Consider the following 53,952-nt stretch of genomic DNA (forward strand, 5'->3'; position numbering starts at 1 on the left):
GGCTTTCCCGCCAGTTCGCAGATCTTGCGGGCGTTCTTCTCGGTCAGTTTCAGGGGAACATTGCCCGCAACCGCCGTGATCCCGAGGATTTCGAGCTCCGGGCTCGCCAGCGCCAGGAGGATCGCGACGGCGTCGTCCTGGCCGGGATCGGTATCGATGATGATCTTGCGGGGTGCGGGCATTTCGTATCCTTTGATTGCTGCCGTGCAGACTTGAACTTGTTTGCGGCGCGGACCATATCAGCATCGTCAGGAAAAATGCCATCCGGGTTTTTCCTTTCAGGTCGCTCTTAGAGGACACGGAAATGAGTCGCATGACGCCTTTTTCGAGCCCGCTTCTGCTCGGGTTCGACGCGATGGAAAAGACACTCGAACGCCTGGCCAAAACAGGCGACAGCTATCCCCCCTACAATATCGAGCGCGTCCGGAACGTCGAAGGGTCAGGCGAAAGACTGCGCATCACGCTGGCAGTCGCCGGCTTCTGCGATGAGGATCTGGAGGTCACGACCGAGGAGAATCAACTCGTCGTTCGCGGCCGGCAGAACGACGAGACCGAGCGGGAGTTCCTGCACCGCGGGATAGCGGCGCGGCAGTTCCAGCGAACATTCGTCCTTGCCGACGGCATGCGGGTGATCGCGGCGGAACTGAAGAACGGACTTCTGGCAATCGATCTCGACCGGCCCGAGCCCGAAAGGCTCGTACGGAAAATAAACATTTCGGTGAAAGACTGAAACAATTCTCGCCGGAACCAAACAGCTCTATGGCGGGTTGGTCATCAGGGACGCCCCGCGAGCAGGAGGCTAACATGGCATATCAAGGCACACGGCAAATCACCGTTTCGAAGGCCGATCTTGCGCATCTCGGCGAGGGCTCGGTGGCGTATCTGCGCGAAATCGGCAGCGACGAGTTGAAGGGCAAATTCCCCGGCCTGCCGGAGATCGCGCCCAACACGACGCTCTGGGCGCTCTTCGCCGCCAACGGTCAGCCGATTCTTTTGTCCGACGAGCGTGATCGCGCGCTGGCCGGCGCCCTGGAAAACGACTTGATCCCCGTCGCGATCCACTAAGGCGGCGCAGTACCCTCAACGATAACGGGCGGCCCTGGAGCCGCCCGCCCAACGAATTCATTCAAAAAAAGAATAATCAGGCTGCGTGAGAGGCCTGCGTATCGGACAGCAGCGCGTGGATCGCCGCGGCGTCTCTGGTGCCGCGAATCTTGGCCACGATTTCGCCGTCTCGCAGAACCCGCGCGATGCGCGACAGCGCCTTCAGATGATCCGCGCCCGCGCCTTCGGGCGCCAGAAGCAGAAAAACCAGATCGACGGGCTGGTCGTCCAGCGCCTCGAAATCGACAGGCGCCTCGAGGCGGGCAAACACGCCGGTGATCCGCTTGACGCCGGCCAGCTTGCCGTGAGGGATTGCGATGCCGTTGCCGACTCCGGTAGAGCCCAGCCGCTCGCGCTGCAATATGGTGTCGAACACCTCGCGTTCCGGCAGCCCGGTTATCGCGGCCGCCCTTTCGGCCAGGAGTTGCAACAGCTGCTTCTTCGAATTCGCCTTGAGGGCCGGCATTATGGCCGGCACTTCGATGAGATCGCTGAGATCCATTCCAAAATCCTTTGCTCGTCCCGTCCGCCGCAGGTCCCCTACCCGTGGTCGTCCGGGAGACGCGTTTATTCCTGCGCGACTTTTGTCGTCGAGGGGTCGATCCAGCCGATGTTCCCATCGGGCCGGCGATATACGATGTTGACGTGGTCGCTGCCGGCGTGGCGGAAGACGAATACCGGACTGTCCTTGGTGTCGAGTTCGATGACCGCGGAGGCCACCGACATGGTTTTCAGCGCCATGGTCGATTCGGCGACGATGGCCGGCGCGTAGTCCGCAGGCAGATCCTCGTCGTCATCGGCAATCGGCGCCATGATCGTATAGGCGATATCAGTGGCGCCGCCATTGCTCCCAGGGCCATGCGATTTCAGCCTTCGCTTGTAGCGCCTGAGACGCTTCTCGAAGCGGTCGGCGGCGGCTTCGAAGGCCGCCGTCGGCTCCTGGGCGTCGCCGGTGGCCTGCAAAGCCGCCCCGCTGTCCAGATGAATCATGCAGTCGGCGGTGTAGCGTGACCCGGACTTGATAACTGTTACGTGTCCGGAAGATCCGCCGTCGAAATATTTCTCGATTGTTTCGCCGATGCGGGCCACGATGCGCGCACGGAACGCATCGCCGATATCCATGTGCTTTCCCGAAATGCGCAGGGTCATGAAAACCGACCTTCCTTGCTCAGACATCACTTTTTGAGTTTATACCGGTGGCCGAAGCGCACAAGCTTCACGGCGGTTCAAGCGCCGATATTAGGTCCGAACTTTCTGGTTAATCACAGGCCGTCTCCCGACGGGGTCATCTATGCGCGGGCATCAGCCCGTCCCATGCGGGCGGGCTTCTAGTCACTTCATTGCAGCTTGTCAATGAACGTCAAACCCCGAAAAAGCCGGGAGTGCGCCTACCTGCCTGCGCCCGCCATGGCGCGCTTTTCGCGCCGGCGCTGGACCGAGGAAGGAATGTTCATACCTTCCCGATACTTGGCGACCGTGCGCCGGGCGATGTCGACGCCATCCTTCTTCAAGATATCCACAATGGCGTCGTCTGAAAGCACGTCGACCGGCTGCTCCTGGTCGATCATCTGCCTGATGCGGTCGCGCACCGCTTCCGAAGAATGCGCTTCGCCTCCGCCGGCCGAGGCGATCGCCGCGGTGAAGAAATAGCGCAACTCGAACACGCCGCGCGGGGTCAGCATGTATTTGTTGGCGGTGACGCGGCTGACGGTCGATTCGTGCATGCCGATGGCGTCGGCCACCATGCGCAAATTGAGCGGACGCAAATGCCGCACGCCGTGGAGCAGGAAGGCGTCCTGCTGGCGGACGATCTCCGACGCCACCTTCAATATGGTCTTGGCGCGCTGGTCGAGGCTGCGCGTCAGCCAGTTGGCGTTCTGCAGGCACTCCGACAGGAAGTCCTTCTCCGTCTGATTCCTTGCGCCGCCGGACACCTGCGCGAAATAGACTTGGTCGACAAGCACGCGCGGCAGCGTTTCCGCGTTGAGCTCGACCGTCCAGGAGCCGTCGCTGGCCGCGCGGACCTCCACGTCGGCGACGATGGTGTCGGCGACACCGCCGCCGATAAAGGCCATGCCGGGCCTCGGATCGAGCGCGCGGATTTCCGCCATCATGTCGAGCAGGTCCTCCTCGTCGACGCCGCAAATCCTCTTCAGGGACTGGAAATCGCGCCGCGCCAGCAATTCCAGATTGCCGATCAGCGCCCGCATCGCCGGATCGAAGCGGTCGCGGCGCTGAAGCTGCAGGGCGAGGCATTCGGCGAGATCGCGCGCAAAAACGCCGGCGGGATCGAAAGACTGGCAGACCGAGAGCACCTCGCCGACCATGGCCTCGCCGGCGCCAAGACGATCGGCAATCTCGACTATTTCGCCACGGAAATAGCCGGCATCGTCGAGGCCGTCCGCCAGTTCGCGAGCGATCAGGCGGCGGGCGGGATCGGTGAAGGCGAAGGCGATCTGCTCGCCGACATGGTCGCGCAGCGTGACGGCCGCCGCGGCTATATCCTCCATCTCGAAAGTGTCCGACGATCCGCCTGCGCCCGTGCCCGCCGATTTCCACTGCGCGGTGAGGTCGGGGCCGAGGCGCTGGGTCGCGCCGGGATCGTCGGGAAAGATGTTTTCGAGCGATGCGTCGAGCTTTTCAGCCATCGCTTCGGCGCTCCACGCCGGCTGCTCGGCGGCGAGCCAGTCTTCGCCCGCCGGCTCCGGGGCTTCGGTCTTTTGCAACTGATCAGAGGCAGCATCGTCGCGCGGGTCGGCGCGCTCGATCAGCGGATTGCGCTCGATCTCGTCTTCGACGAAACGCTCCAGTTCGGTATAAGTCATCTGCAGCAGCTTGATAGACTGCATCAGCTGCGGCGTCATCACCAGCGACTGCGACTGTCTTATCTGCAATTTGGCCGAAAGAGCCATGCCGATGAACTTTACGCCCCAAACTCACCCGCGCCGGCGCCGCAAGAGCGCCGGCTAAGAACCGGAACCTATCAACTGGCCCGGCTTTTGCCTGTCAACCCAAACGCTAGCAAAAGCGGCTTACCGGAGCGTTATGCAGGCAAAAAAGCAGCATTTTCGCACCGGATTCGCCGAAATGGCGACCTGACGGCATGTCTCGCTACCCTAGAGGGTGAATCCTTCGCCGAGATATAGCCGCCGCACATCCGGGTCCGCGACGATGTCCGCGGCGGAGCCGTGCTTCAGGATTTCGCCGTCATGGATGATGTAGGCGCGGTCAATCAGGCCGAGCGTCTCGCGGACATTGTGGTCGGTGACCAGAACGCCGATGCCGCGCGTGGTCAAATGGCGCACCAGTTGCTGGATGTCGGCGACCGCGATCGGGTCGATGCCGGCGAAAGGCTCGTCGAGCAGCATGTAGCTCGGCCGCGTCGCCAGGGCGCGGGCGATCTCGAGGCGGCGACGCTCGCCGCCCGACAGCGCCATCGAAGGCGATTTGCGCAGATGCGAGATGTGGAATTCCTCGAGCAAGGCGTCGAGGCTGCGTTCGCGCTCCTCGCGGCTCTTCTCGATCACTTCCAGCACGGCGCGGATGTTGTTCTCGACCGTCAGTCCGCGGAAGATCGAGGCCTCCTGCGGAAGGTAGCCGACGCCGAGGCGGGCACGGCGGTACATCGGCATCGAGGTCACGTCGAAACCGTCGATTTCGATCTTGCCCTGGTCGACCGGCACCAGCCCGGTGACCATGTAGAAGCAGGTCGTCTTGCCGGCGCCGTTGGGGCCGAGCAGCCCGACCGCTTCGCCCGCCCTGACGCCGAGCGAAACGCCGTTCACCACTTGCCGGCCCTTATAGCTCTTGGTCAGGCCATGCGCGATCAGGGTGCCCTTGAACTTGGCGGCATCGGGGCGCAACGTCGGCGCCGCAGGCTTCTGCTGCAGCCTGCCCGACATGCGCGAGAACAGGGATATGCTTTGGGGCATTACTGGTTCTGCGACCCCGACCGGTTCTGCGTCCCGGGCGTGATCGACATCATGACCCGGCCCGTGCCTGAGCCGCCTCCTTTGCAGCCGTCGACCTGCGCCTCGCCGGTCTTCATCTGCACCGTCAGCTTGCAGCCGACCAGCACGTTAGGCCCTTCCGACAGCACCACTTCCTTGCCGGAGAGAACCAGCACTTCGGTCTTCATGTCGAACGTGCCGCGATCGCCGGTGGCCACCTGATTCTCCGACTTGACATAGACCTTGCCGTCGACCTCGAGCCTGTCGATGTTGGCCGAGCCGGTTGCGGCCGAGCCGCCGTCCCTGGCGTAATAGACCGTCATCTTGCCAGATTTCAGCAGCGTCGGGCCCTGGGTGACGCTGACATTACCGCTGAAAATGGCGATGTTCTCCGATTCGCGGACTTCGAGCTTGTCGCTCTCGATCTGGATCGGCTCGTCGCCGGACATTTTCAGCCCGGAAAGCCTGCTGGTCGTGGCGCTTTCCTGCGCCGAAAGGACGCCGGGCGCGGACGCCAGCACCAAGAGGCCGAGCGCCACTGCTGACAGCGGCCGAAAATCAATTGACCACATCGGGGTCTCCATTTGCCTGTTGCGTCGCCTTCAGCCGCTGCGGATCGATGTCCATGCGGACGTGTTTCTCGAATACCAGAACCTTGCCGTTTTCACCGATTGACATGGTATCCGACGTGATCGTCGCGCCGTCCATCCTGATATCGACGGGATCTTCGGTTTTCATGCCGCCGCCGCCAATGTCGATTGTCGCCGACTTGAGCTTCGCCGTCATGCCGTCGGCGGTGGTCACGGTGATTTCGCTGTCGATCTCGAGCGTGTTCTTGTCGCGGTCATAAACGCCGCCTTTCGCGTCGATCGTCGCCCAGTTTTCGGCGTCGATGGGCAGCTTGGCGCTGATGCCTTCAAGCTGCACGACGCCTTGGTTCTGAAAATCCTGGATAGCGCGCACCGCATTCATCGAATAGGGGCGGTTGTCCTTGGTGAAGCCGTCGAGCTTCGGATTGGCCATGACCAGCTTGCCGTCCGAAATCGCGGACCCGTCGGCTTTGACCGCGACCGAAGCAGGCGTCATGACGTAGGAGTATCCCAAGAAGCCGAGCGCCATCGCCGCCGCAAGCAGCGGCAGCGCGCCCTTCAGCACGCGGACGGTGCGCGAATGCCTCTGCGCAAGCGCGAATGCCTCGCGCGACGCCCTGTACCCCGCGGCGGCCGGGACGCCCTTGCCCTCCTGGCTGCTGGTCGTCTGTGCGGATCCCGCCAAATCAATACCTTCTTGTTTCCGGCTCCATGCCGGGCGTTGCCGTCATTTGCAAGATCTCGACATGGCCCCGCCGGATCAAGCGTCATAAAATCGCGAAATTGTGGCTGCGCCGCTTCGCTGCCACCCGGCCTGGACGGCGCACGCCCCGTCTGCCGAAAAAATTGTCGTAATCCTGTCCAAGCCGCCGCGAAAAACCGGCCGCCGCCCGATGCCTGCGACTTACACTCCAATATGGTTATATTTGGGTGAATTGTCAGCCCTTTCCACGCTGCAATGAGTCCGCCGAGGACGCCTGGAGGCGAAAAGCGGTAGCTCTCGCCAAATCCTTGCTCTAAAACCGAACGCCTCCGCTCAAATGCGAGACAAAACCATGGCCCACAGAGCCGACGACCTGATCGACCGACGCCGCTTGCGGCGCAAGCTGACCTTCTGGCGCATTGCTGCGCTCGTCATCGCCGCCCTCGCCATCGTGGCCGCCTCGGCGTGGATCTATGGCGACGAGTTCGGCGGGACCGCGGTCGACCACATTGCCAAGGTCAAGATCGAAGGCACCATCACCGAGGACCAGGATCTCCTGGAGAACCTCGAAGACGTGCGGAAATCCTCGACCGTCAAGGGCGTCATCCTGTCGATCGATTCACCCGGCGGCACGACCGCCGGCGGCGAGGCGATCTTCGACGCCGTCCGGTTGCTCGCGGCCGAAAAGCCTGTCGTCGCCCAGGTCGGCACGCTCGCCGCCTCTGCCGGTTACATGATCGCCAGCGCGTCCGACCACATCGTCGCCCGTCAGTCGTCGATCGTCGGCTCGATCGGAGTTCTCGTGCAGTTTCCGGACCTTACCGGACTAATGGACAAGCTCGGCATCGGGCTCGAAGAGATAAAATCGTCGCCGTTGAAGGCCGAACCGTCGCCCTTCAACCCGACGACCGAGGAAGAGCGCGCCATGCTCCGCGCCATGATCCTCGACAGCTACGACTGGTTCGTAGATCTCGTCGACGACCGCCGCCCGCTGTCGCGCGCCGAGGTGCTTGCGCTAGCAGACGGCTCCGTCTTCACCGGACGCCAGGCGCTTCAGAGAAAGCTGGTCGACAGCCTGGGCGGCGAGCGCGAAGCCGCCAATTGGCTCGCCACCAAGGGCGTGAGCCCGGATTTGAGGGTCATCGAATGGGAGCCGAAGGAAGAGGGATCGCTGCTGTTCCTTGGCAGTTCGCTGGCCGAGATGGCCGGCCGGGCGCTCGGCCTGCCCGGCCATGGCGGCGAATTCATCCGCAAGATCGGCGCCGACCGCTTGTTCCTTGACGGTCTGGTGTCGGTCTGGCACCCTTGAAAATTGCTTGGTGAAGCGCGAAAAGACGAATAAAATCATTCGTATACTGTGACACCGGAACCATTGGCGAGGGACGCGCTCATGATCAAATCCGAACTCGTGCAGATCATTGCCGCACGCAATCCGCACCTTTTCCTGCGAGATGTCGAAAACATCGTCAGCGCCATTTTCGATGAGATCACTGAAGCGCTCGCGGAGGGAAACCGCGTCGAACTGCGCGGTTTCGGCGCGTTTTCCGTGAAGAACCGGCCGGCGCGAACCGGCCGCAATCCGCGCACCGGGGATTCGGTCGAGGTCGAGGAGAAGTGGGTTCCTTTCTTCAAGACCGGCAAGGAACTGCGCGAGCGGCTGAACGCGCAAAAGTAACTTATCCGGGCCGGTGGCGTTTGGCTGCATATCGGCTCTTTGGAAAAACACATGCTCAACCGTATTCTGCTCGTCGCCGTCGTTGTCCCGATCGCGATCATCCTGATCGCGCTCGCGGTCGCCAACCGCGCGCCGGCCGCCTTCACCCTCGACCCGTTCAACCCCGGCAATCCGGCGCTGACGGTGCAATTGCCGCTATTCTTCCTTCTGTTTGCCGCGCTGGCGCTCGGCATGATCATAGGCAGCGTCGCTACATGGTTTCGGCAGGGGCGCTACCGCAAGCTGGCGCGCCAGCGCGCACGCGAGGCCGAATTGCTGCGCGAGGCGGCGCCCCGCCCCGCCAGCCCCAACGCGCCGTCACTGCCGAGCCAGTGAGACTTCTCCGGCGCAACCGAGACAGGACAGACAAATGATGACAATTTCGGCCGGCGAAGTCGACCGGGCGCTGACCTTTCCGGGGCTGGTGGAGACGCTCCGCACCGCCTTCCGGGAAGGCGCGGTGCAACCGGTGCGCCATCACCACACGATCGAGCGCCCCACGGGTGCGGCCTCGACGTTGCTCCTGATGCCGGCCTGGACCGACTTCAACGCAGCCCATGCCAAAGGCGGCCATATCGGCGTCAAGATTGTCACCGTCTCGCCCGACAACAACGCCATCCAGAAGCCGGCCGTGATGGGGCTCTACCTGCTCCTCGACGGGATAACCGGCGAACCGCAGGCGCTGATCGACGGTCAGCGGCTGACGCAATGGCGCACCGCCTGCGCCTCGGCGCTCGCCTCCAGCTACCTCGCCCGCGAGGCCGCCTCGAAGCTGCTCGTCGTCGGGGCGGGCGCATTGTCGCCTTTCCTGGCCAGGGCGCATTCGGCCGTGCGTCCGATCCGCGAGATCAGGATCTGGAACCGCACCCAGGCTAACGCCGAAAAAGTCGCGGCGGAGCTTCGTTCGGAGGGTCTTCCGGCCGCGGCAGCCGGCGATCTTGACGCCGCCCTCGGCGACGCCGATATCATCTCCTCGGCGACGATTTCGACCACGCCGCTCATCAAGGGCGCGATGCTGAAGCCCGGCGCGCATGTCGACCTGGTCGGCGGCTTCACGCCGATGATGCGCGAAAGCGACGACGACGCGATCCGCCGCGCCCGGGTCTATGTCGACACCCGCGCCGGCGCGACCAAGGAGGCCGGCGACATCGTCCAGCCGCTGGTGTCGGGCGTATTGTCGAAGGACGCGATCGTCGCCGACCTGCACGAACTGGCGCGCGGTGAGAAAAAGGGCCGCGAGACAGTGGACGAGATCACGCTGTTCAAGTCGGTCGGGGCGGCGCTGGAGGACCTTGCGGCGGGGATCGCGGTGTACAAGGCTGTGAAGGGCTGAAGACGGCGGGTTCGTGCGCCGTGCCTGAACAAGCGTCCGCCACCGGCGCCGTTGATCCTCCCCCGTTTGCGGGCAGGGCGATCGCATATTGAACATGCTTGCAGGCGGGCCACGGTGGCCGCCTGTTCTGCATCGCTTTTGACTGCCGATAGATCGAGGAACGAGCGGAGAGTGTCGGGAATCCATGCCTCGCCGTAGAGGACACCAGAATCCCCTCAGACATGGGCACCCGGTTCGCTCGCATCTGGTTTGCAGCCATATGCGATTGCCCTCCTCGGACCCCGAAGGCGGTGGAGCGGGCGGGCCGCGAACCACTCTTCACGTGTCGATACGGAGCCGCCGCCCCTCCGATGTGGACAAACCCATCGCCAACAGCGGAAATAACGCTGTCATTTCAATGGCTGGCGAGAAAAATACGCGAAATTTGCGCCTCACCCCTGCCCCCTCCCGCATAGTCACCGGCAGTTTCTCCCGCGGGAACACCGGTCGCGACGGTGATCTGTGGGGAGGAACCGGCGCCTCCGGCGCATGGCTAACGTGGCCATGCGCCCGGGCAGGTTCCGTCCTGTATAGACCGAGAGAGCTCCCGTTCGATGCCCGCCGCCTTGCTGCCGCCCGAATACGACGCCGAGGCTCAGGTCCGCACCGCCGACGCCAAGGGCCGCATCCACTTCGCCGGCCACAGACTATACTGCTCCTTAGCCTTCGCCGCAAAGCGCCTGGCCTTGCTTCCAACCGACCAGGACGGCCTGTTCGAGCTGTGCTACCGTCCCGTGAGCGAAAGAAATCCAGCGTGGCAACGGAGAAGCTTGTGCAAATCACCTCCAGCCCTCTGCGGGAACCTGCTCCACACCATGGCGTTGGGCGCTATCATGACCATCCGCACGCCTCTCGTCATATGGTCGGTGCTGACCGCGACCATCGCCGCGCTCAGCCTCGGGCCTTCCTTTGCCCATGTGCTGGAATCGCTGCCGCGGCTGACGCAATGGTCGCCGGAACTGTGGCGCGAGGCCACCGTGTTCAACGCCCAGTTCTGGCTGTTCGCTGCCGTCGGCGCGCCCCTCGACCTGTCGGCGCTCGCCTTCCCGGCGATCCTCGCCTTCATGCTGCGGCGCAACCGACCGGCGTTCTACTTCGCAATCGCGGCGGCGCTGCTCTACGCCGCCTCGCTCGCGGCATGGTTCCTGCTCGTCGCACCGGCGAATTCGGTGCTCGCCACATGGAGTCCCGGGCCGATCCCGGAGAATTTCGACGCGATCCGGCTGCGCTGGGAAACCGGGCACATGGCGGTCGCGGCGATCAAGCTCGTCGGCTTCGTCATGATCGCGCTTACGCTGGTCTCGATCCGCCGCAGTGACTAGCCTTTGTTGCGCCGCCGCATGCGCTGTGCCAAAAGCGGCCCGATGCCGCCGGGAGACGCCTCTTCTTGAAACCTTCGCGTGACAAACGCCGCGAGAGACGCCCGGAGCGCGAGCGGCCGAAGCCCGCCGCGGTTCGCTCGGAGCCGCGCCCGGCGCCGAAAATCGAGGAACCGGCCGCCAGGCCGCGCGTGCTTGCCCGCCGCGTAGGCGCGCTTCCGGCCGAAAGGCTGCCGGTCATCCTCGAAGTCGCGCCCAATGCCGACTATGCGCTGATCGACAGCGGCGGCGGCGAGAAACTCGAGCAATACGGCCCCTACCGCATCGTGCGGCCCGAAGGCCAGGCGATCTGGCAAAAGGCGCTGCAGGCCCGCGATTGGCAGCAGGCGGACGCCATCTTCACCGGCGACACCGACGAGGGAGGCGTGGGCCGCTGGCGCTTTCCGAAAACGCCGCTCGGCGAGACATGGCCGATGCGCCATGACGGCATCGATTACGTCGGCCGCTTCACCTCGTTCCGGCATGTCGGCGTCTTTCCCGAGCAGGCCTCGCACTGGGACCATATGGCCGGGTTGATCCGCGACGCGAAACGTCCCGTGAAGGTGCTCAATCTGTTCGGCTATACAGGACTGGCGTCGCTGGTCGCCGCCCGCGCCGGCGCGGAAGTGACCCATGTCGACGCGTCGAAAAAGGCGATCGGCTGGGCCCGCGAAAACCAGCAGATGGCGAGGCTTTCCGACAAGCCGATCCGCTGGATCGTCGACGACGCGATGAAATTCGCCGAGCGCGAGGAGCGCCGCGGCAATGGGTACGACATCATATTGTTCGATCCGCCGGCCTATGGCCGCGGGCCGAAGGGCGAGGTCTGGCAATTGTTCGAGGATCTGCCGGGGCTGGCTGATATCTGCCGCGCGATTCTGACCCCAAAGCCGCTGGCCGTGGTGCTCACCGCCTATTCGATCCGAGCTTCGTTCTTTTCGATCCACGCGCTGATGCGCGACACGTTTGCCGGCATGGGCGGGACCGTCGAATCCGGCGAGCTCGTTATCCGCGAGAAGGCCGCCGGTCGGGCGCTTTCCACCTCGCTGTTCTCGCGCTGGGTGGCTCAATGAGTGAACGCCACGGCGCGCCGGGCCAGGTCAAGGAGGTCACCAGCCTCGCCAATCCGCTGATCAAGGATATCAAGGCGCTGGCGCTGAAGAAATTCCGGGACCAGCAGCATGCCTTCATGGCGGAAGGACTGAAGCTGGTGATAGACGCGCTCGATCTCGGCTGGTCGATCAAGACGCTGGTCTTCGCCAAGGCCGGGCGCGGCAACGCAGCAATCGAGAAGGTTGCGGCGCGCACGGTCGCTGCCGGCGGTACGGTGCTGGAAGTTTCGGAAAAAGTGCTGACGGCGATCACCCGCCGCGACAATCCGCAAATGGTGGTCGGCGTCTTTGCGCAGCGCCTCATGCCGCTAAAGGATATCCAGCCGAAGAGCGGTGACGTCTGGGTAGCGCTCGACCGGGTGCGCGATCCAGGCAATCTCGGTACGGTGATCCGTACCGTCGACGCAGTCGGTGCGAGCGGCGTCATCCTGGTCGGCGAAACCACCGATCCCTTCGCGGTCGAGACCGTGCGGGCGACCATGGGCTCGATCTTCGCCGTGCCGGTAGCGCGTGCGACGGTTGAGGCTTTCCTTGCCTGGCGCAAGGGATTCCCCGGCCTCGTAGCAGGCACCCATCTGAAGGGCGCGGTCGACTATCGTTCCGTGGATTACTCCGGCCGCCCGGTCGTGCTCCTGATGGGCAACGAGCAGCAGGGGCTGCCGGACGAACTCACCAATGCCTGCGACAAGCTCCTGCGCATCCCGCAGGCCGGGCGCGCCGATTCGCTCAATCTGGCTGTCGCCACAGGAGTCATGCTGTTCGAGATCAGGCGCGGCGCATTGAAGCTGGGCGCGGAGGATTCGCAGTGAATTTCAGGTCGCTTGCACCCTATGCCGGCCTCATCGTGGCCGCCGTCGCGCTCGATCAGTGGATAAAGCGGCTGGTCGAAACCGGGCTTGTCCTGCACGAGCAGGTCGACGTCCTGCCCTTTCTGGCGCTCTACCGCACCTACAATACCGGCGTCGCCTTCTCCATGTTCGAATGGGTCGGCGATAAAGGACTGATGGCGCTATCGGTGGCGGTCATCGCCTTCGTGCTGTTTCTGGCAAAGCGGACGGAACCCGATCAGGTCATGGCGCGGATCGGCTTTTGCCTGATCATCGGCGGCGCGATCGGCAATCTCATCGACCGCGCCATCTATGGCCATGTCATCGACTACATTTATTTCCACACGCCGGTCTGGTCCTTCGCCGTGTTCAACCTCGCCGACGCCTTCATTTCGGTCGGCGCGTTCATCGTAGTGCTGGATGAATTCCTCAACTGGCGCAACGAAAAGCCGGTGGGACCTTCGGACGATTGATTTTGCTGGGCGGCAACCACAAGGTCGCACCGAAATCCACTACAGACGAGGAGAGAAAAATGCCCGAAACCTTCAAAGCCATCCTCGTTTCGCGCGGCGAAGACAAGAAGCAGTCGGTCGCGGTCACCGAGATTTCCGAAAACGAGCTGATGGAAGGCGACGTAACGGTCGCCGTCGAGGCGACGACGGTCAACTACAAGGACGGGCTGGCGATTACCGGCAAGGCGCCGGTAATCCGGCGCTTTCCGCTGGTGCCGGGCATCGACTTCGCCGGCACTGTCCTGGAATCCTCCAATCCCGAATGGAAGAAGGGCGACAAGGTCGTCCTTAATGGCTGGGGCGTCGGCGAAACCCATCACGGCGCCTATGCCGAGCGCGCCCGCGTCAAGGGCGAGTGGCTGGTGCCCCTGCCCGAAGGCATGAGCCCGCGCGACGCCATGGCGGTCGGCACTGCCGGCTATACGGCCATGCTTTGCGTCATGGCGCTGGAGCGCCACGGCATCACGCCTGATCGTGGGCCGGTGGTGGTGACTGGGGCTGCCGGTGGCGTCGGTTCGGTAGCTATCTCGCTCCTTTCCAGGCTCGGCTATCGCGTCATTGCCGCCACCGGCCGGACCGCAGAGGAAGCCTATTTGCGCGATCTGGGTGCGGCCGAAATCATTTCGCGCGACGAGCTTTCCGGGCCGGCCAAGCCTCTCGCCAAGGAGCGTTGGGCCGGCGGTGTCGACGCGGTCGGCAGCCACACGCTGGCCAATGTTCTGTCGATGACCAATTACGGCGGCGCGGTCGCCGCCTGCGGCCTGGCGCAAGGTATGGACCTGCCAGCCAGTGTCGCCCCTTTCATCCTGCGCGGCGTATCGCTGCTCGGCATCGATTCTGTGATGGCGCCAAGGGAACTCCGTCTCGAAGCCTGGCGGCGGATCGCCTCCGAACTCGACCACGCCAAGCTTGCGGCGCTGGCGACGACGATCGGCTTCGACGGCATCATCGACGCCGCTCACCGGATCATGGACGGAACCGTCAGGGGCCGTGTCGTCGTCGAGGTGTGAGCCGGGCGGCGGCAATCAGGGCTGTTTGGGAAAATCGGCCTTGGTCAGACGCAGAATCAGCCAGCCGACCAGACCGGCGGCGGTCGAGCCCAGGAGCACGCCGAACTTCGTCTCGTCCTGCAGTCGGGCCGAATCGGGGAAAGCCAGCAACCCGATAAATAGGCTCATCGTGAAGCCAATGCCGCAAAGCACGGCCACGCCGTAGAGGTGCGACCACGAGGCGTACCGCGGCATGTCGGCAAACTTCAGCCGGATCGCCAGCCAGGCAAAGCCGAAGACGCCGATCTGCTTCCCGGCGAAGAGGCCTAGGGCGATGCCGAGCGGCACCGGTTCCGCCAGCTTAGCGAAGGTGAGGCCGGCGAAGGATACGCCGGCATTGGCGAAACCGAAGACCGGAACGATCACGAACGCGACCCATCGCGCGAGCGCGTGCTCGAGTCGGTGCAGCGGCGATTCCGGATGATCGCCGGTCGAGACTTTCAGCGGTACGAACAGCGCCAGTGCGACGCCCGCAAGCGTCGCGTGGACGCCCGACTTCATCACGAAGAACCAGAGCACCGCGCCCACGACCAGATAGGGCGCAAGATGCTTGACGCCGGTCCTGTTGAGCGCTGCCAGAACGAGTAGCGTCGCGGCCGCAAGACCGAGCATCAGCGGCGAAAGTTCGGCTGTGTAGAAGACCGCGATGATCAGAACCGCGCCGAGATCATCCAGGATGGCCAGCGCCGTCAGGAAGATTTTCAGCGAGATGGGCACGCGCGGACCGAGCAGCGACAGCACGCCGAGCGCAAAGGCGATGTCGGTCGCCGAAGGTATTGCCCAGCCGCGCAACTGCTCCGGGTTACCCCAGCTCAACGCGATATAGATCGCGGCCGGCACGACCATGCCGCCAAGCGCGGCAATGCCGGGCAGGACGCGGCGCGACCAGGTCGCAAGCTGCCCGTCCAGGAATTCGCGCTTAATTTCGAGCCCCACCAACAGGAAGAACACCGCCATCAGCGCATCGTTGATCCAGTGCAGCACCGACAGGCCGAAGACATAGCGGTGCAGGACGTCGAAATAGAGCGGCGCCAGTGGCGAATTGGCGATCAGCAGCGCCAGGGCGGCGACGAACATCAGCGTCAGCCCGCCTGACGCCTCGCTGTCGAGGAAGGACCGGAGAATCGATGGAGCACGGATCGGGATTTTTGTCTGCATGACCCCACATTCCACAAATCGAGCGGCGCCTCAACCGGAAGTATGAAGATGTACCTGCGTCAAACTGCGGGACCGATAGCGGCATACCGCTAAAATTCGAACGATCGTCCAAAAGCTTCTCTAAGCACTATCTGCCTATGAATGGGCCATGATCGCGGGATTGGACGAAGACAGGCGGATACGGGGGGTGGACCGCGCTGCCGGCGGGGGGCAGGCAGCGCAAACACGCAGCCATATCGCCGCACCGCCGCTCGAGCCTGCGCTTCCGCCGAAGCGCTTTCGCGCGCTGGCCTATGCCACCCTTGTCGCCGTCGTGATGCTTGCGGGCCTGGCCCGGTTGACCGGTGCACCGATTTTCATCAGCCTGTGCCTGCTCGCCACCGCCGCAGCCGGTCTTTTCGTTCTGCTGCGCAGCTATCGCGCCGAAAGGGAAACCGCCTCGATCATCGACAAGCGGGTCGCGCAGAGCCGCGCCGAGATCGAGACGCTTGCCGACCAGATGTGGGAGCTGCAGGAAAGCGAGGAGCGCTTTCATGGGCTGATCGACGCGCTCGGCGACCTAGTCGTGCACCGCGACCGCGACGGACGCGTCGTCTACGCCAACAAAGTATTCGCCGAACTGATCGGCATGGAGGCGCGCGATCTCTACGGCCAGACACTGTCGGAGCTCGGCATCGAGGTCGGCGTCGTGCCCGACGCGGCGTTCTCCGACGGCGAGTGCCTGAGTTCGACCGATGTCGCTATCCAGGCGCCGGGCGGGACGCGCTGGTTTTCCTGGATCGAACTCTCTGTGCGCGACAAGGCCAGCAAGAGCGTCTCGCACCGGGCGATCGCCCGCGACATCACCGCGCGCAAACGTGCCGAGACGGCGCTGATCAACGCCCGCGAGCGCGCCGAGCATGCGAGCCAGGCCAAGTCGCGCTTCCTGGCGACTGTAAGCCACGAGATCCGCACGCCGATGAACGGCATCATGGGCATGGCCAAGCTCCTGGCCGACACCAAGCTTTCGCCGGAGCAGCGCACCTATGTCGGCGCGGTCTCGACTTCGGCCAGTGCGCTTCTGGCCCTGATCGAAGACCTCCTCGACTATTCGAAAATCGAGGCCGGGCGATTCGAGCCCGAGCCTCAGCCCATGTCGCCGCGCGATCTCACCGAAAACGTGGTCGAGTTGCTGGCGTCGCGCGCCTTCGCCAAGAATATCGGTTTGGGCTGCCATGTCGCGCCCGAAGTGCCGCACATGATCACCGCCGATCCCGGACGCGTCCGGCAGGTGCTGCTCAACCTCATCGGCAATGCGATAAAGTTCACCGATGCCGGCGGCGTGCTGGTTACCGTTAGCCGTTCCGGCACCGGGCGCTCCGGCATGATCCGCTTTTCCGTCGCCGATACCGGTCCTGGTCTGCGCCAGGCGGACACCGAGCGGATATTCGAGGAATTCGAGCAGGCCGACGGCACGTCGACCCGTGCCCATGGCGGCGCCGGCCTCGGGCTTGCCATTTCCAAGCGGATCGTCAATTCGATGGGCGGCTCGATTTCCGTCACAAGCGAATACGGCGCCGGTTCCGAATTCTCCTTCGAGATCCCGGCGGCGGCGGCCACGGAAGCCCAGCAGGCGCGCGGCACCGTGCTTTCCGGACACCGTGCCGTTATTCTTTCGAAAAACACTGTCGAGGCCGAAGCGATCGCCTGCACCATCCGCGCCCATGGCGGCTCGGCCGAGATCGCCGCGACTGTGGAGCAGGCGACCGCCTTCGCCGGCCATTGCGACGCCCTGCTTGTCGACGCCGCTCTCGAAGCGGGCGACGGCCGCGTGCTCAAGCGCCTGCGTCAGGTGGGGTTTACGGCGGGCGAGGCGATCACGCTGATCGCGCCGACCGACCGAGGCATGCTCGGGGAATTCCGGGCGAACGGCTATGCGACTTTCCTGGCGCGTCCGGTGCGCGGCGAAACCCTGCTGCGTGTCCTGCTTGCCGGGGCGGCAGCTCCGGCGGCACAGGGCCGAGCCCCGGCCAAAGCCGCATCGACGCCGGCGCGGCACGTCAAGCCGCTGGGATTGTCCATCCTGATCGCCGAGGACAACGACATCAACGCGATGCTGGCGCGCGCAACGCTGCAGAAGGCAGGCCACAGGGTGGAGATCGTCGGCAACGGCAAGGCGGCCGTCGAGGCGGTGACGGGCGCCGGGCCGAAACACCGCTACGACGTCGTGCTGATGGATTTGCACATGCCGGTCATGGACGGCCTCGATGCGATCGCCGTCATCCGGCGGCACGAGGAGGAAATCGGCGTCGCACCGGTGCCGATCATGGTGCTGTCGGCCGACAATCAGGAAAAGACCCGCCATGCGGTTCTGGCCCACGGCGCCAGTGGTTTCGTCACCAAGCCGCTCGACCCGGAAGCGCTGGTCGAAGCGGTCGAGGAGCAAGCGGCCGCGTAGATCGATCATCATTAGCCGGCATTGGTCACCTGTTGCCGCTATTTCGCCGTTCGACTAGAGTCACAATCCTGTTGCACTGTCCCGCTAGTTCCGCGGCATGAGGATGCTCTAGGAGAATCACCCGTGCAAACAGCGTTGCCCGTGATGGATTGTCCCCCAGGTCCCAATGGCGGCATGGCCGCTGCGCGCGGCTCGGAGCCAGACATCGAGGTCGCCATTCTCGGCCGGATCGGCACGCTTCAAGTTCGGCTTGCGCGCAACGAGGCCGAAATAGCCGCGGCGCAGGAGGTGCGCTACCGCGTCTTCTACGACGAGCTCGGCGCCAAGAGCGGCAGCATCCCGTCAGAGCGGCGCGATGCCGACCGCTTCGACGCGGCCTGCGACCATCTCCTGGTCTTCGACACCGCGCTTGCCGGCCCCGAGCACCGCCGCATCGTCGGCACCTACCGGCTTTTGCGCCAGGAAAAGGCGTTGGCGGCCGGCGGCTTCTATTCGGACGGGGAATTCGAGTTCGGGAAGCTCGTCGCGCGTCATCCCGGCCAGCGGTTCCTGGAACTCGGCCGCTCCTGCGTGCTGCCGGAATATCGCTCGAAGCGGACGATAGAACTGCTCTGGCAGGGCATCTGGGCGTATATCCGCCATTACCGGATCGGCGTCATGGCAGGGTGCGCCTCGTTTCCCGGCACGGTGCCTGCGGCCCATGCCGAGGCGCTTTCATATCTGGCGCATCACTGCCGGACGAGCGCCGAATTCGATGTGCGGGCGGTGCCCGAGCGCTACCGCAACATGGATTTGATGCCCGCCGAAGCGATCAATGTCAGGTCGGCGGCCATGGCCTTGCCGCCGCTAATCAAGGGCTATCTGCGTATCGGCGCGAAAGTCGGAGACGGCTGTGTCGTCGACCATGAGTTCGACACGGTCGACGTCTTCGTAGTCATGCCGGTCCGGGAGATCGGCCAGCGCTACATCAGCTACTATAGCGGGGAGACGCATCGTTTCGCCGCGTGAATATTTTTCGCCAGCCGAGCTTACTCCTGCTTTCGAAAAGCTGAAGCAGGCGGCGCGAGGCCTGCCGGAAATAGCCGACAGCAGCTGGTTCAATACGCCATCGCTGAAGGTGCGCACAAAGTCGCTCTGCCGGGTCAAGGATCCGGATACCGTGGTGGTGATGTGCCCGCTGGAGGAGAAGGAACTTCTGATCGCCGCGGCGCCTGAAATCTACTACGAAACCGACCACTACAAGGGCTGGCCGGCGGTCCTCGTCCGGATTCATGCCATCTCAACCGCCGAACTCGCCCTTCGCCTTGAGCGCGCCTTCGCCATGCAGGCGCCGAAGACGGTGCTCAAGGCGTGGCGGAAACAGAGCGTCTGATCAGGATATGTCTTCCGGGTTCCTTCCCGGCCGGCTGCGGTAAGCCGGAAACGACCAGCCGAATTTCAGCGCGCCGCCACGTACGATGAAGGCAGCCGCGAACGCGATCAAAGCAGAAGCGATGGTAGGAAATCCGGCGAGATCGGCGCCGGTGAATACCGCAGCGCCCGTCACCGCCGCGGTGACGTAGATTTCCGGGCGCAGCAGGACCGAAGGCTCGCCCGTCAACAGATCGCGCAATATGCCGCCGAAAGTCGCCGTCAGCATGCCCATGATGATCGCGACCGTCGGCGAGCCGGTGATCGCCAGCCCCTTGGCCGCGCCCATGACCGAATAGGCCGACAGCCCGACCGCGTCGAGCCAGAGGAGCAGCCTGTAGCGCGATTCCACGAAATGCGCGGTGAAGAAGACGATGACCGCGACCGCCGCGCAGACCAGCACATAGCCGCGGTTGCCGACCCAGAATACCGGAACGTCGAGGATGAGATCGCGGAAGGTGCCGCCGCCGATGCCGGTGACGCTGGCCAGGAAAAGGAAGCCGATAATGTCGAGCTGCTTGCGCGACGCGGCGAGTGCGCCGGTGGCGGCGAAGACGGCGACGCCGGCATAGTCGAGAAGCAGGATCGGATTCATGAGTAGGGAGTAGGGAGTAGTAGCTTACCCGGCCTTGCGTCGGCGCAATAGCTTGAAATGACGGCAAGTCCTACTATCGCAAGGAACTCCTGCCGCTCCTCCTATTCCCTATTCCCTATTCCCCACTGCCTAACCCTCACGCGTCCTTCTCGGCCTGTTCGTTGACCGGCCCCGGCTCGGGCGGCGCATCGTTTGCCGCCTGCTTAGGGCCGCCCTTGGCCACGCCAACCATGGCCGGGCGCAGGACGCGCTCGCCGATCGAATAGCCGGGCTGAACCACCTGCACGACCGTATTGGCCGGAACGTCGGGATTGTTTACCTCGAACATGGCCTGATGGAAGTTCGGATCGAATTTCTCGCCTTCGGGCTGCAGTTTCTTGACGCCGTGGCGTTCGAGCGCGGCCAGCATGGCCCGTTCGGTCATTTCGACGCCTTCGATCAGAGCCGTGAAGCCGGCGTCGCCCGAGGCTTTCGCCTCGGCCGGAATCGCGTCGAGGGCGCGGCGGAGATTGTCCGAAACTGACAGCATGTCGCGCGCAAAATTGGCGGCCGAATAGGCGCGGGCGTCCTGCAACTCGCGCGCGGTCCGGCGGCGCAGATTCTCCATGTCCGCCGCGGCACGCAAAGCGCGGTCCTTGAGCTCCTCGTTTTCCTTCAGGAGCCGCACGAGCGCTTCGTAATCGCCATTGAGGCCATCCTCATTGCTCTCCGGCGTCGCATCGGCCGTCTCGTTCTCGTCAGGCGCGCGTTCGTCTTTTATCTGGTCGCTCATCGCCACATCCCGTCGCTCAGAAAGGGTTGGAAGTTGCGCCCGATATCGAGCTTCGGGTTCCAAAAATCAAGGGCAAAGGCTTCCGCAGCCTCCGTGGCGAGGCCGTTGGACAACCGTTCCGGGCTGTCCGGACCAGCCTCTGCGCGGCAGCCGTCGAGGCCGTTCGATATTAATTAAAACTTTACCGTACCCCTCAGTTGCGCTTGCAGCAGGGCAGAAATGCAGGAACCATTGCTTTGCGCAGGGAGTTTTAAACGCGAACAGACTGGCCCTGAAATGATGACCCGCGACACGCAGCATCCCGTGAAAAGTTTATCGCCGGAAGTCCGGCGCCAGATGGGCAGCGACTCCATGCGCAGGTTCGTGCGGTCGTTGCCGCCTTTCGCGGTGAAACCGGATGTGCCGGCGCATTTGCGCGATCTGCTCGATCAACTGGACCGCGCCGAAAAGAAAACTCGGGCCCGCTCGGGCAAGAACAACGGCCATTCCTGACGATTCGCCGCAGGCCGTCCCCACGATTCACCCGCGTCCCGACTTGCACCGGCCTCGAAGCGCTGCCAATGGTCCGGGATGAACATGATGCCCCCAAAATTCCCTGCCGGCACGGACGACCGCGCCTGGCTCAAGATCCTCGCGCGCTACCGCAAGCCTGACCGGCTGCGTAGCGCCTTCGAACTGGCCGTCACGGTCGTCCCCTTCGCTGCGCTCTGGGCGCTGTCATGGGCAGCGGTGGCATACGGCCAATGGTGGGGGCTGGTCTTCACCATCCCGGCCGCCGGCTTTCTCGTGCGCCTGTTCATGATCCAGCACGATTGCGGCCACGGGTCGTTCTTCGCCCACCGCCATACCGACGACTGGACCGGCCGCGCGATCGGCGTGCTGACGCTTACGCCTTACGACTACTGGCGGCGTGCGCATGCCGCCCACCATGCCTCGGCCGGAAATCTAGACGAACGCGGCGTCGGCGACATAACCACGCTGACCGTCGCGGAATACCAGGCGCTGTCGCGCTGGGGCAAGCTTCGCTACCGCCTCTACCGCCATCCCGGCGTAATGTTCGGCATTGGTCCGGCCTGGCTGTTCCTGATCCAGCAGCGGCTTCCCTTCGGCATGATGCGATCGGGGCTGACCCCGTGGGTCTCGACGATGGCAACCAATCTCGCCATCGCGACGATCGCGGTCGTCCTGATCTGGCTGGTCGGCCTCGTGCCGTTCCTACTTGTCCACCTGCCCATCGTCATCATCGCCGGCGCCGTCGGCGTCTGGCTGTTCTATGTCCAGCACCAATTCGAGGACACGCATTGGGCGGAAGACGACCAATGGGAGTTCCAGAAGGCGGCCCTGCACGGCTCGTCGCATTACGATCTGCCGCGCGTGCTCAGGTGGCTTACCGGCAATATCGGCATTCATCACGTGCATCATCTGTCCAGCAAGGTTCCGCACTACCGGCTCCCGGAAGTGCTGCGGGACTATCCGGAACTGCGCGATGTCGGGCGCATAACGATCCCCGACAGCCTGCGCTGCGTCAAGCTCGTGCTGTGGGACGAGAGCCGGCGCAAGCTGGTGTCGTTCCGCGAGGCGCGCGCCGCCGCCTGACGGTCCAGCCACGTCCGGATCGGCGATCCAGACGGACGTCCGCATCTATTTGATAGTTTTGTTGCCGGGATTGCAGATACGCTATGCTGCATTTCTGATCGGAGAGGCGGCAGCACCTTCGGCCGCGCAGGCTGGAGCCTGACGACCGAAAGGGTGGTCAAGAACGCCGATGGCCTCGACCTCGATGCGCTGCTCGATCAGATCGAGAAGGAGATGAAGCAGGCGCCGGAGCAGAAACAGTGGGCCATGAACCATTGCCTGGCCGAGATCGGCATCCGTCATCCGGAATTTCGCAAGCGGGCAATCGGGATCGGTGAGCGGCTCGCTGTCCTCATCGACTACCCCGCATCACCCGGCTGCACGCCTCCCTATGCACCGGTCTGGATCACCGAGATGGTTCGCCGGCGCGAGGAGACGGGACGCCCATGAGGGCGCCCAAGCGCCCATACCCTTGGCAATTAACAAGGCTGCATAGGCGAGCTGCCAGGCTTGCCGATACGAGGTTCGTCGACATGCGCGTTGGGCGCAATCGATCGAGCCGATGAGGAATTCTTATCGGGCAGCTAAAAATTTCTCATTTGCTAAATTGTGCGGCGCACCATAGCTGAATGTTGCAATGCAACAATCAATGAAAGTGGCTTCGGCCAACGGAAAGAAAATGAAGAACGCAATCGTATCGTCTTTGGCCGCCGCGGCGGTTATCGCCGCCGCAGTTTCGGCAACCGCCGTAGCACTCGCCTCCCAGGCCGACAACCACGTCGAAAACAGGTTTTCGGTCGGCATGCCCGTGCGTCCGCAAATGTTTTACGGACAGGATCAGACCGCCTCGGATTTGCGCCCCACCAACAATGGCTATGTGTTCACGGCCACGCTTGAAGACGGCAAGCTTCGCCTTTTCCCCCACAGCGGCGCAGGCCGTTTCCCGCGGGAAGCGCCCTCGAACTGATGCTTGACGTTTGGGTGGCTGGCAAAGCCATCCGAACGTCCAGGTTTCGGCTTACAGCCGGAACGCTACTCGGCAGCCTGCCTCGTTTCGCGCATCAATGTCTGGCCATGCGAGATTTCGGTGCCGAGCACTTTCAGGCATTCGCGCATGAACGCCGCCAGGCCCGGCCAGCCCTTGGCCGATACGAGGTTGCCGTCGACATGCGCGCCATTGGGGGCCACGTCGATATAGATGCCGCCGGCAAGCCGGACCTCAGGTTCGCAGTATTGAAGCGCGGCGACTTCCCTGCCACGAACCACACCGTCGACCGCGATCAGGATCTGCACGCCATGACAGATGGTGAAGATCGGCTTTCCAGTCTCGTGGAAATGGCGGACGATCGCCTGCACGCCCTCGTCGATGCGGATATATTCCGGGCCGCGGCCGCCGGCGCAATAGACTGCGTCATAGTCAGCCGGGTTCACATCGGAAAAAGTCTTGTTCACGTAATAGTCGTGGCCGAGCTTCTCAGTGTAGGTTTGGTGCCCCTCGAAGTCGTGTAGGGACGTCTTGATCATCTCGCCCGCCTTCTTGTCCGGGCATACGACGTGCACCGCATGGCCTACTGCGTGCATCGCCTGCTCGAAAACGAAAATCTCGTATTCCTCGCTGAATTCGCCGACCAGCATCAGGATCTTCTTGCCAGGCATTTCGCTTCTCCTCCCAGAGTTAGATTAATTTCGGCGGTCGAAATAATCCCGCGCATCCTATGGCGGAAACTCTGAAAGGAAAAGATGGAAATGCGGCGCGGCGTTGGCAGCGCGGATCAAACTTCGGTTGACGGCGGCTAGACTAAGCTGCCGGAACCCGGCGCCAGGAATATTTCGCGCTCTTGCCGGCCGGCTTGGCCGTCGGCTGATAGTAGAGCGGGATGCCTCCGGTGCGCCCAGCCTCGAGGCGGGCGATCAATGTCGGATGCGACACCTCGAACTCGGTGAAGCCCAGCCGCAGCATGTGCGGCAGTTGGTCGATCAGCACCTGGCCGGTGGCCCGCACCGCGCCCTCGAAGCCGTAGCGGCTGCGCAAAAGTTCGCCCTTGGAAAAGCTGCGGCCGTCGTTGAATGCCGGGAACGCCAGCGCCACCAGTGAGATATTGTCGAGCAGATCCGCGATTTTCTCCAGCGCATCGCCTGGCAGCAGGAGCACCCCGAGCCGCTCCTTCGCGGACTTCCGCACCTCCGGGTCGAGATCAAGAAAGGCCTGCAGCGGCAGGATGAAGCGGCCATTGCCGGCGAGCGCATCGGCGCTCTCGGCATGGATCCACTCATCCTCGCGAAAGCCTTGCGGCGTCCACAGGCGCGTGGCGATCTGCGCGTTCGGTTCGGACATCGAAAATTTCCTAGTGTGCCGCGTTGGCGAGCGACCGGTCGAGCTCGGGCAGGTGAATGCCACACTCGGTTTTGGCCTGTCCAGCCCAGCGGCCGCTGCGCGCATCCTCGCCCGGCTGGACGATCGACGTGCAGGGGAAGCAGCCGATCGACAGGTAGCCATAGGCGACCAGCGGATTTTCCCGGAGCGCATGCGTTTTCATGTAGTCGGCCAGGTCGGCGGTGGTCCAGCGCGCGAGCGGATTGATGCGGATGCGTGTTCCGACCGCCTCGAACACCGACAGCGCCTGTCTGGTCGCGGCCTGGAAGCGCTTGCGGCCGGTGAACCAGGCACGGAACGGCTCGACGCCCCGCGCCATGGGTTCGACCTTGCGTATGGCGCAGCAGGCATCGGTATTGGTAAGATGTAGCTTACCATCCGGATCGTCGCGGTTGAGCGCCGCTTCCTCGGGCGTAATGATACGGATGTCGGTCAGGCCGAGGTCGGCGGCCAGCGCATCACGGTAATCGAGCGTCTCGCCGAAGTGTTTTCCGGTGTCGAGAAAGATGATCGGCAAGCCGCTGTCGATCTCAGCGATCATGTCCAGCAGCACTGCCGAATCCGCGCCGAAGGACGATACCGCGGCGATCTCGCCGGCGCCGAAAATCTCCACCGCACGCGCGATGATCTCGGCTGGCGGGAGATGGCCGTAGAGCGCGTCGAGACGCGCGGCTTCAGCCTGCGTCTCAGCTTCCAGGTCAGGCAGCTTTGGCTTCGCTTCCATAGAGCGCCTCCTTGAACGGCGCGGCGCCGACGCGGCGGTAGGCATCGAGGAATTTTTCGGAGCGGTCGGTGCGAACGCGCAGATAAGTCGCTACGACCGTCTCGATCGCGTCCGTGATATCTTCCGGGCCGAAGCCGCGGCCGATGATCTCGCCGACCGACGTGTTCTCGTCGCCGGAGCCGCCGAGCGTCACCTGGTAGAGCTCAGCGCCCTTCTTCTCCACGCCGAGGATGCCGATATGGCCGACATGATGGTGGCCGCAGGCATTGATGCAGCCGGAGATCTTCAGCTTCAGTTCACCGATTTCGCGCTGCCGCTCAAGCGAGGCGAAGCGGCGCGAAATCTCCTGCGCGACCGGGATCGAGCGGGCATTGGCCAGCGCGCAATAGTCGAGGCCGGGGCAGGCGATGATATCGGTGATCAGCCCGGAATTGGCAGTCGCCAGATCGATCTCCACCAGTGCGTCATAGACCGCCCGCAAATCGGCGCGAGCGACATGCGGCAGCACCAGATTCTGCTCGTGGGTGACGCGGATTTCATCGAAGCCGTATTTTTCAGCGAGGTCGGCGACCGCTTCCATCTGGCTGTCGGAAGCGTCGCCGGGAGCCTCGCCGATACCCTTCAGCGAGATGGTGACGGCGGCATAGTCGGGATGGCGGTGGGTGACGACGTTCTGGTCCAGCCATTCGCCGAAGCTGCGGCTGTCGAGCCGCGCCAGCCGCACAGCCTCGTCGCCCTCGGGACGTGCGACAAGCTTCGGCGGCGCGAAATAGGCCTCGATCGCGCGGATGTCGGCTTCGGGAAGCTTCAGCTCGGTGTCCTTCAGCGCTTCCCACTCGGCCTCGACCTGCCGGGCGAATTCCTCGGCGCCGGTCTCATGGACGAGGATCTTGATGCGCGCCTTGTACTTGTTGTCGCGGCGGCCATAGAGATTATAGACCCTCAGAATGGCCGTGCAGTAGGACAGAAGCTCGTTCTCCGGCAGGAAATCGCGAATTTTCTTGGCAATCATCGGCGTGCGGCCCTGCCCGCCGCCGACATAGACGGCGAAGCCCAGTTCGCCGGTGGCGTTCTTCTTCAGATGCAGGCCGATGTCGTGCGTTTTGATGGCGGCGCGGTCGCGCTCCGCACCTGTCACCGCGATCTTGAACTTGCGCGGCAGGTACGAGAATTCCGGATGGACCGAAGACCACTGGCGCAGGATCTCGGCATAAGGCCGCGGATCGGCGACCTCATCGGCGGCCGCACCGGCGAAATGATCGGCAGTCACGTTGCGGATGCAGTTCCCCGAGGTCTGGATCGCGTGCATCTCGACCGAAGCGAGGTCGGCCAGGATCGCCGGCACGTCGGAAAGCGCCGGCCAGTTGAACTGGATGTTCTGCCGCGTCGTGAAATGGCCGTAGCCCTTGTCGTATTTGCGGGCGATGTGGGCGAGCATACGCAATTGCCGCGGGTGCAGCGTGCCGTAGGGGACGGCAATCCGCAGCATGTAAGCGTGAAGCTGCAGATAGACGCCGTTCATCAGCCGCAGCGGCCGAAACTGATCCTCGGTGATCTCGCCGGCCAGCCGCCGGTCGACCTGGTCGCTGAATTCGGCGACGCGGGCATTCACGAAATCCTGGTCGAACTCGTCGTAACGGTACATTTTCGTCCTTCAGGGCCATCCGGCCCTCTCCTCATGCCGCCTGCGGAACAGCCGGCCGGGCCTGCTTGCCCAGATCGTTGCGGTTGGTCGGCCCTTTCGCCCTGATCTGTTCGCGCAACCGGGTCGGGCGAATAGCGCCATCGACCAGCTGGACATCGATCAGGTCGACGTCGACGACCTCATTGTTCAAAAATGCCGCCTTGCCGATCGCTTCCAGCCTCTCCTCACCCGCCTTGCCTTGGGCGAGTTCAGCGTGGTCGATCGTCTCGGCCCAAGCATGGCCCGTCGAGAACCAGACGGCCTCGCCGTCGGTCAGCCGGTTTGCGGTGAGTATCTTCATGCCTCTGCTCCCAGATTCTCTTTTGCCGCGGCAATTCGGTTCTGCGCGGAAAGCGGCGTCGAGCGTGCGAAGTTTGCGCCGGCGACGGCGTCGCCGATGAGTGTCATGACCGGCCCGGTAAGTTCATCGCGGTCCTGAAGCGCGGGAAGATCAGCGATGGTGCCGTGGAAAAGCCGGCGCTCGGCCAGGCTGGCGTTCTCGACCACCGCGACCGCAGTGTCCGGCGACAGGCCGGCCTCGATCAGCCGCGCGGCGACATCGGCTGCGACCGAGCGGCCCATGTAAACTGCGACCGTTGCGCCCGAAATCGCAAGCTTTGCCCAGTCGGGAAGCGTGCCGCCCTTCAAATCGTGGCCGGTCGTGAACACCATCGACGAGGTCACGCCGCGCAACGTCAGCGGCAGCTCGCAATCGGCGGCGGCTGCGAACGCTGCGGTCACGCCCGGCACGACCTCATAAGAGATGCCTGCATCGCGCAGCGCCTGCATCTCTTCGCCGGCGCGGCCGAAAACCAGCGGATCGCCCGACTTCAGGCGCACCACGCGCTTGCCTTCGCGGCCGAGCCTGACAAGAAGGACGTTGATCTCTTCCTGCGACTTGGAATGGCAGCCCTTGCGCTTGCCGACCGGCAGCCGCTCGGCGTCGCGGCGGCCCATGGCGACGACCGCCTCCGGCACAAGCGCGTCATACATGATCACATCGGCTTCCATCAGATGCCGCTGCGCCCGCAGCGTCAAAAGGTCCTCGGCGCCCGGTCCGGCCCCGACCAAGGCGATATGGCCCGAGGCAGGCGCGTTGCGCGCGAGCAATTCGGCGGCAGCCGCACGGGCCTCGGAAGCATGACCGATCTCCATCGCCCGCGCCGGTGCGCCGGTGAAGAAATCGTTCCAGAACCTGCGGCGGCGGCTGCCCTTGGGCAAAACCTTGTCAGCCATTTCGCGCAGCGAATTGCCGAGCGCGGCGAGCGGACCGAGCGAGGGCGGCAGCATGCGATCGATCTTGGCCCGCACCATCTGCGCCAGAACCGGGCCCGCCCCTTCGGTGCCGACAGCGACCGCCAGCGGCGCGCGGTTGACCAGAGCGGGCGTGAAGAAATCGCAGAGTTCGGGGCGGTCCACCGCATTGACGGCAATGCCGAGCCGGCGGGCGTCGTCCGACACCTGCCGGTCGAGCGCCTCGTCGCCGCTTGCGGCAAAAACCAGCACCGCACCTTCGAGATGCGACGGCTCATAAGGGGCATTCACATGCGTCGCGCCATTGGCGGCAATCCATGCAGCGAGAGCAGGTTCGGCACGATCCGCAACGATCGTGAGGCGGGCGCTCGACTGCCCGAGCAGCCGCGCCTTCGCCAGCGCCTCATCGCCGCTGCCGACAACAACAACAGTTTCGCCTTCCACCCGCACGAAGACGGGGAATGCATTGAGTTTCGTGGCGCCGTTGGTCACTTCAGGCAGGCTCCTGGATCCGGATTGGAATTGTCGGCGAAAGTCGCCCTCTTAAGAAGGTATGACCTCGCGCCGCGTCACATACTAGGCGATGCATTTTCCGGATTGCAGGCAATCCGCAGAAAATAATTCTTGACCGCAGACCTTGGTCCCAACTCGAAAAAGCGGAACATCGCTGCGGAGCCGGCGTTTAGTGACGACAGCCACTATGAGGAGATGACGGCATGGAACGCAAGAAGGGCGAACGCGACAAAAAGCTCGAAAGCGCCGAACATCTCGGCACGGAGGGCAGCATGGAAGGGGGCGCCAGCGGCGGCGGCGTGGCCCGTGACGTGGGCAGTCAGGACGACATGAAGCGCGGCTTTGAGCGGCCTGCCGGCGCGACCCGCGTGCAGAAGGAAGAGAAAAGCAAAGCCCGCCTTAATTCAAGCCGTTAACAATGAGGAAGCGTCCGATGAGCGATGTCAGGCTGAAGCACGGCCTATGGATACTGGTGGCCGATGGCGAGAAAGCGCTGTTCCTGAAGAATGATGGCGACGCCCGAACCCCCGACCTGAATGTCGTACGCGAAGTGCGCGACGACAATCCGGCGACACGCGAGCAGGGCACCGACCGCCCCGGACGCTTCAGCGACGGACCGAACATACACAAGAGCGCGGTCGCCGACACGGACTGGCACCGGCTCGGCAAGGAACGCTTCGCCGACGAGATCGCCGAGCGGCTCTACAAGATGGCGCATCGCGGGGATTTCGAGGAGATCGTGCTGATCGCCCCACCATTGGTGCTGGGCGAAATGCGCAGGAAGCTGCACAAGGAAGTTACCGACCGCATCCTGGCGGAAGTTCCGAAGACGCTGACCAATCATCCGGTTCCGGAAATCGAGCGGATTCTTCAGGCGGCGTAAGAGCGCCTTCTACACCGCGGCGACTTCGCCCAGCGCCTGCGCCTTCCCTCCCGCCGTCCCGCAGGACGGCAAATTAAGAACTATCCAACAACTATGCCGGCTGCCTCAAAGCATCCAATTGTCCGTCTATGTTTTCGGGGTAGCAGAACGGGCTGCTATCCTTGATCCGGACGGTGCGGTATTCACCGGCCCAGTCGGAAACATCCTGAAACAGGTGTCGGTGGATGGCTCGCAGTTGAGAGGCGAAAGATCGCCGTCGGGTAGCGGCTCGTCGCCGCGCTGCGTTATCGCGTCAGCCTCGAACGCCTCCAATTCGTCGGCGGTGCGAAGATCGAGCTTGTTCTTGAGAACGCTGGTTTCCGGATAGCAGTACGGATCGGGCTGGGCGTCGTACACAGGGGCGTCAGTCCCGTTTGCGGTGCTTTGCGACGATTGCCTCGCGCCGCTGGTCGTGCGGCACATTCCTCTTATCGAAATCGGCGAACATTGCCTTGGATGAGGGCGACTGGCGAATGCCCTCCATAGCATTCAGCTTTGATATACCCTCCCGGCCGACAATGAACTTGCCGGTTCGGCTGTCACGTTTGATGAACGTTCCCTTGGTCATGAAATTTATCCTAACATGGCCTCAGTGTCCCGTCAGCGCAAACAATAACCCGCCGCATTATCGACGCTTCGGAAACCGCCTACACGTCCAGATTGGCCACCGACAGTGCGTTTTCCTGGATGAAGTCGCGGCGCGGCTCGACATCGTCGCCCATAAGCCGGGCAAACAGCGAGTCGGCGTCGGTCGCGTCGTTCACCTTGACCTGCAGCAGCGAGCGCACATTCGGGTCGAGCGTGGTTTCCCAGAGCTGCTCGGCGTTCATTTCGCCGAGGCCCTTGTAGCGCTGCATGGTCAGGCCCTTGCGGCCGGTTGCAAACACCGCGTCGAGCAGCGCCAGCGGACCGGAAATCGTCTCGGCATTGTCCTTGCGGCGCAGCACCGGCGATTGCGAATAGACCTCGCCGAGGCGATCGGCGTAGCGGTGGAGCGCGCGCGCGTCGGCTGAATTGATCAGGCCCATGTCGAGATGCGCATATTCCTTCACGCCGCGCAGCATGCGCTCGAAGATGAAGCCGCCCGGTCCCTCGTTGGAAGTCGAGGTGCGGCCTTCCCAGCCGCGCTCGATGTCCTCGGCGATGGCGTCGAGCCGCTCCGCCACCTTCTGCGCCATCTCGTTGGCGCGGCCGAGATCGTTGAAGATTTCCGGGTTGAGCGCGCCTGCGATCGCCGCCTGCTCGACCACGGCGCGGTTGTAGCGCGTGTGCAGCCCGTTGATCAACGAGCGCACGGCGAGCGCATCGTCAATGGCGCCGCGCAGATCCTTGCCGGCGCGCACCTCGCCGGAGGACAGCGTCAGCGAGGCCTCCTCAAGTCCGGAGCCGATCAGGAATTCCTCGAAGGCGCCTTCGTCCTTGATGTATTGCGAGCTCTTGCCGCGCGTCACCTTGTAGAGCGGCGGCTGGGCGATGAAGAGGTGGCCGCGCTCGATCAGCTCCGGCATCTGCCGAAAGAAGAAGGTGAGGAGCAGCGTTCTGATATGCGCGCCGTCGACGTCGGCGTCGGTCATGATGATGATCTTGTGGTAGCGCAGCTTATCAGCGTTGAACTCGTCCTTGCCGATCGAGGTGCCTAGCGCGGTGATCAGCGTGCCGATCATGTCGGACGACAGCATTCTGTCGAAGCGCGCGCGCTCGACATTGAGGATCTTGCCGCGCAGCGGCAGAATCGCTTGGTTCTGGCGCGAGCGCCCACCCTTGGCCGAGCCGCCGGCGGAATCGCCCTCGACGATGAAGATTTCGGACTTGGCCGGGTCGCGCTCCTGGCAGTCGGCTAGCTTGCCGGGCAGCGAGGTGATGTCGAGCACGCCCTTGCGCCGCGTCAATTCGCGCGCCTTGCGTGCTGCCTCGCGGGCCGCCGCCGCCTCAACCACCTTGGCGATCAGCGTCTTCGCTTCAGCCGGGTGCTCTTCGAGCCAGGTGCCGAGCGCCTCGTTGACGAGGCTTTCGACCACGGGACGCACTTCCGAGGAAACCAGCTTGTCCTTGGTCTGCGAGGAGAATTTCGGATCGGGCACTTTCACCGACAAGACCGCCGTCAGGCCCTCGCGGCTGTCGTCGCCGGTGATCGAGACCTTCTCCTTCTTGGCGATGCCGGAGGTCTCGGCATAGCCGGTGACCTGGCGCGTCAGTGCGCCGCGAAAGCCCGCCAGATGCGTGCCGCCGTCGCGCTGCGGGATGTTGTTGGTGAAGGCCAGCACGTTCTCGTGGTAGCTGTCGTTCCACCACATGGCCACTTCCACGGTGATGCCGTCGCGCTCGGCCTTGATGGCGATCGGCGTGGAGATCAGCGGCTTCTTGGCCCGGTCGAGATATTTGACGAATTCGATCAGCCCGCCTTCGTAGAGCAGTTCCTGCGTCTTCACGTCGGCGTGGCGGGCATCGGTCAGGATGATCCTGACGCCTGAATTCAGGAAGGCCAATTCGCGCAGCCGGTGCTCCAGCGTGGCGTAGTCGAACTCGACCATGGTGAAGGTCTCGCTTGACGGCATGAAGGTCACTTCCGTGCCCGTCTCGTCGCCGGCGTCGCCGGTCACCTTCAGCGGACCGTCGGCGACGCCATGCGTGAACGACATTTCGTGGATCTGGCCCTTGCGGCGGATCTTCAGCCTCAGCCAGACCGATAGCGCGTTGACCACCGACACGCCGACGCCGTGCAGGCCGCCCGAAACCTTGTAGGAATTCTGGTCGAATTTGCCGCCGGCATGCAGCTGCGTCATGATGACTTCGGCGGCCGAAATGCCTTCGCCGGTGTGGATATCGGTCGGAATCCCTCGGCCATTGTCGGTTACAGTCACCGAACCGTCCGGGTTGAGCGTTACCGTGACCAGCGTGGCGTGCCCCGCCAGCGCCTCGTCGATAGCGTTGTCGACCACCTCATAGACCATGTGGTGGAGGCCCGAACCGTCGTCGGTGTCGCCGATATACATGCCCGGCCGCTTACGCACGGCGTCCAAGCCCTTGAGAACCTTGATGGAATCGGCGCCGTACTCGGCCGATGCGCCGGCAGCGTTCTCGAAATTATCGCTCATGAAGAACCGTTTTCTCTATGCCGAAAGAAAGCGCGCGAAAAACAACCGAATCGCGCGCGCTGAGATACCGAAGATATAGGCGTTCCAGGCGGTTTTTCCAAGGTTTGCGGGCGTTTTGATGGCGAGAGCCAACCGCCTCGAATTTTCCCCTGGGATCGGTTGGTCGACGGCGGACGGCATCACATTCGGGTGACCCAACACTCGCAGCCGCGAAAGTACGAAACGGACCGCCGCTTCTCCCGTTGTCTGGTCAGAATCGAGGCGGCCCGCTCATCCCATACAGGAGGAATATTCCATGTTTTCCATACTCCGACTGACAGCGGCGACCGCGCTGGCGACCGCCGCATCCACTGTCGTCCAGGCGCAGGACGCCCAGTCTCCCATGGCCGATCAGGAACTCGGCAAACGCTTCGAGGTAAGGGTTGAGGACCTGCCCGAACCCTATGCCGACGAGGCGGTGCGCAACGCGCCGAAAGTGATTGCCCGCAATGGCGAGGAACCCCAGGCTCCGCAAGGCTTCTCGGTCTCGCTCTTCGCCCAGGACCTGAAGCATCCGCGCAAGCTGCTGGTGCTGGAGAATGGCGATGTGTTGCTGGCCGAACAGGACGCCGGCTACATCACCTTCCTGCGCGACGAGGACGGCGACGGCAAGGCCGACACTGTGTCGCGCTTCGCAGACGGCTTTGAGGAACCTTACGGCATGGCCGTCGTGCCCGACGGCGAGCACAAAGGCCATATCCTGGTCGCGGACGCGCAGGGAATATGGCGCGTGCCGTTCAAGATGGGCGGCATCAGACCCGATATGGGCAATCTGCTCAAGCAGGGCGGGGAAGCGACGGGCCCGCAGACGCCTGCCGACCATATCGCGGTAACGGAACAGGGCGTGTTCGGCCCGGTTCAAGGCCACACTTCGCGCGCGCTCGCCGTCGATCCGAAGGACGGCTCCCTCTATGTCGGTGTCGGCTCCATGGGCAACATCGCCGAGGAGCCGGAGATGAAAGCCTCGATCCAGGCGTTCGATGCGGACGGAAAGAACCAGCGGACATTCGCATCGGGAATGCGCAATCCGACGGGCATCCATTTCCATCCCGATACGGGCGAATTGTGGGCTGTCGTGCAGGAGCGGGACGGGCTCGGCGACCGGTTGGTACCAGACTACATGACGCGGGTGGCTGAAGGCGATTTCTACGGCTGGCCATACGCCTATCTGGGCGGCAAGCCGATGCCGGATTTCGCCGAGCGCGCGCCTAACAAGGTCGAGCAGACGAAAATGCCAGACCTCTTGTTCGAGGCGCATTCCTCGGCCATGGACTTCGCCTTCGTGCCGAACAGCTGGCCCGAGGAATATCGCGGCGACGCGATCGTCGTTCTGAAGGGCTCGTGGAACCGCGCCGACCCGACCGGCTACAAGCTGGTGCGCGCAGCGTTCAGCGAAGGCGCGCCGGAAGGCTGGTACGACAATTTCCTCACCGGCTTCTGGACCGAGGGAGACAGCAGGGCAAATGTCTGGGGCCGCCCCGCCAGCGTGGCCTTCCTGCCTGACGGCGGCCTGCTCGTGGCGGACGATAGTGGCGGCACGATCTGGAAAGTGAGCCCGTCCGATCAGCTCGAGACAGGCGCGACCGCGCCGGAAATGCCGGCCGGCGAAACGCAGCCTGAATCGCCGGCCGAGTAACGGCCCGCGGATGAAAGCCGGGCCGCGGGGGCCCGGCTTTTCGCCGTGACGGGGCCGAGAGGTAGGCCTATATTCCCGGCCATGGACATCAAGCCTGCCCCCTTCATTCCGCCCGCGCCGAAGCCGCGAACGAAGCCGCCTTCGACGCTGGAGATGATCCGCATCGTCTACCGCAACCCGCTCGAATTGTGGGGTGAGCCTTCCTACAACGAGCCATGGATTTCGGTCACCGGCATCGGCGGCCCGCTGGTCATAGCCAACGATCCGGGCCTCATCCGCCACGTCCTCGTCGACAATGCGAAGAACTACAAGATGGCGACGGTGCGCCAGATGATCCTGCGGCCGATCCTGCGCGATGGGCTGCTGACCGCCGAAGGCGATGTCTGGAAGCGTTCGCGCAAGGCGATGGCGCCGGTGTTCACGCCGCGCCACATTTTCGGCTTCGCCAAGCCGATGCTCGATTGCAGCCTCGATTTCGTCACGCGCTACGAGGAGGTCGACACGACCGACATCTCGCACGACATGACGCAACTCACCTACGACATCCTCGCCGAGACGCTGTTTTCAGGCGAGATCGCCGGCACGCCAGGCGGCTTCAACGCCGAGATCGACCGCCTGTTTGAGACGATGGGCCGCGTCGACCCACTCGACCTCCTGCGCGCGCCGGAATGGCTGCCGCGCATCACCCGCTTGCGGGGGCGCAAGACCATGGCCTATTTCCGCAAGATCGTCACCGACACGGTGGCGATGCGCAAGGAGAAGATCGCCCGCGATCCCAAGGCCGCGCCGGAGGATTTCCTGACGCTGCTGTTGCGCGCCGAAGGGCCGGAAGGCCTGTCGCGCGCCGAGATCGAAGACAACATCATCACCTTCATCGGCGCCGGCCACGAAACGACGGCGCGTGCGCTCGGCTGGACCATCTATTGCCTCGCCGAAGCGCCGTGGGAGCGTGACAGGGTCGAAGCCGAGATCGACGCGGTGCTGGCCCGCGAGCCCGACCCGGTAAAATGGCTCGACGCCATGCCCTACACCCGCGCCGCCTTCGAGGAGGCGCTGCGGCTCTATCCGCCCGCGCCCTCGATCAACCGCGAGCCGATCGAGCCGGAGACCTACAAGGGCCTGTACATACCGAAGCGCGCAGCTGTCCTGATGATGCCCTGGACCGTCCACCGGCACCGCAAGCTTTGGGACCAGCCCGACGCCTTTATGCCCGAGCGCTTCCACCCCGGCAATCGCGAGAAGATCGATCGCTACCAGTATATCCCATTCGGCGCAGGCCCGCGTGTCTGCATCGGCGCGAGCTTCGCCATGCAGGAAGCGGTTATCGCGCTTGCCGTCCTGCTTTCGTGCTTCCGCTTCGACACGATGGCCGAGACGAAGCCTTGGCCGGTGCAGAAGCTGACGACGCAACCACAGGGCGGCCTGCCGATGCGGGTTACGCCGCGGCGGTAAGGATGGACATTGACGGTCCCAAGCGCCCTCGTGGTTCGACAGGCTCACCATGAGGGCTACTGTTGCGCCTCCAGATTTTGCCCTCGTCGGTGTGAGCGACCTACCCATTGCCTCATGGTGAGCCTGTCGAACCACGAGGCAACGCACAACCGGCCAACCGCATCAGCCCACAACCCGTGAGCTTTGAGGATTTGGCGCGACCTGCCCCAAACCCCCATGGCGAGCCGCGAGCCTGTCGAGCGGTCGAACCGCGGGGGGTTGGGCCAGTGCCCTGCCTGTTCTCGGTCAGCCCTGACGGATAGGCCAATCAACCCTTACACCATCGCGAAGATGCGTGCCGGACCGCCGGTGCCGCCCCTGATCTTCGGCGCTCCGACCACGATCGTCGCGCCTTTTGCCGGCAGCTTGTCCAGATTGGCTACGGCCTCGATGCCGTAGCGGCCGGTCGGTAGCCAGGTGTTGTGGACGATGAAGTCTGGCGATGGGCCATGGTCGAGCGACAGCGTGTCGACCGCGATCGCCTTCACCGAAGGCTGTTCGATCAGAAACTGCGCCGCCTCGACGTGAAATCCGGGGAAGTGCAGCGTCTTGCCGTCATCGCCGACATTGCGGAACTTTTCGGTCGCCACATGCTGGCCCCAGCCCGACAGCATCGCCACCACAGCGCCTTCGGGCAGGTCGCCGTTGGCGGCGGTCCACGCCTTGATGTCGTCAGGCGTAACCTGCGCGTCGGGGTCATTGTCGGCCTTGGCTCGGATGTCGATGACGACCAGCGGCGCGATCAGGTCCTCCACCGGCAGTTCCGCCACCGACCTGCCGTCGGCGGTGAAATGCAGCGGCGCGTCGATATGGGTGCCGGTATGCTCGTTGATGCGCCACTCATTGAGGTTGAAAGTGTCCTTGGCGAAGCTGAACTTCTGTTCGATGAAGAGTTGCTGGCCGCCGAAATAGGTCGGGAAATTCTCCCAGATCTCGTGGGTGAGGTCTTCGGCCTTGACCGGGTTGTCGGCCGCGAGAAGCGGCTTTGGCGCGGCGGTCGCCGCCAGCGCTGCGGCTCCCGCGGCAACAATGCCTCCCTTGAAGAAATCGCGGCGGCTGAGCATGCCCGCCTTCACGGATTCGATGACGCAATGATGGCACATGACGCTCTCTCCTTCTGGCATCCAGGCGAACAGAATGTTGCCAGGATGACGTTAGGGCAAGTCCGATTCGCGCTCTAATTCCGCCCGTGGAAGGCGTTCGGCACGTGCACCGGCCAGCGCCATGGCAGCACCGCCACCATGTCGAACCGCACCGACAATTTCCCGTAATCCGGCTGCCGCGACAGCCACAAATCGGCACAGCCCTCGATGCGCCGCTCCGACTCGCGACCTAGCGCCTCCATCGCCGCCATCAGCGTCGGCCGCGCCTTCACCTCGACGATCAGCACGAGGTCGCCGCGCCTTGCGATCAGGTCGATCTCGCCGAGTTTTGTCCGGTAGCGCCGCGCGACGATGCGAAAACCCTTCGCCATCAGCGCGAGCGCAGCCAGCCACTCACCGCGATGGCCGCGCCGGTACGCCTTGAAGCGTTTGGCCGCGGCGTCGGTCACCCCGTGCTGTCCTTGAGTTCCAGCAGCCGGCGATAGAGCGCCGGCTTCTGGCCGCCAGTCATCCGCGCCGCTTCGGCCGCCGCCTTCGACGCCGGCATTTCCTTGGCCAGCGACAGAAGCAGCCGGTCGACGTCTTCCGGCTCGGCGGCGGCGTCTTCCGGCGGGCCTACGCATATGACGATCTCGCCCTTCGGCGTCGGCGCCTCTGCGTAATGCGCCGACAGCGCGCTCAATGTTCCGGTGCGCATTTCTTCGAACGTCTTTGTCAGCTCGCGCCCGATGGCTGCCGGCCTGTCGCCGAAGACCTCGGCCATGGCCACAAGCGTATCGGTGAGCCGTCGCGGCGATTCGAAGAAGATCAGCGTCGCCGGCACTGCCGTCAGCACCGATAGCCGCGACCGCCGCTGCCCATCCTTGACCGGAAGAAAGCCGGCAAACATGAAGGCGTCGGAGGGCAGGCCGGATGCGGTCAGCGCCGCCAGCACGGCCGACGCGCCCGGTATCGGCACGACGCGAATGCCCGCCTCCAGCGCCTGCCCGACCAGCCGGAATCCCGGATCGGAAACCAGCGGCGTGCCGGCGTCCGAAACCAGCGCGACGCTTTTTCCGGTTTTCAGCGCCTCGATCAGCCGCGGCCCCGCTTCGCCGGCATTGTGCTCGTGGTAGGGCGTCGGCCGCTGCCGGATGCCGTAGCGGCCGAGCAGCACGCGTGTCACCCGCGTATCCTCGCAGGCCAGGATGTCGGCGCCGGCAAGCGTCTCCAGCGCCCTCAACGTGATGTCGCCGAGATTGCCGATCGGCGTGGCGACGAGATAGAGCGCGGGCTCCAGCGGACGGGCGGCGATTTCCGCCTGTCCGACCACGAACGTCCTGGCTTTCTCTTCTTTCTGCACGCCAAACCCCGGTTCCGTTCACGCTCTTCTGCCATGGCGGCGCGACCGTTGCAAAAAGCGTTCGCCGCACGCGGAATTTGCGGAACCAAACCGCCACTGCCGTATTGTGTGGAGCTAACGGAGGTCCAGATGGCCGGTATTGAATTCCAGGACGTGTTCGAACCCTATTATGCGGGCCGGAAGAACCCGATGCCGCATGAATCGGTCGCCAAGGACAAGGATGCGAACCGCGAGGAGATGGAGCATCAGCTCGCCGATCGCGCCAAACGGTCGAAGATGCTGAAGTCGGCTGCGACTGCCGTCAAACGCCCCAAGCCGCAGCGGTAGGACCACGGACCGTCCGGTCACACTTTGTAGCCGATCAGCACCGCACCCGCTGCAATCAGCAAAACGCCGAGCCAGTTCGCGCCGCTCAGCCGCTCACCCAGAAAGATGACGGCGAACACCGCGACCAGAACGACGCTGAGCTTGTCGATCGGTGCAACCTGGGCGGCGCTGCCGAGTTTCAGCGCGCGAAAATAGCACAGCCAAGATGCGCCGGTGGCCAGACCCGACAGCGTCAGGAATCCCCAGGTCTTCATCGAGATATCGCCGAGCGGCTGAAACTGCCGGGTCGCGACAATCATCACTCCTAGCACAGCGAGGATGATTGCGGTTCGGATCAGCGTGGCGAAATCGGAGTTGATATTTTCCACCCCGACCTTGGCGAAAATCGCCGTCAGCGCGGCGAATGCGGCGGAGAGCAGCGCCCATAGCTGCCATGAGGCCAAGGCGGAATTCATTTGAGGACTCCCGGAAAGCTTCCTTTCAACCGAGATACCTTGGAACACGTGCTTCGAGAAGGCGGACCAGGGCCGGATCCATGAATTCGTAGTTGTCCGGAATGTCGAGGCAAACAATTCGCGCCTTCTTCAGGCTTGTCTTGAATCTCTTCTGCAGCTTGGCCCGGTGCACCTTCTCCATCACGAAGATGATGTCAGCCCACGATACAAGATCGGCTGTCAGCGGAGTGTCGGCGTCGTGATTGGTGCCGGCCGAAGCCACTTCGATATCCCTTCGGTTGGAAAATATCTACTCGGCGGTAGGGCTCCGCAGGCAGTTCCGGCTGCAGACGAACAGGATGTTCTTCATGCGCTGCCCACGCCCCTCACCGCGCCAGGTCGGCCACCACCGCATCGAGCACGATCATGCCCGATTGGGTCGCGCGCAGTCGTGAATTGCCGACCGGCGCCACCAGCCCTTCGCCCTGCAGGATCGACATGCGCGCCGAAGACAGCGAGCGGCCGGAAAGCTGCTCGTAGCGGGCGAGGTCGATGCCTTCGGCCAACCTCAGACCCATGAGCAGGAACTCGTCGGCCTCTTCCGAACGCGTCAGCAGTTCGCCGCCCGTGACGCCATGGCCCTTGGCCTCGACCAGGTTCGCCCAGGTCTCCGGCATTTTTTCAGTCATCGTCACCACGCGCCTGCCGCTCTCGATGAAGCGGCCATGCGCGCCGGGGCCGACGCCGACATATTCGCCGTAGCGCCAGTAGGTGAGGTTGTGCCGGCTTTCCGCGCCCGGTTTTGCGTGATTTGAAATCTCGTAGGCCGGCAGACCGTGCGCCGCCGTCACCTCCTGCGTCACCGCATAGAGTTCGGCGGCGTGGTCGCCGTCCGGGATCGCGAATTTTCCCGCCGCATAGAGCGTGTGGAAGCGCGTGCCTTCCTCGATCGTCAGCTGGTAGAGCGACAGATGGTCGGCGGCGTGGCCGATCGCCTGCTCGAGTTCGGAGCCCCAGGCTTCCGGCGTCTGGCCAGGCCTCGCATAAATCAGATCGAAGGACAGCCGCGGAAAGATTTCCCGCGCGAGTCTGATCGCGTGCAGCGCTTCCGGGACATTGTGCAGTCGCCCGAGAAACCTGAGATCGGCATCGTTCAGCGCCTGCACGCCGAGCGAAACCCGGTTGACGCCGGCTGCACGATAGCCGCGGAAGCGCTCGGCCTCGACCGACGATGGATTCGCTTCGAGCGTGATCTCGATGCCGTCCGGCACGGTCCAGTGCTTCGCTACCGATTCCAGCACGGCGGCCACCGTCTCGGGCTTCATCAGCGACGGCGTTCCGCCGCCGAGGAATATGCTGGTCACCTCGCGCGGCCCGGTGCGGGCGCGCATCGTCTTCAGTTCTATGTCGAAGGCGCGTGCGAAGCGCTCCTGGTCCACCGGCTGGTGGCGGACATGGCTGTTGAAGTCGCAGTAGGGGCATTTGGCCGCGCAGAACGGCCAATGGACATAGACGCCGAAACCCGGATCGCGGCCCGTCAACGCGCTCTCCGTCACGCCGCGCCGAGCATGCGCTGAGCGAATTTCTGGAAGGCGCGGGCGCGGTGCGACAGCGCCTCGGCCTGGCCCGGCTTCCAGCCGTGCTTCTGTTCGGCGTCCATCTCGCCGAAGGTCTTGTCGTAGCCGTTCGGCTGGAATACCGGATCGTAGCCGAAACCCTTGTCGCCGCGCGGCGGCCACACCAGCGTGCCTTCCGCCTCGCCGCGGAAATACTCGGCATGGCCGTCCGGCCAGGCGAGGCAGATCACGGCGACGAACTTGCCGGTGCGGCGTGCGGGATCGGACGCGCCCACTTCATGCAGTGCGATTTCGGTGCGTTGCATGGCGATTGCGAAGTCGCGCCCCCCTTCGGGGGTTTCGGCCCAGTTGGCGGTGTAGATTCCGGGCTGCCCGTCCAGCGCGTCGACGCAGAGCCCGGAATCGTCGGAGAGCGCCGGCAGGCCGGTCGCCTTGGCTGCCGCGAAAGCTTTGATGTAGGCATTCTCCTCGAAAGTCGTGCCGGTTTCGTCCGGCTCGGGCAGTCCAAGTTCCGCAGCCGACTTGGCCTCGAAGCCGAACGGCGCCATCAGTTGGGCGAATTCGCGCAGCTTTCCGTCGTTATGGCTCGCGACGACGATTTTTTTGTCTTCCAGCGGCCGCATCACATTCCCCAGATTCTCGGCTCGGCGAATTCCAGCGAATTGCCGGATGGATCGCGGAAATAGATTGAGCGGCCGCCATTCGGCCACTCGAAATCGGCTTCGATATCGATATTCCGCGCCCCGAGATGCGCTTTCCACCGCGCGATCTCCTCCGCAGTCGCGGCAAAGCAGAGATGCCCCTGGCCAACCGTGCCGTGCGGCGGCACCGGTAGTTTCGCATCCGGCGGCGGCGCCTGCCGCGTCGCCTCGGCGTTGAACAGCAGAAGCACGCCCGTCCCGCAGCGGAAGAAGACGTGGCGGCCCTCCACCTTGGCAATCACCTCCAGCCCCAGCACCTCGCCGTAAAACGCCTCCGCCGCATCGAGGTCGGCGACGTAAAGCGCGGATTCGAGGACTGCGGAGGGGGTCATGATTGCCTCTATGCCACCGCCATCTGCTGCAGGCTGACCAGCCGCGAAATGCCCTTCTTGGCCAGAGCCATCAGCGCCGCGAATTCTTCCTCGGTGAAGGGCACGCCCTCGGCCGTGCCCTGGATTTCGACGATGCCGCCCTTGCCGGTCATGACGAAATTGGCGTCGGTGCCGGCCGACGAATCCTCGAGATAATCGAGATCGAGCACCGGCTGGCCGTCATAGATGCCGCAGGAGATCGCGGCGACATGGTCCTTCAGCACTTTCGACACGCTTGTCATCTGGCGCGCCTCCATCCAGCGCAGGCAGTCGTGCAGCGCCACCCAGCCGCCGGTGATCGCCGCCGTTCGCGTGCCGCCATCTGCCTGGATCACATCGCAGTCGACGGTGATCTGCATTTCGCCGAGCGCCTCCAGATCGACGACGGCGCGCAAGGATCGCCCGATCAGACGCTGGATTTCCAGCGTGCGCCCGCCCTGCTTGCCGGCCGAGGCCTCACGGCGCATGCGCTCGCCGGTCGAGCGCGGCAGCATGCCGTATTCCGCCGTCACCCAGCCCTTGCCGGAATTGCGCATCCAGCCCGGCACGCGCTCCTCCAGGCTCGCCGTGCACAATACGTGCGTGTCGCCGAATTTCACCAGGCACGAGCCTTCGGCGTGCTTGGAAACGTTGCGCTCGAAGGAAATTGCGCGCATTTCGTCATATTGGCGTTTTGAGGGGCGCATCAGGCACTTTCTTCTCGAATTCGAAAACGGAGGCCGGCTTTGAGCGGTCTCTTTGCCGGCGGCTTGTAACCCCTGTGAGTCGCCTGCGCAAAGGAAAACCGGCCGGCCGCGGCGCAAGGTTGTGTTCGCGCCGGCCACGTCTATATTTTGGGCTGAGGTGTGGAGACCCGATGACCAAACCGGTTCTGGATCAGAATCTGCAATCGCTTGACACGCGTTCCCGCGAAATCTTCCGGCGCATCGTCGATTCCTATCTTCTCGACGGCGAGCCGGTTGGTTCGCGCAACCTGTCGCGCATGCTGCCTTCGTCGCTGTCGCCGGCCACCGTGCGCAATGTGATGAGCGATCTCGAACATCTCGGACTCGTCTATGCGCCGCATATTTCGGCCGGCCGCCTGCCTACCCAGAAGGGGCTGCGCTTCTTCGTCGACGCCTTCATGGAGCTCGGCGACCTGTCGGACGAAGAGCGCCGCTCCATCGAGGCGCAGCTCAAGGCTTCCGGCAGCGGCGCCACGCTGGAGCACATGCTGACCGAAGCCAGCCAGATGCTGTCCGGCATGTCGCGCGGCGCCGGCCTCGTGCTCGCCGCCAAGAACGAAGTGCCGCTGAAGCATATCGAGTTCATCCAGCTCGAGCCCGAGCGCGCCTTGGCAATCATGGTCACGCAGAACGGCGACGTCGAAAACCGCGTGGTCGAGTTGCCGGCCGGCGTCACCAACTCGCAGCTTCACGAAGCTTCGAACTTCCTCAACGCTCATATACGCGGCCGCACGCTTGCAGAGGCTCGGGCGGAGATTGCGCGTCTCAAGGAGGAGACAAGGGCCGCCCTGGACACGCTATCGCAGGACCTGGTGGAAAAGGGTCTTGCCATCTGGGCCGGTTCCGAAAGCGGGCTGCCTTCGCGACTGATCGTGCGCGGCCGCGCCAATCTTCTGGAAAACGTCACCGCCCAGGCCGACCTCGAACTGCTCCGGCATCTTTTCGAGGATCTCGAGACCAAGGAGGGCATGGTTCAGCTCCTCGACCTCGCGGAGGCAGGCTCCGGCGTGCGCATCTTCATCGGTTCCGAGAATAAGCTGTTTTCGCTGTCCGGCTCCTCGCTGGTGGTCGCGCCCTACCGCGACAAGGACGCCCGCGTCGTCGGCGCGCTCGGCGTCATCGGCCCGACCAGGCTGAACTACGCCCGCATCGTGCCGATGGTCGACTACACCGCCCAGCTCATCTCGCGCATGCTGCGTTGAGCCGCTCTGGCGGCCCCGGTGGCGGCCTTCACGCATTCGGTGTAAGCTTGGAGCTTGAGCAAAGGGGGTCCGCCATGGCGCTCGAACAGATCAAGGCCCAGATCAGTCTGCTTTTGGAAGGGATGGTCAACCAGCCCGCCGACGATCATGAAGTGCGTGAGCAATTGCGCGAAAAGCTCAACGAATTGCGCGCCATGGGCATGCCGCTGCCGGACGACCTCGTGGCGCTGGAAAAAAGTCTCGACGAGGGCCTATACGCCGGCGGCAACTAAGCGTGCCATCACCGTCATCATGAGAGCCGCGCACGGTTGCGCCAAGCCATGGAAGCTGCTGCCGTATTCCCGCAGCGGCGCGCCTGTGCGATAGGGGCGCGACACCAATGAGACTCAACCCATGACCCTTGCCGGCTTTCTCGCTTATAGCCTTGCGCTCGCCATTGCCGCCGCCATTCCCGGGCCGGGTGTCACCGCGCTCGTCGCCCGCGCGCTCGGCTCCGGCTTCCGTTCGGCGCTGGCAATGTCGTTCGGGCTGGTCGTCGGCGATTTGACCTATCTTACCGCCGTCGTGCTCGGCCTGGCGCTGGTGGCCCAGACCTTCGGCACCGTGTTCCTGGTCATCAAGTGGCTCGGCGTCGCCTATCTCGCCTGGCTGGCCTGGAGCTTCTGGAAGAGCGGCATCACGCCGGAAAACGTCGAGGCGCGGAAGGGCAAAGGCGGGCTCGCGGCCAGCTTTCTCGCCGGGCTCGCCGTCACGCTCGGCAACCCCAAGACTATGATCTTCTATCTGGCGCTGACGCCGACGCTGGTCGACCTGCGCACCATCACTTTCGCCGATTACGCGATCCTGGCTGCGTTGACCGTGGTGGTGCTGCTCGTCGTGCTGGTGCCCTATCTGGCGCTTGCCGCCAAGGCGCGCTGGTTCCTGAAGACGCCGCGCGCGCTGAAGGCGCTGAACCGCACGGCGGCTGCCTTCATGGCGGGCGCGGCGCTCGCCATCGCGTCTCGCCAGTAGGCTCGTCGCGCCAAACGATTCTGCGAGCAGCCCGTTTTCAGAAACCGTTTTCCGCGCGAAAGACCATTTCAGCATGCCGCCCACTCGGTTTTTCCGGGACGCAGGACTATCCTGCGCGGTGAAAATCCAGCGGGAGCGAAATCGATGAACAAGCCGGCCACCTCGACGCGCGTACCGGGTCGCGGGCGCATCTTCAATTCCATCACCGAAACGATCGGCGATACGCCGCTGATCAGGCTGGACAAGTTCGCGAGCGAAAAGGGAATCGTCGCCAATCTTCTCGCCAAGCTCGAATTCTTCAATCCGATCGCCAGCGTCAAGGACCGCATCGGCGTGGCGATGATCGAGGCGCTGGAAGCCGCCGGCACCATCTCCCCCGGCAAGAACACGCTGATCGAGCCGACATCGGGCAATACCGGCATAGCGCTTGCCTTCGCCGCCGCGGCCAAGGGCTACAAGCTGATCCTGACCATGCCGGAAACCATGTCGATCGAGCGCCGCAAGATGCTGGCGCTCCTTGGCGCGGAACTGGTGCTGACTGAAGGGGCGAAGGGCATGAAGGGCGCCATCGCCAAAGCCGAGGAACTGGTGCAGACCATTCCCGGCGCGGTCATTCCGCAGCAGTTCGAGAATCCCGCGAACCCCGAGATCCATCGCACCACCACGGCCGAGGAGATCTGGAACGACACCCAGGGCGCCGTCGACATTTTCATCTCCGGCATCGGCACCGGCGGCACCATCACCGGCGTCGGCCAGGTCATCAAGAAGCGCAAGCCATCGCTGCATGTCGTGGCTGTCGAGCCCGAAGCCTCCCCGGTGCTGTCGGGCGGCCAGCCAGGCCCGCACAAGATCCAGGGCATCGGCGCCGGCTTCGCGCCCAAAATTCTCGACACGACCATCTATGACGAGATCGTCCAGTCCTCCAACGAGGACGCCATCGCCAACGCCCGTCTCGTCGCCCGCCTGGAAGGCGTGCCGGTCGGCATCTCGTCCGGCGCGGCCCTCCAGGCTGCGATCGTGGTCGGCTCGCGGCCGGAAAACGCCGGCAAGAACATGGTCGTAGTCATCCCCTCCTTCGCCGAGCGCTATCTCTCGACGATCCTGTTTGAAGGGCTTGGCGGTTAAGGAGGTCTATCCCTCCCCCTGCGGGGAGGGTGTCGGCGTAGCCGACGGGTGGGGGTGGAGACGAAATGCTCATTCTTCCTGTCCTGTCATCTGCAGGCGAGGAAGCGCCCCGCCAATAAACCCTTTGCATTTCCGCCCCAGCCGCTAAAACAGTCTTCCCAGCCCGCGCCGCCGCCAGACGGCGCGATCCATGAAAAGACTGTCCGGGAGGAACCGCATGCTCAATCTGAAAACCAGGATGCTTGCTGTCGGCGCCGTTGCGCTGTCGCTCGGCTTTGGCGCTGTGTCGGCCAAGGCGCAGGAATTCATCAACGTGCTCACCGGCGGCACTTCCGGCGTCTATTATCCGCTCGGCGTCGCGCTGTCGGAGATCTACGGCAAAGGCATCGAAGGCGCGCGCACCCAGGTTCAGGCCACCAAAGCGTCGGTCGAGAACCTGAACCTCCTGCAGCAGGGCAAAGGCGAGATCGCGTTTGCGCTCGGCGATTCGGTGAAGCTCGCCGCCGAGGGCAACACCGAGGCCGGCTTCCCTGGCAAGCTCGACAAATTGCGCGGCATCGCGGCCATCTATCCCAATTACATCCAGATCGTCGCCAGCCAGGAATCCGGCATCAAGACGCTGGAGGATTTGAAGGGCAAAAGCCTGTCGGTCGGTGCGCCGGCTTCCGGCACGGAGCTCAACGCCCGCGCCATCTTCGCCGCCGCCGGCATGAAATATGAGGATCTCGGTAAGGTCGAATATCTGCCCTTCGCCGAATCGGTCGAACTCATCAAGAACCGCCAGCTCGACGCGACGCTGCAGTCGGCCGGCCTCGGCGTCGCATCGATCCGCGACCTTGCCACTTCGCTGCCGATCAATGTGGTTGCCGTACCCAAGGACGTCGTCGAAAAGATCGGCTCGCCCTACATGTCCGTCGTGATCCCTGCCGGCACCTATGACGGCCAGACGGCCGATGTCGAAACCGCCGCGGTGGGCAATTTCCTCGTCACGCATGACGGCGTCTCCGACGAGATCGCCTATCAGATGACCAAGCTGCTGTTCGAAAATCTCGACCAGCTGACCGCCGCCCACGCCGCCGCCAAGGCGATCGACCCGGCCAAGGCGCTCGACGGCATGCCGATCCCGCTGCATCCCGGCGCCGAGCGCTACTACAAGGAAGCCGGGCTGCTGAAGTAGTCTAATTGGAGAGGCGCGGGCGCCGCCCGTCATCCCGCTGCCGCGACCTTCTCCCCGTGGAGGACGGCGAGAAGGGAGATGCTGCGCCCGTGACGCTTATCCTGCAAAGCTGGAGATTGCTTCGCCATAACTGAAGTCTTCCTTCTCCCCCGTCTCTATGCGGGGAGAAGGTGCCGTCAGGCGGGGCAGCGCATAGTCTGCCGGAATGGAATGCCCGGACGATTCAGCCGAGCCTCGGAACCCACGATGACCAACGCCCATCCCGAAACCACCACCGTCCTCTCCCCTGCCGTGGAAGAACCCATCGAGGGCCTACCGCCGGGCTTCGGCGAGGGCGTGGCGGGCCGCATCGTCTTCTGGATCGCCGTGTCCTTCTCCGCCTTCCAGCTCTACACCGCCGCCTACGGCAATCTGCCGAGCCAGGTGGTGCGCGCCATGCATGTCGGTTTCCTGCTGCTGCTCGGCTTCGCGCTCATCGCCACGCTCCGCGCCCGGACGCCCATCGGCAAGGCCTGGTTCTGGGCGCTTGCCATCCTCGGCTTCCTCACCGGCGTCTACAATTGGGTGTTCTATAACGACATCATCCAGCGGTCCGGCTTCCTCACAACCGCCGACCTGGTCGTCGGCACAGTCCTGATCGTCCTGGTCTTCGAGGCCGCGCGCCGCGTCATGGGCCTGCCGCTGGCGATCATTGCCGGCCTGTTCCTCGCCTATTGCTTTTTCGGCAACTACCTGCCCCCGCCCTTCATCCACCGCGGCTATGATTTCGCGCAGATCGTCGAGCATTTCGGCTTCGGCACCGAGGGCATATACGGCACCCCGGTCTATGTGTCGGCGGCCTACATCTTCATCTTCGTGGTCTTTGCCGCCTTCCTCGAACGCGCCGGCATGATCGCCTTGTTCAACGATTTCGCGCTCGGCCTGGTCGGCGCCTGGCGCGGGGGCCCGGCGCAGGTCTGCGTGCTCTCCTCGGCGCTGATGGGCACCATTTCCGGCTCCGGTGTGGCCAATGTCGTGGCCTCGGGCCAATTCACCATCCCTTTGATGAAGAAGTTCGGCTTCCGCTCCGCCTTCGCCGGCGGCGTCGAGGCGACCTCGTCCATGGGCGGCCAGATCATGCCGCCGGTCATGGGCGCCGTCGCCTTCATCATGGCCGAGACGCTGAACGTTCCCTATGCCGACGTGGTAAAGGCCGCGATCATCCCGGCCGCACTTTATTTCGCCGCCTGCTTCTGGATGGTGCATCTCGAATCCGGCAAGTTTTCCCTGCAGGGCATGGACAAGGCGACGCTGCCCAATCCGTGGGACGCGGTGAAAAAACACTGGCCGCTCGTGCTGCCGCTAGCAGCGCTCGTCTACCTACTGTTTGCCGGCTATACGCCGATCTTCGCCGGCACGATGGGCCTGGCGCTGACCATAGTGCTCATTCTCGGGACGCCGCTTGCGGCGCTTATCGGCCCCTTCGCCTTCCGCATGGTGTTCTGGATCGCGCTCGGCCTGGCCGCCGCATCCTTCATGAGATACGGCGTCGACATTCTGGCGCTGGTCCTCGGCGCACTGGTCGCCGCATGCATCTTCTTCAAGGGCGGTCGCGAAACGCTGGTCATCTGCATCGAATCTCTTGCTGAAGGGGCGAAAAACGCACTGCCGGTCGGCATCGCCTGCGCCATCGTCGGCATCGTCATCGGCACGCTGACGCTCACCGGCATAGCTTCGACCTTCATCGGCGCCATCATCGCCATTGGACAGAACAATCTGTTCCTGTCGCTGGTGCTGACCATGTTGACCTGCCTGGTGCTCGGCATGGGCATCCCGACCATCCCCAACTACATCATCACCTCGTCGCTCGCCGGCCCGGCGCTGCTCGAGCTCGGCGTGCCGCTGCTGGTCAGCCATATGTTCGTCTTCTATTTCGGCATCATGGCCGATCTGACGCCGCCGGTGGCGCTCGCCGCCTTCGCCGCCGCGCCGATGGCTAAAATCTCGGGCATGAAGATTGCTATGCAGGCCTCCAAGCTCGCCGTTGCCGGTTTCGTGGTGCCGTTCATGGCCGTTTATACGCCGGCGCTGATGCTGCAGGACGCCGGGCCAATGGCAGCGAGCTACGGCTATCCGGTCGAGGTCGTCTATATCCTCGCCAAGGCCTGCATCGCCATTGGCTTGTGGGGCACCGCCGTGGTCGGCTTCCTGTTTGCCCGCATGGCAATTTGGGAGAAGCTGCTGGCCGCCGCCGCCGCCCTCAGTCTGGTGCTGGCCTTGCCCTACACGGACGAGATCGGCTTCGCGCTTGCGGCGGCTGTCATCGGCCTGCACTGGTGGCGGGCGCGGAACGTTACCGCTACGGCATAGATGACAGAGGGGCGCAGGTGGAAACACAGCCTCGTGATCAATGACCGCCCTTTGCATCCTCGCCGCCGGCAAGACGATCACCTTCGCCGCGACGGCGTTCACCCTTTCCTGGACGCATTCTGTCGAACAAACCCGCTGGGAGGAGGATTGGCATATCACGCCCGCCGGCATCGAGATCGTCGAGGCGCGGGTAAAGGGATCCGGGGCGGGCATGGAGCCGCCGGCGGATGCTGTTCTAAAGGATGGCTGGTGGGTCTATGCGCCCAAGTTTCTGGCGCGGCCGGAAATCGTGCTTGCCGCTTCAGGTGCGACCGGCGCCGGCTGGAGGCTTTGCGCGGCGGGTGAATGCATTGAGCTCGGCGCGGCTGCTGGCGAGCCGGCTAGGCTCAAGCCGTGCGGCGAAACCGGTTATTGAAACGAGGCGCGGGCTTCGAATGGGCTTCCGCGGCGACGTGCGCAGGCCGGGCCGGGGCCGCGCATATAATAGCGCTCGGGCCGGTAGGTCGGCGCGACGAATTCGCGGATTGCGAACGCATAGCTCGTGATGTGATTCCAGATAGTCATTGTCCCTGTCCCAAATCCCTCGGATGTCCCTTCCGATTGGATGTCACCATAGCGCCCGGTCGTGAATGATCCGTGAACGCGATGTTAATCTTCGCCAGGATTTGTCCCGGTTCGTGGCTGAAATGCGTTTGATTCGCGGCGTTTGAGCGCCAAAGCGCAACATTCCACCGCCTGTGCCTTTTCCGTCACACCTGTTTCGCGACGATGCCGCCAGGGATGAATTTCGTTTCCGGGTGCGGTTACACAAAGAACGTTTTTGCTTTCACAGCGCCGGCGATTTTAGCTGCCGGATTTTGGGAACCGCGCCAAGTGCCGAGCGTTCGATGTCCAGAGCGGGGACACCCGCCTGGCAGGCCGGCCTGGGCCGAGCCTGCATTCCCAATCAACACGAACAGGAAGGGCCAAGGCCATGGGCTTTTTTTCGAAGGACATCAAATCGCTGGACGATCTCTTCGTCCACACGCTGCAGGACATCTACTATGCCGAGAAGCAGATTGAGAAGTCGCTGCCCGACATGATCTCCAAGGCGACCAACCCGCAACTCAAGCAGGGCTTCGAGAAGCACCTGGAGGAAACCAAGGGACACATCCAGCGCGTCGAGCAGGTTTTCCAGATGCACGGCGTGCCGGCGAAGGGGGTGGACTGCCCTGCTATCGACGGCATCATCGAGGAAGCCGATGAAGTCGCCGGCGACGTCGACGACAAGCAGGTTCTCGACGCCGCCCTGATCGCCGCTGCCCAAGCCGTCGAGCACTACGAGATCACGCGCTACGGTACGCTGATCGAATGGGCCAAGCAGCTCGGCCGCGACGACTGCGCCTCGGTTCTGAAGCAGAACCTCGAAGAGGAGAAGGCAACCGACAAGAAGCTGACCGTGTTGGCCGAAAGCAAGGTCAACCTGCAGGCTGCCCAGTAAGCGCAAGTCGAAGGGGCCGGCGAGGAATCGCCGGCCCTTTGCGTCGCTATCCCAGAAACGTGTTCTCGAACGCCATCTTGCCCTTCGGCGAGAACACGATGGCGCGGCTGTCGGCATCGCGTCTTGCCCATTTCTCCGCGATGATCTTGTCGAGGATCGCGGCGCCCAGCGCGCCGGCGAGATGAGACCGCCGCACGCTCCAGTCCAGGCAGGCGCGACAGACCGGGCGGCGCTGCTTGCGGAAGGCTTCGGTATCGATCCCGACCGCGGCAAAATGCGACGGGCCCGATTCGCCGAGCCGGATCTCGCCGCCCTCGGCTATCAGCACGCCGCGCGCCAGGAAGCCATCGAGCATGGCGACGGCGTGATGGCCGGCCAGATGATCGTAGCAGATGCGCGCCTCGCGCATCACCGCTTCGCGCGGACCAGGCCGCGTGCGCTTCGGGCCGACAGCCGCCGCCACGCCGATGATGGATTCGAGCATCGCTGCAACCTGCGGTCCGGCAAGCGAATAATACCGGTGGCGGCCTTGCGCCGAGAGCGACAGCAACCCGCCTTCCATCAGCTTTCCGAGATGCGAACTCGCCGTCTGCGCGGTCACGCCGGCTTCCAGCGCCAGCTCGCTCGCGGTCAGCGCGCCGCCGTCCATCAGCGCCGTCAGCATGTTGGCCCGGGCCGGGTCGCCGACCAGATTGGCGATGCGCGATATATCTGGACCGTCTCTCATACTTCGATGCTAATCGAACTGTCTGCGTAGGGCAAGTGGTATTCTCCACCCATGGAAAGGAGACGACCATGACCGCCCGCCGTACCGTCACCGAAGCCGCAGCGGCCTCTCTGCCTTTGTTGCGGCGATCACTGCACGCCATCCATGCCGTCATCCTCTGGCTCGAGCGCCGCAACCAGCGTCTTACGCTTGCCGAACTCACCGACGAGCAGCTTGACGACATCGGCCTCTCCCGCCGCGACGTCGAGCGCGAGTGCCGGCCCTTCTGGAAGCGCTGACGGGTATGTCGTCTAGCTCGAAACTTTGCCCGGATGCTTCGACGCCGATGGAAGCATTTGCATCGCCGACCTCGATATCGTCGCCGCCTTCGCATGGAGAAAGAAATGACCATCACCTGCTTTATCCGCTACGAGATCGACCCGTTCGGCAAGGCCGATTTCGAGGAATATGCCCGCAATTGGGGTCAGGCGATCCCGCGCTGCGGGGCCGACCTGATCGGCTATTTCGCCCCGCACGAAGGTTCGGCCACGACCGCCTACGGAGTCTACAATATCGACAACCTCGCCGCCTACGAGGCCTACCGCGCCCGGCTGGCCGCCGACCCGATGGGCCGGGAGAATTTCGAATTCGCGCGGGCGAAAAAGTTCATCCGCAAGGAAGACCGCATCTTCCTGAAGCTCGCTTCCGGCCCGCATGCTGAACTGGTCAAGCCGTGATCTCGAAAGGGTGCGGCGTCAAAGGGAGAAAACCATGATCGCGGTTATCTTCGAGGTCACGCCGGCTGCGGGCAGGCGCGACGCCTATCTGGGCATCGCCGCCGAGTTGCGGCCTCTCCTGGAGACGATCGACGGCTTCATCTCCATCGAGCGCTTCCAGAGCCTGTCCGACCCGGACCGCGTGCTGTCGCTGTCCTTCTTCCGCGACGAGGAAGCGGTTAAAGCCTGGCGCAACACGGTCGAGCACCGGCAGGCGCAGAAAGCCGGCCGCGGCGGCGTATTTGCCGACTATCGCCTGCGCATCGCGCATGTCGTGCGCGACTACGGCATGCACGAGCGGGCGGAAGTTCCGGCCGACAGCCTTGAGATTCATGACGGGTGAGCCGATCCGGGTGAAACCATACCTGCTCGTCATCGTTGAGCACTGGCGGCGGGCATGATCGCCAAAGGAGCATGCCATGGCGACGGATCATTCGATGCATTCGAGGCCGTACCTCCGACTGTCGGCGATGGTAGTGCTCTCGTTCATCGCGATGTACATCCTCATGTACGCGATGGTGGACGAACTACCCCACGTCTACAACAATCTTAACCAGGCCTATATGGCAGCCCTGATGGCCGCGCCGATGCTGATCATCGAGCTGCTGCTGATGCGGTCCATGTATGCCGACAGGCGGCGCAATGCTTTTTTGATCGTGGTCGGTCTCGTCGTACTTGCCGGCGCCTGGATGCTGATCCGCCAGCAGACGGCCATCGCCGACCGCCAGTTCCTCCGTTCGATGATCCCGCATCATTCGGGAGCGGTGCTGATGTGCGAGCAGGCGTCGATCAGCGATCAGCGCGTGCAGGCGCTGTGCGGCCGGATCGTCGAGAGCCAGCTTGCGGAAATCGCCGAGATGGAAGCGCTGCTGGCGCAACCCCTTGATGGATCCGGTCCTTAAGCAAGATGAGGCTAGGTATGGTCGGTTCTGTTTCTCGGGCGGTGCGGCGATCCACGCGAAGGGACGCGAAGGTCGATGTGGTGCATCGATCGAGCGGCCCGACAAAGTGGGCGTCCGCCGCCCGAAAACCCGAAGGGGCCGGGTGAATTTGCGTCAAATCCGTCGGGTTCCGGCTCAATCGATGCACCACATCGACCTTCGCCGGACCCCTCGACCTTGCCGCAAATTCCCTCCGGCAGAACGACCAGACCTAATCTCATCTTGCTCTAGGCATTCCCGATCAGAACGCCCGCTGCGAACACCAGCGCGCCGCCGAGCACCACCTGGAACGTTGCACGCCAGAACGGCGTCTCCATGAAGCGGTTCTGGATATAGGCGATCGCCCAGAGTTCGATGAACACGACGACTGCCGCAATGGTCGTCGCCGTCCAGAAATGCGGGATCAGATAGGGCAGGGCGTGGCCAAGCCCGCCGACCGTGGTCATGATGCCGGTCGCCAGCCCGCGCTTAACCGGCGAGCCGCGCCCGGAGAGCCTGCCGTCGTCGGAGGCGACTTCCGTGAAACCCATCGAAATGCCGGCGCCGATGGAGGCGGCGAGCCCGACCAGAAATGTCTGCCAGGTCTCGTGGGTGGCGAAGGCGGCGGCGAAGATCGGCGCCAATGTCGACACCGA

65 protein-coding genes (2 of these 65 running past the window's edge) are annotated in these 53,952 nt (G+C 63.8%); 34 read left to right on the forward strand and 31 right to left on the reverse strand.

Going from position 1 to position 53,952, the window contains the following annotated elements; translation table 11 throughout:
• A protein-coding gene (locus tag ABVK50_RS27625; protein WP_353643546.1) for a nucleoside hydrolase crosses the window boundary here: on the reverse strand, positions 1-182 show its 5' end (the start). Its footprint begins 760 nt before the window's first position; only the first 182 of its 942 coding nucleotides appear in the window; the start codon lies at positions 180-182; the stop codon falls past the left edge of the window.
• Between the two features lie 122 nt (positions 183-304).
• On the opposite strand from ABVK50_RS27625, the gene ABVK50_RS27630 reads away from it, so the two are divergent.
• Both ABVK50_RS27630 and ABVK50_RS27635 read left to right on the forward strand, forming a co-directional pair.
• Entirely contained in the window at positions 305-730 is a 426-nt protein-coding gene (locus tag ABVK50_RS27630; protein WP_353643545.1) for an Hsp20 family protein, read from the forward strand.
• 74 nt (positions 731-804) lie between these two features.
• Positions 805-1,065 (forward strand): DUF1150 family protein, encoded by a 261-nt coding sequence (locus ABVK50_RS27635; protein WP_353643544.1) that lies wholly within the window; start codon positions 805-807, stop codon positions 1,063-1,065.
• Positions 1,066-1,141: 76 nt separating this feature from the next.
• Here ABVK50_RS27635 and ptsN read toward each other — a convergent pair whose 3' ends face one another.
• The 6 genes from ptsN to lptC form a co-directional block, all read right to left on the reverse strand.
• Entirely contained in the window at positions 1,142-1,606 is a 465-nt protein-coding gene (ptsN, locus tag ABVK50_RS27640; protein ID WP_353643543.1) for a PTS IIA-like nitrogen regulatory protein PtsN, read from the reverse strand.
• A gap of 65 nt (positions 1,607-1,671) precedes the next feature.
• Positions 1,672-2,253, reverse strand: coding sequence for a ribosome-associated translation inhibitor RaiA (gene raiA / locus ABVK50_RS27645; RefSeq protein WP_353643542.1), 582 nt, complete (start codon positions 2,251-2,253; stop codon positions 1,672-1,674).
• Between the two features lie 239 nt (positions 2,254-2,492).
• Positions 2,493-4,016 carry an RNA polymerase factor sigma-54 gene (gene rpoN, locus ABVK50_RS27650; RefSeq protein ID WP_353643541.1) on the reverse strand — a complete coding sequence of 508 codons (1,524 nt, stop codon included), beginning with the start codon at positions 4,014-4,016 and terminating at the stop codon, positions 2,493-2,495.
• 204 nt (positions 4,017-4,220) lie between these two features.
• Positions 4,221-5,006 carry an LPS export ABC transporter ATP-binding protein gene (lptB, locus tag ABVK50_RS27655; RefSeq protein WP_353645783.1) on the reverse strand — a complete coding sequence of 262 codons (786 nt, stop codon included), beginning with the start codon at positions 5,004-5,006 and terminating at the stop codon, positions 4,221-4,223.
• 29 nt (positions 5,007-5,035) lie between these two features.
• Positions 5,036-5,626, reverse strand: a complete 591-nt coding sequence (locus tag ABVK50_RS27660; RefSeq protein ID WP_353643540.1) for an LptA/OstA family protein — start codon at positions 5,624-5,626, stop codon at positions 5,036-5,038.
• The gene (gene lptC / locus ABVK50_RS27665) at positions 5,613-6,329 is read right to left on the reverse strand and encodes an LPS export ABC transporter periplasmic protein LptC (protein ID WP_353643539.1); all 717 of its coding nucleotides are present in this window, start codon (positions 6,327-6,329) and stop codon (positions 5,613-5,615) included. Before lptC ends, ABVK50_RS27660 begins: the two co-directional genes overlap by 14 nt.
• A 370-nt stretch (positions 6,330-6,699) precedes the next feature.
• On the opposite strand from lptC, the gene sppA reads away from it, so the two are divergent.
• The 9 genes from sppA to ABVK50_RS27710 all read left to right on the forward strand — a co-directional run bounded on the left by sppA (position 6,700) and on the right by ABVK50_RS27710 (position 14,252).
• Positions 6,700-7,656: a signal peptide peptidase SppA gene (sppA, locus tag ABVK50_RS27670; protein WP_353643538.1), complete on the forward strand. Its 957-nt coding sequence runs from the start codon at positions 6,700-6,702 to the stop codon at positions 7,654-7,656.
• Between the two features lie 81 nt (positions 7,657-7,737).
• Positions 7,738-8,022, forward strand: coding sequence for an integration host factor subunit beta (locus tag ABVK50_RS27675; protein ID WP_353643537.1), 285 nt, complete (start codon positions 7,738-7,740; stop codon positions 8,020-8,022).
• Positions 8,023-8,073: 51 nt separating this feature from the next.
• Positions 8,074-8,397 (forward strand): lipopolysaccharide assembly protein LapA domain-containing protein, encoded by a 324-nt coding sequence (locus ABVK50_RS27680; protein ID WP_353643536.1) that lies wholly within the window; start codon positions 8,074-8,076, stop codon positions 8,395-8,397.
• 34 nt (positions 8,398-8,431) lie between these two features.
• On the forward strand, positions 8,432-9,394 hold the full coding sequence (locus ABVK50_RS27685) for an ornithine cyclodeaminase family protein (protein ID WP_353643535.1): 963 nt from the start codon (positions 8,432-8,434) through the stop codon (positions 9,392-9,394).
• A gap of 872 nt (positions 9,395-10,266) precedes the next feature.
• A complete protein-coding gene (locus tag ABVK50_RS27690) occupies positions 10,267-10,755 on the forward strand; it encodes a DUF1772 domain-containing protein (RefSeq protein WP_353645782.1) in 489 nt (162 codons plus the stop codon).
• A 65-nt stretch (positions 10,756-10,820) separates the two neighbouring features.
• Positions 10,821-11,864 (forward strand): class I SAM-dependent rRNA methyltransferase, encoded by a 1,044-nt coding sequence (locus ABVK50_RS27695; RefSeq protein WP_353643534.1) that lies wholly within the window; start codon positions 10,821-10,823, stop codon positions 11,862-11,864.
• Positions 11,861-12,712, forward strand: coding sequence for an RNA methyltransferase (locus tag ABVK50_RS27700; protein ID WP_353643533.1), 852 nt, complete (start codon positions 11,861-11,863; stop codon positions 12,710-12,712). Before ABVK50_RS27695 ends, ABVK50_RS27700 begins: the two co-directional genes overlap by 4 nt.
• Positions 12,709-13,203: a signal peptidase II gene (gene lspA, locus ABVK50_RS27705; protein ID WP_353643532.1), complete on the forward strand. Its 495-nt coding sequence runs from the start codon at positions 12,709-12,711 to the stop codon at positions 13,201-13,203. Before ABVK50_RS27700 ends, lspA begins: the two co-directional genes overlap by 4 nt.
• A gap of 59 nt (positions 13,204-13,262) precedes the next feature.
• Complete coding sequence (locus tag ABVK50_RS27710; protein WP_353643531.1) at positions 13,263-14,252, forward strand: MDR family oxidoreductase; 990 nt, start codon at positions 13,263-13,265, stop codon at positions 14,250-14,252.
• A gap of 15 nt (positions 14,253-14,267) precedes the next feature.
• On the opposite strand, the gene nhaA is transcribed toward ABVK50_RS27710, so the two are convergent.
• A complete protein-coding gene (gene nhaA, locus ABVK50_RS27715) occupies positions 14,268-15,449 on the reverse strand; it encodes a Na+/H+ antiporter NhaA (RefSeq protein WP_353643530.1) in 1,182 nt (393 codons plus the stop codon).
• Positions 15,450-15,597: 148 nt separating this feature from the next.
• Between nhaA and ABVK50_RS27720 the strand changes: the two genes are divergently transcribed.
• From ABVK50_RS27720 to ABVK50_RS27730, 3 genes are all read left to right on the forward strand, one after another.
• The gene (locus ABVK50_RS27720; protein ID WP_353643529.1) at positions 15,598-17,886 is read left to right on the forward strand and encodes an ATP-binding protein; all 2,289 of its coding nucleotides are present in this window, start codon (positions 15,598-15,600) and stop codon (positions 17,884-17,886) included.
• Positions 17,887-18,060: 174 nt separating this feature from the next.
• A complete protein-coding gene (locus ABVK50_RS27725) occupies positions 18,061-18,894 on the forward strand; it encodes a GNAT family N-acetyltransferase (protein WP_353645781.1) in 834 nt (277 codons plus the stop codon).
• Between the two features lie 109 nt (positions 18,895-19,003).
• A complete protein-coding gene (locus ABVK50_RS27730) occupies positions 19,004-19,258 on the forward strand; it encodes a hypothetical protein (protein WP_353643528.1) in 255 nt (84 codons plus the stop codon).
• Here ABVK50_RS27730 and ABVK50_RS27735 read toward each other — a convergent pair whose 3' ends face one another.
• Both ABVK50_RS27735 and grpE read right to left on the reverse strand, forming a co-directional pair.
• Positions 19,259-19,891, reverse strand: a complete 633-nt coding sequence (locus ABVK50_RS27735) for a trimeric intracellular cation channel family protein (protein WP_353643527.1) — start codon at positions 19,889-19,891, stop codon at positions 19,259-19,261. It abuts the gene before it with no gap.
• 136 nt (positions 19,892-20,027) lie between these two features.
• Entirely contained in the window at positions 20,028-20,663 is a 636-nt protein-coding gene (gene grpE, locus ABVK50_RS27740) for a nucleotide exchange factor GrpE (protein WP_353643526.1), read from the reverse strand.
• A gap of 219 nt (positions 20,664-20,882) precedes the next feature.
• On the opposite strand from grpE, the gene ABVK50_RS27745 reads away from it, so the two are divergent.
• The 3 genes from ABVK50_RS27745 to ABVK50_RS27755 all read left to right on the forward strand — a co-directional run bounded on the left by ABVK50_RS27745 (position 20,883) and on the right by ABVK50_RS27755 (position 22,688).
• Positions 20,883-21,155: a hypothetical protein gene (locus tag ABVK50_RS27745; RefSeq protein ID WP_353643525.1), complete on the forward strand. Its 273-nt coding sequence runs from the start codon at positions 20,883-20,885 to the stop codon at positions 21,153-21,155.
• A gap of 78 nt (positions 21,156-21,233) precedes the next feature.
• On the forward strand, positions 21,234-22,259 hold the full coding sequence (locus ABVK50_RS27750; RefSeq protein ID WP_353643524.1) for a fatty acid desaturase: 1,026 nt from the start codon (positions 21,234-21,236) through the stop codon (positions 22,257-22,259).
• Between the two features lie 153 nt (positions 22,260-22,412).
• On the forward strand, positions 22,413-22,688 hold the full coding sequence (locus ABVK50_RS27755; RefSeq protein ID WP_353643523.1) for a hypothetical protein: 276 nt from the start codon (positions 22,413-22,415) through the stop codon (positions 22,686-22,688).
• 123 nt (positions 22,689-22,811) lie between these two features.
• Here ABVK50_RS27755 and ABVK50_RS27760 read toward each other — a convergent pair whose 3' ends face one another.
• The 7 genes from ABVK50_RS27760 to cysG form a co-directional block, all read right to left on the reverse strand.
• On the reverse strand, positions 22,812-23,042 hold the full coding sequence (locus ABVK50_RS27760; RefSeq protein ID WP_353646983.1) for a hypothetical protein: 231 nt from the start codon (positions 23,040-23,042) through the stop codon (positions 22,812-22,814).
• Between the two features lie 228 nt (positions 23,043-23,270).
• Entirely contained in the window at positions 23,271-23,894 is a 624-nt protein-coding gene (locus tag ABVK50_RS27765) for a DJ-1/PfpI family protein (RefSeq protein ID WP_353643521.1), read from the reverse strand.
• Between the two features lie 142 nt (positions 23,895-24,036).
• Positions 24,037-24,573 carry a DUF934 domain-containing protein gene (locus ABVK50_RS27770; protein ID WP_353643520.1) on the reverse strand — a complete coding sequence of 179 codons (537 nt, stop codon included), beginning with the start codon at positions 24,571-24,573 and terminating at the stop codon, positions 24,037-24,039.
• A 10-nt stretch (positions 24,574-24,583) separates the two neighbouring features.
• The gene (locus tag ABVK50_RS27775) at positions 24,584-25,336 is read right to left on the reverse strand and encodes a phosphoadenylyl-sulfate reductase (RefSeq protein WP_353643519.1); all 753 of its coding nucleotides are present in this window, start codon (positions 25,334-25,336) and stop codon (positions 24,584-24,586) included.
• The gene (locus tag ABVK50_RS27780) at positions 25,311-26,981 is read right to left on the reverse strand and encodes a nitrite/sulfite reductase (protein WP_353643518.1); all 1,671 of its coding nucleotides are present in this window, start codon (positions 26,979-26,981) and stop codon (positions 25,311-25,313) included. The genes ABVK50_RS27775 and ABVK50_RS27780 overlap by 26 nt, the downstream gene beginning before the upstream one ends.
• A gap of 31 nt (positions 26,982-27,012) precedes the next feature.
• Complete coding sequence (locus ABVK50_RS27785) at positions 27,013-27,321, reverse strand: DUF2849 domain-containing protein (protein WP_353643517.1); 309 nt, start codon at positions 27,319-27,321, stop codon at positions 27,013-27,015.
• Positions 27,318-28,766: a siroheme synthase CysG gene (gene cysG / locus ABVK50_RS27790; protein WP_353643516.1), complete on the reverse strand. Its 1,449-nt coding sequence runs from the start codon at positions 28,764-28,766 to the stop codon at positions 27,318-27,320. Before cysG ends, ABVK50_RS27785 begins: the two co-directional genes overlap by 4 nt.
• Positions 28,767-28,990: 224 nt before the next feature.
• On the opposite strand from cysG, the gene ABVK50_RS27795 reads away from it, so the two are divergent.
• Both ABVK50_RS27795 and ABVK50_RS27800 read left to right on the forward strand, forming a co-directional pair.
• On the forward strand, positions 28,991-29,203 hold the full coding sequence (locus ABVK50_RS27795) for a hypothetical protein (protein WP_353643515.1): 213 nt from the start codon (positions 28,991-28,993) through the stop codon (positions 29,201-29,203).
• Between the two features lie 17 nt (positions 29,204-29,220).
• Positions 29,221-29,670 (forward strand): host attachment family protein, encoded by a 450-nt coding sequence (locus ABVK50_RS27800; RefSeq protein ID WP_353643514.1) that lies wholly within the window; start codon positions 29,221-29,223, stop codon positions 29,668-29,670.
• A 403-nt stretch (positions 29,671-30,073) separates the two neighbouring features.
• On the opposite strand, the gene ABVK50_RS27805 is transcribed toward ABVK50_RS27800, so the two are convergent.
• Complete coding sequence (locus tag ABVK50_RS27805) at positions 30,074-30,277, reverse strand: hypothetical protein (RefSeq protein ID WP_353643513.1); 204 nt, start codon at positions 30,275-30,277, stop codon at positions 30,074-30,076.
• 79 nt (positions 30,278-30,356) lie between these two features.
• Positions 30,357-32,804, reverse strand: a complete 2,448-nt coding sequence (gyrB, locus tag ABVK50_RS27810) for a DNA topoisomerase (ATP-hydrolyzing) subunit B (protein ID WP_353643512.1) — start codon at positions 32,802-32,804, stop codon at positions 30,357-30,359.
• Positions 32,805-33,099: 295 nt separating this feature from the next.
• Here gyrB and ABVK50_RS27815 point away from each other — a divergent pair, with 295 nt between their 5' ends.
• The gene (locus tag ABVK50_RS27815; protein ID WP_353643511.1) at positions 33,100-34,479 is read left to right on the forward strand and encodes a PQQ-dependent sugar dehydrogenase; all 1,380 of its coding nucleotides are present in this window, start codon (positions 33,100-33,102) and stop codon (positions 34,477-34,479) included.
• Positions 34,480-34,560: 81 nt separating this feature from the next.
• Positions 34,561-35,931: a cytochrome P450 gene (locus ABVK50_RS27820; protein WP_353643510.1), complete on the forward strand. Its 1,371-nt coding sequence runs from the start codon at positions 34,561-34,563 to the stop codon at positions 35,929-35,931.
• A gap of 314 nt (positions 35,932-36,245) precedes the next feature.
• Here the strand turns inward: ABVK50_RS27820 and ABVK50_RS27825 are convergent, their stop codons facing one another.
• The 3 genes from ABVK50_RS27825 to rsmI all read right to left on the reverse strand — a co-directional run bounded on the left by ABVK50_RS27825 (position 36,246) and on the right by rsmI (position 38,415).
• Positions 36,246-37,073 (reverse strand): cyclase family protein, encoded by an 828-nt coding sequence (locus ABVK50_RS27825; RefSeq protein ID WP_353643509.1) that lies wholly within the window; start codon positions 37,071-37,073, stop codon positions 36,246-36,248.
• A 74-nt stretch (positions 37,074-37,147) separates the two neighbouring features.
• Complete coding sequence (locus ABVK50_RS27830; RefSeq protein WP_353643508.1) at positions 37,148-37,522, reverse strand: YraN family protein; 375 nt, start codon at positions 37,520-37,522, stop codon at positions 37,148-37,150.
• Positions 37,519-38,415, reverse strand: coding sequence for a 16S rRNA (cytidine(1402)-2'-O)-methyltransferase (gene rsmI / locus ABVK50_RS27835; RefSeq protein WP_353643507.1), 897 nt, complete (start codon positions 38,413-38,415; stop codon positions 37,519-37,521). The genes ABVK50_RS27830 and rsmI overlap by 4 nt, the downstream gene beginning before the upstream one ends.
• A 129-nt stretch (positions 38,416-38,544) precedes the next feature.
• Here rsmI and ABVK50_RS27840 point away from each other — a divergent pair, with 129 nt between their 5' ends.
• Positions 38,545-38,742, forward strand: a complete 198-nt coding sequence (locus ABVK50_RS27840; protein ID WP_353643506.1) for a hypothetical protein — start codon at positions 38,545-38,547, stop codon at positions 38,740-38,742.
• A gap of 17 nt (positions 38,743-38,759) precedes the next feature.
• Here ABVK50_RS27840 and ABVK50_RS27845 read toward each other — a convergent pair whose 3' ends face one another.
• The 6 genes from ABVK50_RS27845 to rph form a co-directional block, all read right to left on the reverse strand.
• Positions 38,760-39,197, reverse strand: coding sequence for an EamA family transporter (locus tag ABVK50_RS27845; protein WP_353643505.1), 438 nt, complete (start codon positions 39,195-39,197; stop codon positions 38,760-38,762).
• A gap of 25 nt (positions 39,198-39,222) precedes the next feature.
• Positions 39,223-39,486, reverse strand: coding sequence for a protein tyrosine phosphatase (locus tag ABVK50_RS27850; protein ID WP_353645780.1), 264 nt, complete (start codon positions 39,484-39,486; stop codon positions 39,223-39,225).
• A 76-nt stretch (positions 39,487-39,562) separates the two neighbouring features.
• Positions 39,563-40,717: a radical SAM family heme chaperone HemW gene (gene hemW, locus ABVK50_RS27855; protein WP_353643504.1), complete on the reverse strand. Its 1,155-nt coding sequence runs from the start codon at positions 40,715-40,717 to the stop codon at positions 39,563-39,565.
• Positions 40,718-40,728: 11 nt separating this feature from the next.
• Complete coding sequence (gene rdgB / locus ABVK50_RS27860) at positions 40,729-41,376, reverse strand: RdgB/HAM1 family non-canonical purine NTP pyrophosphatase (RefSeq protein ID WP_353643503.1); 648 nt, start codon at positions 41,374-41,376, stop codon at positions 40,729-40,731.
• Positions 41,376-41,786 (reverse strand): VOC family protein, encoded by a 411-nt coding sequence (locus tag ABVK50_RS27865; protein ID WP_353643502.1) that lies wholly within the window; start codon positions 41,784-41,786, stop codon positions 41,376-41,378. The genes rdgB and ABVK50_RS27865 overlap by 1 nt, the downstream gene beginning before the upstream one ends.
• A gap of 8 nt (positions 41,787-41,794) precedes the next feature.
• A complete protein-coding gene (rph, locus tag ABVK50_RS27870) occupies positions 41,795-42,511 on the reverse strand; it encodes a ribonuclease PH (RefSeq protein ID WP_353643501.1) in 717 nt (238 codons plus the stop codon).
• A 170-nt stretch (positions 42,512-42,681) separates the two neighbouring features.
• Between rph and hrcA the strand changes: the two genes are divergently transcribed.
• The 7 genes from hrcA to ABVK50_RS27905 all read left to right on the forward strand — a co-directional run bounded on the left by hrcA (position 42,682) and on the right by ABVK50_RS27905 (position 49,829).
• Positions 42,682-43,752: a heat-inducible transcriptional repressor HrcA gene (hrcA, locus tag ABVK50_RS27875; protein ID WP_353643500.1), complete on the forward strand. Its 1,071-nt coding sequence runs from the start codon at positions 42,682-42,684 to the stop codon at positions 43,750-43,752.
• Positions 43,753-43,826: 74 nt separating this feature from the next.
• Positions 43,827-44,024: a hypothetical protein gene (locus tag ABVK50_RS27880; RefSeq protein WP_353643499.1), complete on the forward strand. Its 198-nt coding sequence runs from the start codon at positions 43,827-43,829 to the stop codon at positions 44,022-44,024.
• Between the two features lie 121 nt (positions 44,025-44,145).
• Positions 44,146-44,763 carry a LysE family translocator gene (locus ABVK50_RS27885; protein ID WP_353643498.1) on the forward strand — a complete coding sequence of 206 codons (618 nt, stop codon included), beginning with the start codon at positions 44,146-44,148 and terminating at the stop codon, positions 44,761-44,763.
• Positions 44,764-44,907: 144 nt separating this feature from the next.
• The gene (gene cysK, locus ABVK50_RS27890) at positions 44,908-45,888 is read left to right on the forward strand and encodes a cysteine synthase A (RefSeq protein WP_353643497.1); all 981 of its coding nucleotides are present in this window, start codon (positions 44,908-44,910) and stop codon (positions 45,886-45,888) included.
• 217 nt (positions 45,889-46,105) lie between these two features.
• Complete coding sequence (locus ABVK50_RS27895; protein WP_353643496.1) at positions 46,106-47,065, forward strand: TAXI family TRAP transporter solute-binding subunit; 960 nt, start codon at positions 46,106-46,108, stop codon at positions 47,063-47,065.
• A gap of 246 nt (positions 47,066-47,311) precedes the next feature.
• On the forward strand, positions 47,312-49,414 hold the full coding sequence (locus ABVK50_RS27900) for a TRAP transporter permease (RefSeq protein ID WP_353643495.1): 2,103 nt from the start codon (positions 47,312-47,314) through the stop codon (positions 49,412-49,414).
• A 40-nt stretch (positions 49,415-49,454) separates the two neighbouring features.
• Entirely contained in the window at positions 49,455-49,829 is a 375-nt protein-coding gene (locus tag ABVK50_RS27905) for a DUF1850 domain-containing protein (RefSeq protein ID WP_353643494.1), read from the forward strand.
• Here the strand turns inward: ABVK50_RS27905 and ABVK50_RS27910 are convergent.
• On the reverse strand, positions 49,823-49,978 hold the full coding sequence (locus tag ABVK50_RS27910; RefSeq protein WP_353643493.1) for a hypothetical protein: 156 nt from the start codon (positions 49,976-49,978) through the stop codon (positions 49,823-49,825). The two genes, ABVK50_RS27905 and ABVK50_RS27910, sit on opposite strands and share 7 nt — an antisense overlap.
• 409 nt (positions 49,979-50,387) lie before the next feature.
• On the opposite strand from ABVK50_RS27910, the gene ABVK50_RS27915 reads away from it, so the two are divergent.
• Complete coding sequence (locus tag ABVK50_RS27915; protein WP_353643492.1) at positions 50,388-50,894, forward strand: ferritin-like domain-containing protein; 507 nt, start codon at positions 50,388-50,390, stop codon at positions 50,892-50,894.
• A 46-nt stretch (positions 50,895-50,940) separates the two neighbouring features.
• Here ABVK50_RS27915 and ABVK50_RS27920 read toward each other — a convergent pair whose 3' ends face one another.
• The gene (locus ABVK50_RS27920) at positions 50,941-51,621 is read right to left on the reverse strand and encodes a winged helix-turn-helix domain-containing protein (protein ID WP_353643491.1); all 681 of its coding nucleotides are present in this window, start codon (positions 51,619-51,621) and stop codon (positions 50,941-50,943) included.
• Positions 51,622-51,689: 68 nt separating this feature from the next.
• Here ABVK50_RS27920 and ABVK50_RS27925 point away from each other — a divergent pair, with 68 nt between their 5' ends.
• From ABVK50_RS27925 to ABVK50_RS27940, 4 genes are all read left to right on the forward strand, one after another.
• On the forward strand, positions 51,690-51,899 hold the full coding sequence (locus tag ABVK50_RS27925) for a DUF1127 domain-containing protein (RefSeq protein WP_353643490.1): 210 nt from the start codon (positions 51,690-51,692) through the stop codon (positions 51,897-51,899).
• A 105-nt stretch (positions 51,900-52,004) separates the two neighbouring features.
• Positions 52,005-52,337 carry an NIPSNAP family protein gene (locus tag ABVK50_RS27930; RefSeq protein ID WP_353643489.1) on the forward strand — a complete coding sequence of 111 codons (333 nt, stop codon included), beginning with the start codon at positions 52,005-52,007 and terminating at the stop codon, positions 52,335-52,337.
• A gap of 34 nt (positions 52,338-52,371) precedes the next feature.
• Entirely contained in the window at positions 52,372-52,719 is a 348-nt protein-coding gene (locus ABVK50_RS27935) for an antibiotic biosynthesis monooxygenase (protein ID WP_353643488.1), read from the forward strand.
• Positions 52,720-52,795: 76 nt separating this feature from the next.
• The gene (locus tag ABVK50_RS27940; protein WP_353643487.1) at positions 52,796-53,278 is read left to right on the forward strand and encodes a DUF305 domain-containing protein; all 483 of its coding nucleotides are present in this window, start codon (positions 52,796-52,798) and stop codon (positions 53,276-53,278) included.
• 266 nt (positions 53,279-53,544) lie between these two features.
• Here ABVK50_RS27940 and mbfA read toward each other — a convergent pair whose 3' ends face one another.
• Positions 53,545-53,952 carry the 3' portion of an iron exporter MbfA gene (mbfA, locus tag ABVK50_RS27945; RefSeq protein WP_353643486.1) on the reverse strand. The gene runs 576 nt beyond the window's last position, so the window shows 408 of its 984 coding nt (coding positions 577-984); its start codon lies off the right edge, out of view; it ends in the stop codon at positions 53,545-53,547.

The organism is Mesorhizobium sp. WSM2240, from assembly GCF_040438645.1.
Classification (GTDB): Bacteria; Pseudomonadota; Alphaproteobacteria; order Rhizobiales; family Rhizobiaceae; genus Allomesorhizobium.

Coding starts and splice junctions, on each gene's coding strand:
- ABVK50_RS27630 (WP_353643545.1), top strand. CDS start 305: ATGAGTCGCATGACGCCTTTTTCGAGCCCGCTTCTGCTCGGGTTCGAC.
- ABVK50_RS27635 (WP_353643544.1), top strand. CDS start 805: ATGGCATATCAAGGCACACGGCAAATCACCGTTTCGAAGGCCGATCTT.
- ptsN (WP_353643543.1), bottom strand. CDS start 1,606: ATGGATCTCAGCGATCTCATCGAAGTGCCGGCCATAATGCCGGCCCTC.
- raiA (WP_353643542.1), bottom strand. CDS start 2,253: ATGACCCTGCGCATTTCGGGAAAGCACATGGATATCGGCGATGCGTTC.
- rpoN (WP_353643541.1), bottom strand. CDS start 4,016: ATGGCTCTTTCGGCCAAATTGCAGATAAGACAGTCGCAGTCGCTGGTG.
- lptB (WP_353645783.1), bottom strand. CDS start 5,006: ATGTCGGGCAGGCTGCAGCAGAAGCCTGCGGCGCCGACGTTGCGCCCC.
- ABVK50_RS27660 (WP_353643540.1), bottom strand. CDS start 5,626: ATGTGGTCAATTGATTTTCGGCCGCTGTCAGCAGTGGCGCTCGGCCTC.
- sppA (WP_353643538.1), top strand. CDS start 6,700: ATGGCCCACAGAGCCGACGACCTGATCGACCGACGCCGCTTGCGGCGC.
- ABVK50_RS27675 (WP_353643537.1), top strand. CDS start 7,738: ATGATCAAATCCGAACTCGTGCAGATCATTGCCGCACGCAATCCGCAC.
- ABVK50_RS27680 (WP_353643536.1), top strand. CDS start 8,074: ATGCTCAACCGTATTCTGCTCGTCGCCGTCGTTGTCCCGATCGCGATC.
- ABVK50_RS27685 (WP_353643535.1), top strand. CDS start 8,432: ATGATGACAATTTCGGCCGGCGAAGTCGACCGGGCGCTGACCTTTCCG.
- ABVK50_RS27690 (WP_353645782.1), top strand. CDS start 10,267: ATGACCATCCGCACGCCTCTCGTCATATGGTCGGTGCTGACCGCGACC.
- ABVK50_RS27700 (WP_353643533.1), top strand. CDS start 11,861: ATGAGTGAACGCCACGGCGCGCCGGGCCAGGTCAAGGAGGTCACCAGC.
- ABVK50_RS27710 (WP_353643531.1), top strand. CDS start 13,263: ATGCCCGAAACCTTCAAAGCCATCCTCGTTTCGCGCGGCGAAGACAAG.
- nhaA (WP_353643530.1), bottom strand. CDS start 15,449: ATGCAGACAAAAATCCCGATCCGTGCTCCATCGATTCTCCGGTCCTTC.
- ABVK50_RS27720 (WP_353643529.1), top strand. CDS start 15,598: ATGATCGCGGGATTGGACGAAGACAGGCGGATACGGGGGGTGGACCGC.
- ABVK50_RS27725 (WP_353645781.1), top strand. CDS start 18,061: ATGGCCGCTGCGCGCGGCTCGGAGCCAGACATCGAGGTCGCCATTCTC.
- ABVK50_RS27735 (WP_353643527.1), bottom strand. CDS start 19,891: ATGAATCCGATCCTGCTTCTCGACTATGCCGGCGTCGCCGTCTTCGCC.
- grpE (WP_353643526.1), bottom strand. CDS start 20,663: ATGAGCGACCAGATAAAAGACGAACGCGCGCCTGACGAGAACGAGACG.
- ABVK50_RS27745 (WP_353643525.1), top strand. CDS start 20,883: ATGCAGGAACCATTGCTTTGCGCAGGGAGTTTTAAACGCGAACAGACT.
- ABVK50_RS27750 (WP_353643524.1), top strand. CDS start 21,234: ATGAACATGATGCCCCCAAAATTCCCTGCCGGCACGGACGACCGCGCC.
- ABVK50_RS27760 (WP_353646983.1), bottom strand. CDS start 23,042: ATGCCGACCGAAAACCTGTTTTCGACGTGGTTGTCGGCCTGGGAGGCG.
- ABVK50_RS27765 (WP_353643521.1), bottom strand. CDS start 23,894: ATGCCTGGCAAGAAGATCCTGATGCTGGTCGGCGAATTCAGCGAGGAA.
- ABVK50_RS27770 (WP_353643520.1), bottom strand. CDS start 24,573: ATGTCCGAACCGAACGCGCAGATCGCCACGCGCCTGTGGACGCCGCAA.
- ABVK50_RS27775 (WP_353643519.1), bottom strand. CDS start 25,336: ATGGAAGCGAAGCCAAAGCTGCCTGACCTGGAAGCTGAGACGCAGGCT.
- ABVK50_RS27780 (WP_353643518.1), bottom strand. CDS start 26,981: ATGTACCGTTACGACGAGTTCGACCAGGATTTCGTGAATGCCCGCGTC.
- ABVK50_RS27785 (WP_353643517.1), bottom strand. CDS start 27,321: ATGAAGATACTCACCGCAAACCGGCTGACCGACGGCGAGGCCGTCTGG.
- ABVK50_RS27795 (WP_353643515.1), top strand. CDS start 28,991: ATGGAACGCAAGAAGGGCGAACGCGACAAAAAGCTCGAAAGCGCCGAA.
- ABVK50_RS27800 (WP_353643514.1), top strand. CDS start 29,221: ATGAGCGATGTCAGGCTGAAGCACGGCCTATGGATACTGGTGGCCGAT.
- ABVK50_RS27805 (WP_353643513.1), bottom strand. CDS start 30,277: ATGACCAAGGGAACGTTCATCAAACGTGACAGCCGAACCGGCAAGTTC.
- gyrB (WP_353643512.1), bottom strand. CDS start 32,804: ATGAGCGATAATTTCGAGAACGCTGCCGGCGCATCGGCCGAGTACGGC.
- ABVK50_RS27815 (WP_353643511.1), top strand. CDS start 33,100: ATGTTTTCCATACTCCGACTGACAGCGGCGACCGCGCTGGCGACCGCC.
- ABVK50_RS27820 (WP_353643510.1), top strand. CDS start 34,561: ATGGACATCAAGCCTGCCCCCTTCATTCCGCCCGCGCCGAAGCCGCGA.
- ABVK50_RS27825 (WP_353643509.1), bottom strand. CDS start 37,073: ATGTGCCATCATTGCGTCATCGAATCCGTGAAGGCGGGCATGCTCAGC.
- ABVK50_RS27840 (WP_353643506.1), top strand. CDS start 38,545: ATGGCCGGTATTGAATTCCAGGACGTGTTCGAACCCTATTATGCGGGC.
- ABVK50_RS27845 (WP_353643505.1), bottom strand. CDS start 39,197: ATGAATTCCGCCTTGGCCTCATGGCAGCTATGGGCGCTGCTCTCCGCC.
- rdgB (WP_353643503.1), bottom strand. CDS start 41,376: ATGCGGCCGCTGGAAGACAAAAAAATCGTCGTCGCGAGCCATAACGAC.
- ABVK50_RS27865 (WP_353643502.1), bottom strand. CDS start 41,786: ATGACCCCCTCCGCAGTCCTCGAATCCGCGCTTTACGTCGCCGACCTC.
- rph (WP_353643501.1), bottom strand. CDS start 42,511: ATGCGCCCCTCAAAACGCCAATATGACGAAATGCGCGCAATTTCCTTC.
- hrcA (WP_353643500.1), top strand. CDS start 42,682: ATGACCAAACCGGTTCTGGATCAGAATCTGCAATCGCTTGACACGCGT.
- ABVK50_RS27880 (WP_353643499.1), top strand. CDS start 43,827: ATGGCGCTCGAACAGATCAAGGCCCAGATCAGTCTGCTTTTGGAAGGG.
- ABVK50_RS27885 (WP_353643498.1), top strand. CDS start 44,146: ATGACCCTTGCCGGCTTTCTCGCTTATAGCCTTGCGCTCGCCATTGCC.
- cysK (WP_353643497.1), top strand. CDS start 44,908: ATGAACAAGCCGGCCACCTCGACGCGCGTACCGGGTCGCGGGCGCATC.
- ABVK50_RS27895 (WP_353643496.1), top strand. CDS start 46,106: ATGCTCAATCTGAAAACCAGGATGCTTGCTGTCGGCGCCGTTGCGCTG.
- ABVK50_RS27900 (WP_353643495.1), top strand. CDS start 47,312: ATGACCAACGCCCATCCCGAAACCACCACCGTCCTCTCCCCTGCCGTG.
- ABVK50_RS27905 (WP_353643494.1), top strand. CDS start 49,455: ATGACCGCCCTTTGCATCCTCGCCGCCGGCAAGACGATCACCTTCGCC.
- ABVK50_RS27910 (WP_353643493.1), bottom strand. CDS start 49,978: ATGACTATCTGGAATCACATCACGAGCTATGCGTTCGCAATCCGCGAA.
- ABVK50_RS27915 (WP_353643492.1), top strand. CDS start 50,388: ATGGGCTTTTTTTCGAAGGACATCAAATCGCTGGACGATCTCTTCGTC.
- ABVK50_RS27920 (WP_353643491.1), bottom strand. CDS start 51,621: ATGAGAGACGGTCCAGATATATCGCGCATCGCCAATCTGGTCGGCGAC.
- ABVK50_RS27925 (WP_353643490.1), top strand. CDS start 51,690: ATGACCGCCCGCCGTACCGTCACCGAAGCCGCAGCGGCCTCTCTGCCT.
- ABVK50_RS27930 (WP_353643489.1), top strand. CDS start 52,005: ATGACCATCACCTGCTTTATCCGCTACGAGATCGACCCGTTCGGCAAG.
- ABVK50_RS27935 (WP_353643488.1), top strand. CDS start 52,372: ATGATCGCGGTTATCTTCGAGGTCACGCCGGCTGCGGGCAGGCGCGAC.
- ABVK50_RS27940 (WP_353643487.1), top strand. CDS start 52,796: ATGGCGACGGATCATTCGATGCATTCGAGGCCGTACCTCCGACTGTCG.